The 57365-nt window shown below is 63.3% G+C and carries 49 protein-coding genes, 1 tRNA gene and 10 pseudogenes (2 of these 60 only partly in view); 23 read left to right on the top strand and 37 right to left on the bottom strand.

The window, feature by feature from the left end; genetic code table 11:
- From G7067_RS14295 to G7067_RS14930, 3 genes and pseudogenes are all read left to right on the top strand, one after another.
- A protein-coding gene (locus tag G7067_RS14295) for a hypothetical protein (protein ID WP_244301027.1) crosses the window boundary here: on the top strand, nt 1-51 show its 3' end. The gene continues 201 nt to the left of window position 1, outside the view; 51 of the gene's 252 nt are visible here — the last part of the coding sequence; the start codon falls outside the window, past its left edge; it ends in the stop codon at nt 49-51.
- Nucleotides 24-1700, top strand: a complete 1677-nt coding sequence (locus G7067_RS08740) for a BCCT family transporter (protein ID WP_244301026.1) — start codon at nt 24-26, stop codon at nt 1698-1700. Before G7067_RS14295 ends, G7067_RS08740 begins: the two co-directional genes overlap by 28 nt.
- Before the next feature lie 101 nt (nt 1701-1801).
- Nucleotides 1802-2575 (top strand): annotated as a pseudogene (locus tag G7067_RS14930) (M23 family metallopeptidase); the annotation flags it as partial.
- A gap of 157 nt (nt 2576-2732) precedes the next feature.
- Here the strand turns inward: G7067_RS14930 and trpD are convergent.
- Nucleotides 2733-3787 (bottom strand): annotated as a pseudogene (trpD, locus tag G7067_RS08730) (anthranilate phosphoribosyltransferase).
- Between the two features lie 159 nt (nt 3788-3946).
- Between trpD and ctaE the strand changes: the two are divergent.
- The 5 genes and pseudogenes from ctaE (at nt 3947) to G7067_RS08705 (ending at nt 8942) form a co-directional block, all read left to right on the top strand.
- Complete coding sequence (ctaE, locus tag G7067_RS08725; RefSeq protein ID WP_166325999.1) at nt 3947-4576, top strand: aa3-type cytochrome oxidase subunit III; 630 nt, start codon at nt 3947-3949, stop codon at nt 4574-4576.
- A 15-nt stretch (nt 4577-4591) separates the two neighbouring features.
- Nucleotides 4592-5391, top strand: a pseudogene (gene qcrC, locus G7067_RS08720) (cytochrome bc1 complex diheme cytochrome c subunit).
- Nucleotides 5392-5437: 46 nt separating this feature from the next.
- A pseudogene (qcrA, locus tag G7067_RS08715) lies at nt 5438-6548 on the top strand (cytochrome bc1 complex Rieske iron-sulfur subunit).
- Nucleotides 6545-8161, top strand: a complete 1617-nt coding sequence (gene qcrB, locus G7067_RS08710; protein ID WP_166323555.1) for a cytochrome bc1 complex cytochrome b subunit — start codon at nt 6545-6547, stop codon at nt 8159-8161. Before qcrA ends, qcrB begins: the two are co-directional and overlap by 4 nt.
- Nucleotides 8162-8339: 178 nt before the next feature.
- Nucleotides 8340-8942 carry a zinc-binding dehydrogenase gene (locus G7067_RS08705; RefSeq protein ID WP_166323553.1) on the top strand — a complete coding sequence of 201 codons (603 nt, stop codon included), beginning with the start codon at nt 8340-8342 and terminating at the stop codon, nt 8940-8942.
- A gap of 36 nt (nt 8943-8978) precedes the next feature.
- On the opposite strand, the gene G7067_RS08700 is transcribed toward G7067_RS08705, so the two are convergent.
- The 6 genes from G7067_RS08700 to G7067_RS08675 form a co-directional block, all read right to left on the bottom strand.
- Nucleotides 8979-9449 carry a TetR/AcrR family transcriptional regulator gene (locus G7067_RS08700; protein ID WP_166323551.1) on the bottom strand — a complete coding sequence of 157 codons (471 nt, stop codon included), beginning with the start codon at nt 9447-9449 and terminating at the stop codon, nt 8979-8981.
- Nucleotides 9446-9889: a GNAT family N-acetyltransferase gene (locus tag G7067_RS08695; RefSeq protein ID WP_166323549.1), complete on the bottom strand. Its 444-nt coding sequence runs from the start codon at nt 9887-9889 to the stop codon at nt 9446-9448. The genes G7067_RS08700 and G7067_RS08695 overlap by 4 nt, the downstream gene beginning before the upstream one ends.
- A gap of 12 nt (nt 9890-9901) precedes the next feature.
- On the bottom strand, nt 9902-10324 hold the full coding sequence (locus G7067_RS08690; protein WP_166323547.1) for a cytochrome c oxidase subunit 4: 423 nt from the start codon (nt 10322-10324) through the stop codon (nt 9902-9904).
- 19 nt (nt 10325-10343) lie between these two features.
- A complete protein-coding gene (gene ctaD / locus G7067_RS08685) occupies nt 10344-11981 on the bottom strand; it encodes an aa3-type cytochrome oxidase subunit I (RefSeq protein WP_205881110.1) in 1638 nt (545 codons plus the stop codon).
- Nucleotides 11982-11998: 17 nt separating this feature from the next.
- Nucleotides 11999-12847, bottom strand: a complete 849-nt coding sequence (gene ctaC / locus G7067_RS08680; protein WP_205881109.1) for an aa3-type cytochrome oxidase subunit II — start codon at nt 12845-12847, stop codon at nt 11999-12001.
- A 155-nt stretch (nt 12848-13002) separates the two neighbouring features.
- Nucleotides 13003-13362, bottom strand: a complete 360-nt coding sequence (locus G7067_RS08675; protein ID WP_166323541.1) for a HesB/IscA family protein — start codon at nt 13360-13362, stop codon at nt 13003-13005.
- Between the two features lie 190 nt (nt 13363-13552).
- Here G7067_RS08675 and G7067_RS08670 point away from each other — a divergent pair, with 190 nt between their 5' ends.
- Nucleotides 13553-14092, top strand: a complete 540-nt coding sequence (locus G7067_RS08670) for a DUF3043 domain-containing protein (RefSeq protein WP_244301025.1) — start codon at nt 13553-13555, stop codon at nt 14090-14092.
- On the opposite strand, the gene G7067_RS08665 is transcribed toward G7067_RS08670, so the two are convergent.
- The 10 genes and pseudogenes from G7067_RS08665 to G7067_RS08620 form a co-directional block, all read right to left on the bottom strand.
- Nucleotides 14085-15131, bottom strand: a complete 1047-nt coding sequence (locus G7067_RS08665; RefSeq protein ID WP_166323537.1) for a quinone-dependent dihydroorotate dehydrogenase — start codon at nt 15129-15131, stop codon at nt 14085-14087. The genes G7067_RS08670 and G7067_RS08665 overlap by 8 nt on opposite strands.
- Before the next feature lie 6 nt (nt 15132-15137).
- Complete coding sequence (gene nrdR, locus G7067_RS08660; RefSeq protein ID WP_166323535.1) at nt 15138-15635, bottom strand: transcriptional regulator NrdR; 498 nt, start codon at nt 15633-15635, stop codon at nt 15138-15140.
- Nucleotides 15635-16950: pseudogene (gene hisD / locus G7067_RS08655) on the bottom strand (histidinol dehydrogenase). The gene nrdR and the pseudogene hisD overlap by 1 nt, the downstream one beginning before the upstream one ends.
- A 12-nt stretch (nt 16951-16962) precedes the next feature.
- On the bottom strand, nt 16963-18537 hold the full coding sequence (locus G7067_RS08650; RefSeq protein WP_166323533.1) for a DUF7059 domain-containing protein: 1575 nt from the start codon (nt 18535-18537) through the stop codon (nt 16963-16965).
- Between the two features lie 35 nt (nt 18538-18572).
- On the bottom strand, nt 18573-19217 hold the full coding sequence (locus G7067_RS08645; protein ID WP_166323531.1) for an NAD(P)-dependent oxidoreductase: 645 nt from the start codon (nt 19215-19217) through the stop codon (nt 18573-18575).
- A gap of 81 nt (nt 19218-19298) precedes the next feature.
- The gene (locus tag G7067_RS08640; RefSeq protein WP_205881108.1) at nt 19299-19763 is read right to left on the bottom strand and encodes a GNAT family N-acetyltransferase; all 465 of its coding nucleotides are present in this window, start codon (nt 19761-19763) and stop codon (nt 19299-19301) included.
- A 38-nt stretch (nt 19764-19801) separates the two neighbouring features.
- The gene (locus G7067_RS08635) at nt 19802-20098 is read right to left on the bottom strand and encodes a type II toxin-antitoxin system TacA family antitoxin (RefSeq protein WP_166323527.1); all 297 of its coding nucleotides are present in this window, start codon (nt 20096-20098) and stop codon (nt 19802-19804) included.
- 57 nt (nt 20099-20155) lie between these two features.
- Nucleotides 20156-21631, bottom strand: coding sequence for a glutamate synthase subunit beta (locus G7067_RS08630; protein ID WP_166323525.1), 1476 nt, complete (start codon nt 21629-21631; stop codon nt 20156-20158).
- Nucleotides 21624-26254, bottom strand: a pseudogene (gene gltB, locus G7067_RS08625) (glutamate synthase large subunit). The gene G7067_RS08630 and the pseudogene gltB overlap by 8 nt, the downstream one beginning before the upstream one ends.
- Nucleotides 26255-26423: 169 nt before the next feature.
- Nucleotides 26424-27191: an SDR family oxidoreductase gene (locus tag G7067_RS08620; RefSeq protein ID WP_166323523.1), complete on the bottom strand. Its 768-nt coding sequence runs from the start codon at nt 27189-27191 to the stop codon at nt 26424-26426.
- Nucleotides 27192-27320: 129 nt separating this feature from the next.
- On the opposite strand from G7067_RS08620, the gene G7067_RS08615 reads away from it, so the two are divergent.
- The 3 genes from G7067_RS08615 to G7067_RS08605 all read left to right on the top strand — a co-directional run bounded on the left by G7067_RS08615 (nt 27321) and on the right by G7067_RS08605 (nt 29234).
- Nucleotides 27321-27839 carry a toxin-antitoxin system HicB family antitoxin gene (locus tag G7067_RS08615; protein WP_166323521.1) on the top strand — a complete coding sequence of 173 codons (519 nt, stop codon included), beginning with the start codon at nt 27321-27323 and terminating at the stop codon, nt 27837-27839.
- A complete protein-coding gene (locus G7067_RS08610; protein ID WP_166323519.1) occupies nt 27839-28711 on the top strand; it encodes a DUF4097 family beta strand repeat-containing protein in 873 nt (290 codons plus the stop codon). Before G7067_RS08615 ends, G7067_RS08610 begins: the two co-directional genes overlap by 1 nt.
- A gap of 160 nt (nt 28712-28871) precedes the next feature.
- Nucleotides 28872-29234, top strand: a complete 363-nt coding sequence (locus tag G7067_RS08605) for an RNA polymerase-binding protein RbpA (RefSeq protein WP_166323517.1) — start codon at nt 28872-28874, stop codon at nt 29232-29234.
- 15 nt (nt 29235-29249) lie between these two features.
- Here the strand turns inward: G7067_RS08605 and G7067_RS08600 are convergent, their stop codons facing one another.
- The 9 genes from G7067_RS08600 to G7067_RS08560 form a co-directional block, all read right to left on the bottom strand.
- Complete coding sequence (locus G7067_RS08600) at nt 29250-30317, bottom strand: hypothetical protein (RefSeq protein WP_166323515.1); 1068 nt, start codon at nt 30315-30317, stop codon at nt 29250-29252.
- A gap of 15 nt (nt 30318-30332) precedes the next feature.
- Nucleotides 30333-31982: an apolipoprotein N-acyltransferase gene (gene lnt, locus G7067_RS08595; protein ID WP_166323513.1), complete on the bottom strand. Its 1650-nt coding sequence runs from the start codon at nt 31980-31982 to the stop codon at nt 30333-30335.
- Between the two features lie 2 nt (nt 31983-31984).
- Nucleotides 31985-34267: a DEAD/DEAH box helicase gene (locus G7067_RS08590; RefSeq protein WP_166323511.1), complete on the bottom strand. Its 2283-nt coding sequence runs from the start codon at nt 34265-34267 to the stop codon at nt 31985-31987.
- Entirely contained in the window at nt 34264-35097 is an 834-nt protein-coding gene (gene tatC / locus G7067_RS08585; protein WP_205881107.1) for a twin-arginine translocase subunit TatC, read from the bottom strand. The genes G7067_RS08590 and tatC overlap by 4 nt, the downstream gene beginning before the upstream one ends.
- Nucleotides 35098-35135: 38 nt before the next feature.
- On the bottom strand, nt 35136-36095 hold the full coding sequence (locus tag G7067_RS08580; protein ID WP_166323509.1) for a helix-turn-helix transcriptional regulator: 960 nt from the start codon (nt 36093-36095) through the stop codon (nt 35136-35138).
- Nucleotides 36088-37116, bottom strand: coding sequence for a helix-turn-helix transcriptional regulator (locus G7067_RS08575; protein ID WP_166323507.1), 1029 nt, complete (start codon nt 37114-37116; stop codon nt 36088-36090). Before G7067_RS08575 ends, G7067_RS08580 begins: the two co-directional genes overlap by 8 nt.
- Before the next feature lie 5 nt (nt 37117-37121).
- Nucleotides 37122-38063, bottom strand: coding sequence for a peptidylprolyl isomerase (locus G7067_RS08570; RefSeq protein WP_166323505.1), 942 nt, complete (start codon nt 38061-38063; stop codon nt 37122-37124).
- Nucleotides 38064-38143: 80 nt separating this feature from the next.
- Nucleotides 38144-39169 carry a tRNA (adenine-N1)-methyltransferase gene (locus tag G7067_RS08565; protein ID WP_166325993.1) on the bottom strand — a complete coding sequence of 342 codons (1026 nt, stop codon included), beginning with the start codon at nt 39167-39169 and terminating at the stop codon, nt 38144-38146.
- Nucleotides 39170-39186: 17 nt separating this feature from the next.
- Nucleotides 39187-39897, bottom strand: coding sequence for an HAD family hydrolase (locus tag G7067_RS08560; protein ID WP_244301024.1), 711 nt, complete (start codon nt 39895-39897; stop codon nt 39187-39189).
- A gap of 87 nt (nt 39898-39984) precedes the next feature.
- Here G7067_RS08560 and G7067_RS08555 point away from each other — a divergent pair, with 87 nt between their 5' ends.
- The 5 genes from G7067_RS08555 (at nt 39985) to G7067_RS14925 (ending at nt 43299) form a co-directional block, all read left to right on the top strand.
- Nucleotides 39985-40953 carry a PAC2 family protein gene (locus G7067_RS08555; protein ID WP_166323503.1) on the top strand — a complete coding sequence of 323 codons (969 nt, stop codon included), beginning with the start codon at nt 39985-39987 and terminating at the stop codon, nt 40951-40953.
- 237 nt (nt 40954-41190) lie between these two features.
- Nucleotides 41191-42264 carry an ABC transporter permease gene (locus G7067_RS08550; protein WP_166323501.1) on the top strand — a complete coding sequence of 358 codons (1074 nt, stop codon included), beginning with the start codon at nt 41191-41193 and terminating at the stop codon, nt 42262-42264.
- A gap of 77 nt (nt 42265-42341) precedes the next feature.
- Nucleotides 42342-42683, top strand: coding sequence for a hypothetical protein (locus tag G7067_RS08545; RefSeq protein WP_166323499.1), 342 nt, complete (start codon nt 42342-42344; stop codon nt 42681-42683).
- Entirely contained in the window at nt 42680-42904 is a 225-nt protein-coding gene (locus tag G7067_RS08540) for a helix-turn-helix transcriptional regulator (protein ID WP_166323497.1), read from the top strand. The genes G7067_RS08545 and G7067_RS08540 overlap by 4 nt, the downstream gene beginning before the upstream one ends.
- Nucleotides 42901-43299 carry an ATP-binding cassette domain-containing protein gene (locus tag G7067_RS14925; protein ID WP_166323495.1) on the top strand — a complete coding sequence of 133 codons (399 nt, stop codon included), beginning with the start codon at nt 42901-42903 and terminating at the stop codon, nt 43297-43299. Before G7067_RS08540 ends, G7067_RS14925 begins: the two co-directional genes overlap by 4 nt.
- On the opposite strand, the pseudogene G7067_RS15245 reads toward G7067_RS14925, so the two are convergent.
- Nucleotides 43190-44157: pseudogene (locus tag G7067_RS15245) on the bottom strand (IS30 family transposase). The gene G7067_RS14925 and the pseudogene G7067_RS15245 sit on opposite strands and share 110 nt — an antisense overlap.
- Before the next feature lie 310 nt (nt 44158-44467).
- On the opposite strand from G7067_RS15245, the gene G7067_RS08525 reads away from it, so the two are divergent.
- Entirely contained in the window at nt 44468-45088 is a 621-nt protein-coding gene (locus tag G7067_RS08525; protein WP_166323494.1) for an AAA family ATPase, read from the top strand.
- Nucleotides 45085-45828 (top strand): ABC transporter permease, encoded by a 744-nt coding sequence (locus G7067_RS08520; RefSeq protein WP_166323493.1) that lies wholly within the window; start codon nt 45085-45087, stop codon nt 45826-45828. Before G7067_RS08525 ends, G7067_RS08520 begins: the two co-directional genes overlap by 4 nt.
- A gap of 9 nt (nt 45829-45837) precedes the next feature.
- On the opposite strand, the gene mshC is transcribed toward G7067_RS08520, so the two are convergent.
- The 6 genes from mshC to G7067_RS14915 all read right to left on the bottom strand — a co-directional run bounded on the left by mshC (nt 45838) and on the right by G7067_RS14915 (nt 51162).
- On the bottom strand, nt 45838-47082 hold the full coding sequence (mshC, locus tag G7067_RS08515; RefSeq protein WP_166323491.1) for a cysteine--1-D-myo-inosityl 2-amino-2-deoxy-alpha-D-glucopyranoside ligase: 1245 nt from the start codon (nt 47080-47082) through the stop codon (nt 45838-45840).
- Nucleotides 47079-47972, bottom strand: a complete 894-nt coding sequence (locus tag G7067_RS08510; RefSeq protein WP_166323489.1) for an undecaprenyl-diphosphate phosphatase — start codon at nt 47970-47972, stop codon at nt 47079-47081. Before G7067_RS08510 ends, mshC begins: the two co-directional genes overlap by 4 nt.
- A gap of 102 nt (nt 47973-48074) precedes the next feature.
- Nucleotides 48075-49376, bottom strand: a complete 1302-nt coding sequence (locus G7067_RS08505) for a M20/M25/M40 family metallo-hydrolase (RefSeq protein ID WP_166323487.1) — start codon at nt 49374-49376, stop codon at nt 48075-48077.
- Nucleotides 49377-49438: 62 nt separating this feature from the next.
- Complete coding sequence (locus G7067_RS08500; RefSeq protein ID WP_166323485.1) at nt 49439-50395, bottom strand: asparaginase; 957 nt, start codon at nt 50393-50395, stop codon at nt 49439-49441.
- 15 nt (nt 50396-50410) lie between these two features.
- The gene (locus tag G7067_RS14920) at nt 50411-50839 is read right to left on the bottom strand and encodes a FadR/GntR family transcriptional regulator (RefSeq protein WP_341872815.1); all 429 of its coding nucleotides are present in this window, start codon (nt 50837-50839) and stop codon (nt 50411-50413) included.
- Nucleotides 50770-51162 (bottom strand): FadR/GntR family transcriptional regulator, encoded by a 393-nt coding sequence (locus G7067_RS14915; protein WP_341872814.1) that lies wholly within the window; start codon nt 51160-51162, stop codon nt 50770-50772. Before G7067_RS14915 ends, G7067_RS14920 begins: the two co-directional genes overlap by 70 nt.
- Before the next feature lie 218 nt (nt 51163-51380).
- Between G7067_RS14915 and G7067_RS15240 the strand changes: the two are divergent.
- The 4 genes and pseudogenes from G7067_RS15240 (at nt 51381) to G7067_RS08475 (ending at nt 55352) form a co-directional block, all read left to right on the top strand.
- Nucleotides 51381-52714: pseudogene (locus G7067_RS15240) on the top strand (MFS transporter).
- A 79-nt stretch (nt 52715-52793) separates the two neighbouring features.
- The gene (locus G7067_RS08485; protein ID WP_166325987.1) at nt 52794-53735 is read left to right on the top strand and encodes a metal ABC transporter substrate-binding protein; all 942 of its coding nucleotides are present in this window, start codon (nt 52794-52796) and stop codon (nt 53733-53735) included.
- A pseudogene (locus G7067_RS08480) lies at nt 53732-54474 on the top strand (metal ABC transporter ATP-binding protein). Before G7067_RS08485 ends, G7067_RS08480 begins: the two are co-directional and overlap by 4 nt.
- The gene (locus G7067_RS08475) at nt 54471-55352 is read left to right on the top strand and encodes a metal ABC transporter permease (RefSeq protein ID WP_166323483.1); all 882 of its coding nucleotides are present in this window, start codon (nt 54471-54473) and stop codon (nt 55350-55352) included. The pseudogene G7067_RS08480 and the gene G7067_RS08475 overlap by 4 nt, the downstream one beginning before the upstream one ends.
- A gap of 124 nt (nt 55353-55476) precedes the next feature.
- On the opposite strand, the gene G7067_RS08470 is transcribed toward G7067_RS08475, so the two are convergent.
- The 4 genes and pseudogenes from G7067_RS08470 to G7067_RS08455 form a co-directional block, all read right to left on the bottom strand.
- The gene (locus G7067_RS08470) at nt 55477-56196 is read right to left on the bottom strand and encodes a nucleotidyl transferase AbiEii/AbiGii toxin family protein (protein ID WP_166323481.1); all 720 of its coding nucleotides are present in this window, start codon (nt 56194-56196) and stop codon (nt 55477-55479) included.
- Nucleotides 56180-56758, bottom strand: a complete 579-nt coding sequence (locus tag G7067_RS08465) for a type IV toxin-antitoxin system AbiEi family antitoxin domain-containing protein (protein WP_166323479.1) — start codon at nt 56756-56758, stop codon at nt 56180-56182. The genes G7067_RS08470 and G7067_RS08465 overlap by 17 nt, the downstream gene beginning before the upstream one ends.
- Nucleotides 56759-56874: 116 nt before the next feature.
- Nucleotides 56875-56959 (bottom strand) — tRNA-Leu (locus G7067_RS08460).
- Between the two features lie 99 nt (nt 56960-57058).
- A pseudogene (locus tag G7067_RS08455) lies at nt 57059-57365 on the bottom strand (DEAD/DEAH box helicase) (it continues 1501 nt past the right edge of the window).

The following is a 57365-nucleotide window of genomic DNA, read 5'->3' as shown; positions in this document are numbered from 1 at the left end:
ATCGCCCCGACAATCTGGCGGCGGTGGGCAGCGCGGCGCTCGCTTGGGTGAGCACCAACTTCGGGTGGCTCTTTGGCGCGCTCGCAATCACGGTCACCCTGTTCATGCTCGTGGTGGGTTATGGCCGCACGGGCGGCATCCGTCTGGGCGCCGACGACGAGAAACCGGAGTTCTCGACCGGGTCCTGGATCTCCATGCTCTTTGCTGCGGGACTCGGGATCGGGCTGCTCTTCTACGGCCCGCTCGAACCCCTCACCTACTTCCTCAATCCCCCGCCCGGAGTTGAAGCGGAGCCCGGATCAGCCGAGGCAGCTCTGCCCGCGCTCGCACAAACCCTCCTGCACTGGGGACCCATCGCCTGGGCGTTCTACGCGCTCGTTGGCGGCGCAATCGCCTACAGTTCCTACCGCCGCGGTCGAGCACCGCTCATCTCAGCGCTCTTTGAGCCGGTGTTCCCCGGCGGCACCCACCGCTTGCTCGGTCGAATTATCGATATCTTCGCGATCATCGTGACGCTATTCGGCACCGCAGTCTCGCTCGGGATCGGGGCACTGCAGATCGAGAGCGGGTTTATGGTCGTCACGGGTCTTGGACCGATGGGCAACGTCTTTCTGATCGGCGCGATAGCGATCCTGACCTCGCTGTTCATCGCTTCGGCGGTGTCAGGGGTGAAGCGCGGGATCCGCAGGCTCTCAAACCTGAACATGGCGATTACCGGCGCGCTCGGCTTGTTCGTGCTGATTGCGGGGCCAACGGTTTTTCTGCTGAACCTCTTTCCAACTTCCATCTTCGCGTTCTTCGACCAGTTGGGCATGATGATCTCTCGCAGCCCGAACCAGGGAGCCGAGACGGCAGAATTCCTTTCCACCTGGACCACCTACTACTGGGCGTGGTGGGTGTCTTGGACGCCGTTTGTTGGCATGTTCATCGCCAAGATCTCCCGCGGTCGCACGCTGCGCGAGTTCGTCACCACGGTGGTGCTCGTGCCGTCTGCAATCGTGATCGCCTGGTTCGTTGTGTACGGTGGCACTGCGATTTTCATGGGATTGAACGGCGAGAATCTTCAGTCAGGGGGCTCGGGCGAAGAGGTGTTGTTTAATCTCTTGCAGCGACTCCCCCTCGGAATGCTCACGTCTATTGTCGCGATGATCGCCGTGCTCGTGTTCTTTGTCACCGCCGCAGACTCGGCCTCGATCGTGATGGCGTCGATGTCACAGGGTGGGCGTCCGGAGCCGTCAAAGTGGGTCACGGTTGTGTGGGGTCTGCTGCTCAGCCTCATCGCGATCGCGCTGCTGCTCGCAGGCGGCAGAAACACGCTCTCAGGGCTGCAATCACTCATGGTCGTTTCAGCGCTACCCTTCGCGGTTATTGTGATTGGGATCATGATCGCCTGGGCGAAAGACCTGCGCACGGATCCCTTCATCATCCGACGCAAGTATGCGCAAGCGGCCATCGCGCAGGGAGTCAGACGCGGGATCGACGAGTACGGCGATGACTTTGTCTTTGGCGCGAGCGAGGTTCCTGCAGAGGAAGGAGCCGGCGCAGGCTTTGACAGCGAGGATCCAGCGCTCACCGAGTGGTATGTCGACGCCACCACGCAACCGATCCAACACGTCGTTCCCGCCGAGGATGTGGAACGCACCCCCGAGCCGGGCCGGATCCAGCCCGCCTCAAATTCGGAACCGACGGACCCCCACTAGAGAAAGTTCACAACGAAATAGCTTTCATCGCCACAAGGTTGTAACCTGTTCGTTATCTTCCGACGCGGCCTCTCCGGCCGCTTCCCTGACCGAAAGTTCGTATGCCAGACACCTCCGCACCGCCTCCGGTTCGGTACCCTTCTCGCAAGGTCCTGCGCGAGCAAAGGGTCCAGCAGCAGCGAGCCCAGCAGCAGAGGGTCCAGCATCAGCGAGCCCAGCATCAGCGAGCCCGGCATCAGCGGGTCCAGCAGGAACCGCCCCTCCCCCAAGTAGCAGCTTCCCTCCCAGAGGTGCGTGTTCCTCAGATCGCCCATGTGCCGCATGTAGCGGTAGCGCAAGGCACCCCCGCCTGCGGGCCAAAGACATTCCGTCGCAAACTTGCCGGGATCGCGGCAGCCGGCAGTGTCTGTGCGTTGGTGCTCGCCCTCTCGCTTCCCGTCACACAGCACGCCGAGATCGCGCAACCCGCGGCAGCCGCACAACAGCGACTTTTCAGCTCGGTCGATGTTCCGTTCGAAGAACTTCCGGCCTCACTCGCTGAGATATCGGCAGTAGAAATTGTCGATTCACAGCCAACCTCCTTCGCGGCCAATCCTGAGATGGTGGTGAATTATCCGATCTATGCGTCCGTGACGCTCACCGACACCTTCGGGTATCGCACTGCGCCCGTGGAGCAATTTCACGATGCCCAGGACTTCGCGGCCGCCGCTGGCACCCCGATCTACGCGATCGCCGACGGCAAAGTCATCGAGGCGGGTTTTGCGAGCGACGGCTGCGGCTTCGCCCTGCAGCTTGAGCACGAGATTGACGGCAAGAAAGTGACGAGTCGGTACTGTCATATGCAGGTGGACTCTCACAGCCTGTCAGTCGGCGACGAAGTGAAGATGGGTGATCCCGCAGGTCGAGTCGGCAACACGGGATGTCTTTCGGGCCCCACCTGCACCTCGCGCTCGTCGTCGATAAAGTACCGACTGATCCGATTCCGTTCTTGGCGAAGTACAGTCGCGTCAAGCGCTAGCGTCGTGGTCGGCCTTACTTTTGAGAGGTCGACCGCACCCAATCATCGAGTTTTGTCGCAGCCTTACCCGAGTCAATCGTCTCTTCTGCGACCTTCAGCTTCTCCCCCAGCCGCTCAAGAAGCGGCCGTTCAATGGATTCGGGCTTGCTCGCAAGGTCGAAGGCGACGAGTCCGGCGGCGGCATTGAGTAGCACAATGTCGCGCACGGGACCGCTCTCCCCGAGAGCACCCGGCGCACGACGGCGGCGTTCTCATCTGGCGTGCCACCCACAAGATCCCGGATCTCTGCACGCTTGATGCCGAGATCCCGAGGATCGATGTCGTGCTCGGTCAGCCCACCGCGGCTGACCTCCCACACCCGCGAGTGACCAGTGGTGGTCATCTCGTCTAGGCCATCGTCGCCTCGAAAGACCAGCGCAGAAGCGCCACGCAACCGAAAGACGCCAACGAAGAGCGGCACACGCTCGATATCTGCCACGCCAACCGCGGAGGCCTCCGGTCGCACGGGGTTACAGAGGGGACCGAGAAAATTGAACACCGTGGGAATGGCGAGCTCTTTTCGCGCCGCCGCAACATGCCGAAACCCCGGCAAAAAATGCGCAGCATGCACAAAAGCGATGCCCGTCTCGGCAAACGAAGCCGCAAGTCGATCTGCATCAAGCGCGAGATCCACCCCGAGCGCGCTCAGCACATCAGAGGATCCCGACTGGCTACTGGCCGCCCGATTCCCGTGCTTTACGAGCGGAGCGCCAGCGGCCGCGGCGACAACAGAGGCCATTGTGGAGACATTTACCGTGCCGAAGCGGTCTCCCCCGGTACCGACAATGTCGAGGGACATCGCAGGAAGGTCAATAGGAAGCGCCTCAGCAAGAATGGCATCACGAAAGCCAATAATCTCGTCGACGGTTACTCCTTTTGAGCGGAGCGCAACCAAAAACCCGCCTATCTGCGCGCCACTTGCTTCCCCTCTCATAAAGCGAGACATGGCCCACTCAGCCTGCGACACGCTGAGGTCGTCGCCTTTCAAAAGCTCACTCAGAATAGTTGGCCAGTTGCGCTCATCAATCATGGAGACATCCTATCGAGGGCGCTTTCGGTGGGGTGCGCGCGGAGAGGGGCAAATTCGCGATAAGCTTGTCAGGTAGTTCGCAGAAAGTTCGGCGCGCCGTCTCGGTGTCAAAACACACACCAAACTTTCAGCCATAATGGAGAGGTGACAACGACCACAATGAATACCAAGTCAGCCGTGGCCTCGGTGAAGCGACCAAATATCGTCGCCGTGGGCACGATCGTGTGGCTCGGCAGCGAGGTTATGTTCTTCGCCGGCCTCTTCGCGATCTATTTCACGCTGCGTGCCATGAACCCAGACCTTTGGGCAATGCAGGTAGAGAAGCACAACTTTACTTTCGCACTGATCAACACACTGGTTCTGGTCGCCTCCTCCTTTACCGCTCAGGCCGGTGTTTTCGCCGCCGAGCGGATGCAGCCGAGAGCAACCGGCCGAGGCATGGGAAAGTGGGGCACGGTCGAATGGTTCTATCTCACATTCTTCATGGGAGCCATCTTCGTTTCGGGCCAGGCCTATGAGTACGCGACCTTTGTCTCTGAGGGCATCACGCTCTCGGGAGATCCATATGGCTCAGCCTTCTACATGACCACGGGCTTCCACGGGATCCACGTTGCTGTCGGCCTGGTTGCCTTCTTGCTCGTCATCGGCCGCATTTACTCGGTGAAGAACTTCACGCACAAGGAGGAGACCACCGCCGTCGTCGTGTCGTACTACTGGCACTTCGTCGACATCGTGTGGATCATCCTGTTCATCGTCATCTATGTCCTGCCTCTCGTGCAGGGATACTAAGGAAGGCCAGAACACATGGCTCGCGCCAAGAATAACGTCCGTAAGTCGGGCCGCCGCCACCCGCTCGCAACCGCAGCTCTCCTGGCCGTAGGTCTTCTCGTTACCGGTGCCGCATACGCTGGCTTTAGCCAAACATCCGCGACCGCTGAGATTGACCTCGAGTCCCCCGCCACCATCGAGGCAGGCGAGAAGCTCTTTGGGGCGAACTGCGCGACCTGCCACGGTGCCGGGGCAGAGGGAACCGTTGATGGACCTTCACTGATCGGCGCGGGCGCCGCTTCCGTTAATTTCCAGGTCGGGACCGGTCGCATGCCACTCGCTTTCCAAGGCCCCCAGGGCATGGTCAAGCCATCTCAGTTTACGCAGGAGCAGACATTGCAGATGGCTGCATATGTTGCCTCGCTGGCACCGGGGCCTGATCTCCCCAAGAGCCAGTACCTGCAGGGCGACGGTGATGTCGCAAACGGCGGTGAGCTGTTCCGCATTAACTGCGCGATGTGCCACAACGTTGCCGCTGCCGGTGGCGCGCTCACCGAAGGCAAGTTCGCTCCGAAGCTCACCGGGGTAGCTCCGACGCATGTCTACGAGGCCATGGTGACCGGCCCGCAGAACATGCCGGTGTTTAGTGATACCAACATCTCCCCCAGGAAAAGGCCGACATTATTTCGTACCTCAAGTACATTGACGAGTCACCCTCCGTAGGCGGTCTGACGCTTGGTTCGATCGGTCCGGTTGCTGAGGGGCTCTTCATCTGGATTATCGGCCTCGGCGTCATTATCGGCATTACCGTTTGGGTTACCGCGAAGTCGAACTAGTCGACAACGCACACAAGCATTTATGAGTCAGGAGTCAAGGAGCAACATGGCAGAGGAAGCGAAGAACAGCGGCGAAAGCGCCGCTGTCGCAACCCATGGCCACAGCGCGGTGGAGGCCTCAGCAGGAACTGCTGTGATTTCATCCGACGCGGTGCAGAATCCGGGCCTTCCCCACACCGTAAGCGTGTGACGGACCTCGATCCGAAGAAGGCGAAGCAGGCTGAGCGTGTTGTGTACACACTCTTCTACGTTTCAATTGCGGGCAGCCTCGGCGCTGTACTCGCTTACATGTTCTTCCCGATCGAAACGGGCAGTCTACTGGCGATCCGTCTGCAGACGATGTTCGTGGGCCTTGGCATGACGCTTGCGCTACTTGCCTTGGGCGTCGGCGCGGTGCACTGGGGCAAAGCACTCATGGCCGACCACGAGTCGATCGACGAGCGTCACCCGGTACCGAGCGCGCCTGAGGTACGTGAGAGTGCAGCCGAGGTGTTTGAGCTTGCCGACAAGGAGTCGGGCTTCTCGCGACGCTCACTCGTGCGTAACAGCCTCATCGGTGCGCTCATCGCGTTCCCGCTTCCCGGTATCACTCTGCTGCGCAGCCTTGCTCCACAGGATCGTGATCCGGTGCAACTTCTGAAGCACACCATGTGGGACAAGGGCATCCGCCTCGCCCATGACCCTCTGGCGCACCGATCCGTGCCGCTGACGTGACCATTGGATCCGCATTCCAGGTCATTCCTGAAACACTGACGCACGAGAAGTTTCACGAACTCTCGCTCGAAGAACGTGGAGGCAGCGAAAACTTCCTCGACGCCAAGGCAAAAGCTATCGTGCTGTTGATGCGCCTCGACCAGTCGCAGCTTAAGGAATCACCGGACCGCAAGAACTGGTCCTACGATGGCATTGTCGCTTACTCGAAGGTATGCACCCACGTGGGATGCCCCGTGGCACTTTACGAGCAGCAAACACACCACCTGCTATGCCCATGCCATCAGTCACAATTCGATGTGTCTGAGCACGCGAAGGTCATCTTTGGCCCGGCTAAGCGACCACTGCCGCAGCTCCCCATCACCGTTGACAAGGATGGCTTCCTCGTCGCACAGAGTGATTTCCATGAACCTGTTGGCCCGAGCTTCTGGGAGCGTCTCAAGTGAGTAGCACCGTAACTGACACCTCCGCCCAGCAGAACGGCTCCAGCCGTTTTACTGCTGCGGCAGCAAACTACATTGATGAGCGCACCAAGGTTGGCGTCGCGGTCAAGGAGTTTGGCCGAAAGGTCTTCCCTGATCACTGGTCATTCCTGCTTGGTGAGGTCGCTCTCTACAGCTTCGTCGTCATCCTCATCTCAGGAACCTTCCTGACGCTCTTCTTCCAGGCCTCGATGGTCGAAACCGTGTATAACGGCCCCTACGTATCCATGAAGGGCGTGGAGATGTCGGCTGCAATGGCCTCGACTCTCGACATCTCGTTCTCCGTGCGCGGGGGTCTGCTGATGCGTCAGGTGCACCACTGGGCAGCATTGCTGTTCGTGGCTTCGATCGGTCTGCACATGCTACGCATCTTCTTTACGGGTGCGTTCCGCAAGCCACGCGAACTCAACTGGGTGATCGGTTTCGTGCTCTTCATCCTTGCTATGGCTGAGGGCTTCACTGGTTACTCTCTCCCGGATGATGTGCTCTCGGGTAACGGCCTGCGCATCATCGACGGTCTCCTGAAGTCGATGCCCGTTATCGGTACGTACTTCTCCTACCTTTTCTTTGGTGGCGAGTTTCCGGGTACTGACATCGTCGGCCGCCTGTACATGCTGCATATCATGGTGCTGCCCGCGCTGGTGATCCTGTTCGTAGCGCTCCACCTCGCGTTTGTGGTAATTCACAAGCACACGCAGTACCCCGGTCCGGGCAAGACCGAGCAGAACGTTGTCGGCTTTCCTGTGCTCCCCGTGTACGCAGCGAAAGCAGGCGGATTCTTCTTCATCGTGTTCGGCATGATTGTGCTGATCGCTTCCTTCGTGAGCATCAACCCGATCTGGAACTATGGGCCATACGATCCCTCACCGGTATCTGCGGGTACTCAGCCGGACTGGTACATCGGTTTTGCCGATGGCATGCTCCGTTTGATTCCGCCGGGCTTGGAGACCGAGTGGTTCGGCTTCACCTGGTCTTGGAACATGCTTATTCCGATGATCATCATGGGCCTGTTCATCGTGCTTGTAGCGATCTACCCCTTCATTGAGGCTTGGGTCACAGGCGACAAGCGTGAACATCACATCCTGGATCGCCCCCGCAACGCTCCGACTCGCACTGCGATCGGCGCTGCAGGAGTGACCTTCTACGGTGTGATGTGGGCGGGAGCAAGCTCTGACCTCATGGCGACGCACTTCCAGCTGGCGATGGAGGGCGTGATCCACACCCTGCAGGCTCTGCTCATCCTCGGACCGATCATTGCCTACATCATTGCGAAGCGCACCTGCCTCGCACTGCAGAAGAAGGATCGCTCCATCGCTCTGCACGGCTACGAGTCCGGCCGCATCGTTCGCCTCCCAGGCGGCGAGTTCGTCGAGGTTCACAAGCCGCTTGACGAGTACGAGAAGTGGGAGCTGGTCAGCTACGCCGACTACGCGCCGATGATGCTCCGTCCGAACGACGACGGCCGCATCCCGTTCTCGCAGAGGCTGCGTGCCGGCTTCAGCCGGTGGTTCTTCGAAGACCGCATCGTTCCCCCAACCAAGGGTGAGCTTGAGAAGGGTCACAACGAGGGGCACTAGTACCTCGCTCAGATTGGGCCTCGCAGGTTTTTCCTGCGGGGCCCATTTGTGTGTCTGTAGGAAGACACGAACGTCACGGTCCTGACGAAAGTCCCCCATCCTGACAAGAGTCCCCCATCCCCGCATTGACTCTTACGCGGTTATGGGAGACGCTCGTTGGGAAGGGAGACATTCGTCAATGCTCACGCTCGGCACGTGTCTGCGTCTAGTGTGTGGGCGAGAGAGCAACAACTGCACCGAGGCGCTTGCCGGTCGAGGGTACGGGGCGGACGGTGGCATCGCTGACTACGTGCTCGTCACAAACACCAGAGACATTCTTCGGCTCAACGGCCTCGACCCGGTGACCGCGGCCCCGATGACGGATGCGGGAGCCACTGCGTTCCACGGGGTGAATCGGGTGCGTGGTTTGCTCGGAGCGGATTCGACGGCGTTCGTGTTCGGAACAGGTGGTCTAGGTTCGTTTGCGATCCAGTTTCTTCGAGTGCTCACCCCCGCGCGGATCGTGGCTGTCGATATGCTTACAGAGAGAAGGAAGCTCGCGCTGCAGCTCGGCGCGCATGAGGCGATCGCCGGCGTGGATGAACACACGCTCGGAGTCATTCGCGACATGACAGCAGGCCGTGGCGCAGACGCGATCCTCGATTTCGTGGGACTTGACGCGACGATCAACACCGGTGTCGCGGGGGTGCGTCCAGGCGGGGCATACGGAGTGATCGGCGCGGCCGGCGGCAGCCTGACGGCAAACTCAATAAGGGCAGTCTTCGTGTGCGTGCGGTCGTGACCTTGGCCTAGAAACAGACCGCGACGACATCCAGGTTCAATAACGGTTGTCTGCGCCGCGCAGCAAGGACCAGGCACCGAGGTGGATCGCTGAAGACACACGCTCTTGCCCGTCTTCTTCCTCGAACCCGCGGAACACTGGCAGCAGACCTGCACGGAGCTCCGGAAGGTTCAGTGCTGCGACCCCCTGGAAGATCATCCGAGAGCACGCTTCGAGATCCTTTGCGGTGGGATCCCCTGGAACGAAACCTTCGAGAGGCTGACTCCCTGGAGTGAGACGCGTGATCGCACGCTCACAGCACGCGAGAAAGAGGTCCTGCTTCGTGTGGAAGCTCGCGTAAACATGAGGCTGCGGGACGCCCGCAATCCTCGCGATCGCGCTGGTGGAAGCGCCGTGATAGCCCACGCGCCCAAACTCGTGTATCCCGGCCTCAATCAGAAGCTCACGATTCTCGCCGGGCTTACGACGCGGACGACGCTGCGGAGGACCCGACTCGGCCGCGGTCAACTCAGGTCAAGGAGCTTGCGGTAGTGCTCCCCCATGGCTTCGAAGCCACGATGGTTGTAGAACGAGCCAATGCGAGAGGTCGACGCCGAAAGCTGGCGCACCCCGCGGCCCATGCAGTAATGCTCATTAGCCTGCATCAACCTGTCGCCGACGTTTGCCCCCCGGCTCGCCTCATCAACCACAATCTCTTGCAGGTGAGCCGTCAGTCCGGGTGCGTGCAGGAGACGTGAAACCGTCAACAACGAATAGCCCACAACCTTGCCGTCGTTTTCGGCGACAAACAAAACGTTGGCCTCTTGGTCGCGGCGACGCAGAATGTTGTCAAGCGCGACAAGGAACTCATCGCGTCCTATGGGCTCACGCCCCGTCTGATACTGGCGGGCCAGAGTGAAGAGCGCCGAAGCGTCTTCACTCTGGCCACGCCTGATCGTGATGCTCACGAGTATGGATTCCTAGCGGGCGAAGTTGCCGCGGTAGTACTCGTAAATCCAGCCGACGACCGCAACGATCACCAGCGGCAGTCCGAGGAAGGACAACCAGAAGTTGAAACCGATGCAGAGGCCCAGGACGACGACCGCGATAGCGAAGCCGAGGAACAAGGGCCACCAGCTCCACGGGCTGAACTCGCCCAGCTCCGGATCCCCGTCGTCGATGTCAGCAGTCTCGATGTCCTCAACGAGGACACCCCCCTGCTTCTTCTTGGTGAGAGCTAGATACGAAGCAATAAAGCCCGTCAGACCAGCCGAGAGGAGGATCGTGATGGATCCGGCCCACTCAATTCGGTCATGCAGCGCAATGTTCCAGAGCGTATATACGGTGGAGATCACCACAAAGTATGCGGTCAATATCCAAAAGATAACGATGTTTGATTTCATCTTTAGCTTCTCCTGCCCGTTACTTCTTCTCAGCGAGCGCCGGCGCAGGCTTCGGCTGCTCCACGCCACTGACTTCGGGGTGGTTCAGATCGAATGCAGGCGACTCGGAACGAATACGCGGGATCGAGGTGAAGTTGTGACGCGGCGGCGGGCACGAGGTTGCCCACTCGAGCGAACGTCCGTAACCCCACGGGTCATCGACGGTCACCTTGGGTGCGCGGCGTGCGGTGATGTACACGTTCAGGAGGAACGGGATCATCGAGACGCCCAGCACCATGGCGCCGACGGTCGAGAGCTGGTTGCCCCAGGTAACGCCGTCTGCGGGCAGGTAGGTGTAGTACCGACGCGGCATAGCCATGACTCCAAGCCAGTGCTGGACGAGGAAGGTCATGTGGAAGCCGATGAACAGGACCCAGAAGTGAATCTTGCCGAGTCGTTCGTTCAGCATCTTGCCGGTCCACTTGGGCCACCAGAAGTAGAACCCAGCGAACATCGCGAAGACGACGGTTCCGAAGATCACGTAGTGGAAGTGGGCAACCACGAAGTAGGTGTCGGAAAGGTGGAAGTCAAGCGCGGGCGAAGCCAGGATGACACCGGTGAGTCCGCCGAACACGAAGGATACGAGGAAGCCGAGCGCCCACAGCATGGGCGTCTCGAAAGTGATCGATCCGCGCCACATGGTGCCGAGCCAGTTGAAGATCTTCACGCCGGTCGGAACCGCGATCAGCATCGTCATCAGGGCAAAGAACGGCAGCAGCACCGAACCGGTCACGTACATGTGGTGCGCCCACACGGTCATCGACAGCGCAGCAATCGAGATCGTTGCGTAGATGAGCGTCTTGTAGCCAAAGATCGGCTTGCGGCTGAACACCGGGAAGATCTCGGAGACAATGCCGAAGAACGGCAGCGCGATGACGTACACCTCGGGGTGGCCGAAGAACCAGAAGAGGTGCTGCCAGAGAATCGCTCCGCCCTCACCGCTAAAGATCTGAGCACCGAAGATGCGATCAGCTGCGAGGCCAAAGAAGGCCGCTGCCAGCACGGGGAAGATCAGCAGGATCAGGATCGAGGTGATCATCGTGTTCCAGGTGAACACGGACATACGCCACATGGTCATGCCCGGAGCGCGCATCGTCACGATGGTCGTGATGAAGTTCACGCCACCCATGATGGTGCCGAAGCCGCCAATACCGAGACCCAATACCCACAGGTTTCCGCCGTCACCCGGCGAGTAGGTCAGCTCAGAGAGCGGCGCATACGCGAACCAGCCGAAGGACGCGGCGCCCTGCGGCGTCAGGAATCCACCAACGGCGATGAGCGACCCGAAAGTGAACAGCCAGAACGCAAGCGCGTTGAGCCTGGGGAACGCGACGTCGGGGGCGCCGATCTGTAGCGGCATCATGACGTTTGCGAATCCCGCGAAGAGCGGTGTTGCAAACATCAGCAGCATGATCGTGCCGTGCATGGTGAACAGCTGGTTGTACTGTTCCTTCGTCGCGACGACCTCCAGGCCGGGCGCAAACAGCTGCGCGCGGATGAGGAGAGCCATCAGGCCGCCAACCAGGAACCACACGAAGGAGCTGATCAGATACATGTATCCGATCACCTTGTGGTCCGTGGACGTTAGCCACGAGACAATGACATTGCCCTTCTTCATGTTTCTGCTATCCCTCATTAGTCGTTCTGAGCCTTAGCTTCGTCTCCGAAGAAAAGCTCCTGATTCGGGTTGAAGTCTGCCGATACCTGGCCGGTGTTGCCGGCGTCCCTCAGCGACTTGACGTAGGCGTCGTATTCATCCTGCTCGACGACACGGACCTCGAAGAGCATCATTGAGTGATACTCACCGCAGAGCTCAGCACACTTGCCCATGAAGGTGCCGGTCTTCGTTGGTGTGAAGCTCATGTAGTTCGTCTGTCCCGGGATCATGTCCTTCTTGTAGAGGAACTCGACCACCCAGAACGAGTGAATGACGTCGCGGGTCTCAAGCCTGATCTCGGTTGTCTTGTTCACCGGCAGGTAGAGCACCGGCATCGTCTCTTCTTTGGCGGACCCGTCGTCGTTGGTCTGCACCTGAACGCCCTGGAAGTAAACATCTTCATTCACGTAGTTGAAGTCCCAGGCCCAACGCTTACCAAACACCTCGACGATGTTCTCGGGAGAGTCGTAGCGGGTTTCAATCTTGCTCTGCTCCTGCGCGGTGAAAGCGAAGAAGCCCAGCACCAAGATGACCGGGACGACCGTGAAGAACGTCTCGATTGGCATGTTGTATCGCAGCTGCACCGGCAGGCCAGTCTGACCCTTACGGCGGCGGTACGCGATCGTGGCCCAAATAATGAGGCTCCACGTAATCACACCCACAACAAGCAACACGATCCACGATGTCACCCACAGACCGGTGAGGCCGTCCGTGTGGTTCGTAGCCCCGTCAGAACCCGCGGGGAGGAAGCCCCGCTCCTGCTCCGGGGTGCAACCAGCAAGCGCCAGCGCTGCTGACAGCACCACTGGGGCCGCGACCCATTTCATTCGACGATTGGAACGCACCGCATACCTTTCGAATTGTCTTCTCGCACACGCGACGTGCGCCTGAAACTTATGTCTCCTCAGTAAGCTTAGCGCGAACCTGAGCGTTCCCCGTACACACGCCGGGAGTTATTCACACTCGTGTCGCGCCAAACCGGTTAGGCGAAGCTGTCACCGCAGGCGCAACTTCCCTGCGCATTGGGATTGTCGATCGTGAATCCCTGCTTCTGAATGGTGTCTTCGAAGTCAATTGTCGCGCCGTTGAGGTAGGGAATGCTCATCGCATCGACCGCGACCTCAACACCGTCAAAGCTGACGACCGCATCGTTCTCAAGTTCCCGTTCATCAAAGAACAACTGATAGATCAGTCCCGAGCAGCCGCCCGGCTGAACGGCGATTCGAAGTCGCAGATCGTCGCGACCCTCCTGCGAAAGCAAGCTACGCACTTTGTCGCGCGCGGCGTCACTCAATTTCACACCGTGACCCTCGGTCTTTAGCTCAGTTGTCGCGGCGCCCATGACTACTCCTCATTCAACGTGTGATATTTGCGATACAGTCTACAGCCCGACGTGATCCGGGGCACTGCCGCATTTGAGCACTGTATTCTGGGAGTTGGCCAACACGTCGTTGGCGTGCACGTATCGCGCGAAACGCGAAGACTGAAAGGGATCAGCCGTGGCAAAGAAGGGCGCTCAAGAGACTGTGCAGATGAGCGAAGGGAGTTCCCCGGTCCTCTCCGGCAAGGGTCGCCCCACCCCCTCCCGCAAACAGGCTGAAGCCATGAACGCCCGCCCGATCGTCGGTTCGAGAGACAAAGCCGCGATCAAGGAGCAGCGCAGACAGCAGGCCACCGCCCGCGAGCGCGCGCGTCTCGGCATGATGGAGGGCGATGAGCGCTACCTCACCCCCCGCGACAAGGGGCCGCAGCGGCGCTTCGTTCGCGACTATGTAGATGCCCGCTGGAATATCGGGGAAATGCTCATTCCAATGATGCTCGTGGTGCTCGTCATGACGTTTATCCCCGGCATTATTCAGGTCATCAGCCTCGGAGTGATCTGGGCTTTCGTACTCCTTGCGGTCCTCGACGCGTTCTTCCTTGGAGTGCGCATGAAGAAGATCCTCGGCAACAAGTTCGGCGAAGACAAGGTGCAGCCCGGATTCCGCTGGTACGCAGCAATGCGCGCATTCCAGTTCCGTCCGCTGCGCATGCCGAAGCCGCAGACGAAGCGCGGAAATTTTCCTAAATAGCCCTCGCCTGACGCCAACCGGAGCGACGCAGCTCCCGGTTGATCCGCCTGGCCCACAGCGGCCCCTCGTAGATAAACGCGGTGTATCCCTGCACGAGTGTCGCGCCCGCGCTCAACCGCTCAAGCACATGCTCCGCGCTTGAGACACCGCCCACAGAGATGATGCAGAATCCTTCGGGGGCGGACTGCGCGACACGCTTCAGCACGGCGAGGGATCGTTCGCGAAGCGGCTCCCCCGAGAGCCCACCGGCCCCAATGCGTTCGATTTCGGCCTCGGTGGCGGTGAGACCCTCGCGTGACACGGTCGTGTTGTTGGCGATGATCCCATCGAGTCCGAGTCGCACCGCCAATGCCACGATCCCGTCGATCTGCTCGTCTTCCATGTCGGGGGCGATTTTCACGAGCAGCGGGGTCCCCGCGGCCGCATCGCGCACGGCGGCCAGCAGGGGCTCAAGCGTCTCGAGCTCTTGCAGCCCGCGCAGCCCGGGCGTGTTGGGGGAACTGACGTTGACCGCGAGGTAATCCGCGATCGGCGCAAGGCGCTCCGCGCTCCAGACATAGTCTTGTGTCGCATCCTCAACCTCGGTGACGCGGCTCTTGCCGATGTTTACCCCGATCACCGGTCGGTGACGAGAGAGCCGCGCCTTCTCAATACGCGGCAGCGCGGCGGCGGATCCGCCGTTGTTGAATCCCATACGGTTCACGAGGCCGCGATCGCCGATGAGGCGAAACATCCGCGGCTTCGGGTTGCCGGGTTGCGCGTGTCGCGTGAGCGTACCGACCTCGACATGGCCGAAACCGATGGCGCCCAGGCCCGCGATCGCGGTGGCGTTCTTGTCGAAACCGGCGGCGAGCCCAAAAGGACTGGGGAAGGTGAGCCCAAGGGTCTCCACACGCAGCGAGGGATCCGGGGCGCAGGCCCTCCGAAGCACGCCGCCAAGCAGCGGAGTGGCCTGGATCACCCGAAACGCGAGATGATGCGCTCTTTCGGGATCCATCCCCTTGAAAACGACACGAAAAAGCAGCGGGTAGAGACGCATTCCGAGTTACTCCTCGTAGTCTGACACAGAACCGGATTGAGCTGGATGGGATCCCGTGCGCGGGTGCGCACGCAGCTCCGAGATCGCTACCTCAAAATCTGTGAGCGAGTTGAAGGCCTGGTACACGCTCGCAAATCTGAGGTACGCGACCTCATCTAGCTCTCGCAGATGCGGCAGGATCGCGAGACCGATCTCGTTCGTATCAAACTGCGCGATCCCGCTCGATCGCAGGGACTCCTCCACTTGCTGCGCGAGCACCGCGAGATCGGCGTCGGTAACGGGGCGCCCCTGGCACGCCTTGCGGACGCCGCTCATGACTTTCTCGCGGCTAAAGGGCTCGACAACGCCCGAGCGCTTAATCACCGTCAGGCTCGCGGTTTCCGTCGTGGTGAATCTACGGCCGCATTCCGGACACTGTCGACGGCGACGAATCGAGAGTCCGTCGTCAGCGGTGCGCGAATCAATCACGCGACTGTCGGGGTGACGGCAGAAGGGGCAGTGCATTAGGAGGTCCCTTCAGACTCAAAGCGCACCGAGACTGCCTCACCGTGCGCGGGAAGCCCTTCCGATCCGGCGATCGCGAGCAACGGTGCCCAGACCTCGCGAAGCGCCTCTCGGTCGTAGCGGATGATCTGTTGCGGCCGCAGGAACGTGTGCGCACCGAGCCCGGACGCAAAACGGGCAGTGCCGCCGGTCGGCAACACGTGGTTTGAACCAGCGAGGTAGTCCCCGAGACTCACCGGGGTGTGCGCACCGAGGAAAATGGCACCCGCGTCCGTAATCGACACAAGCACCTTTTCGGTCTCTGCGGTCTGGATCTCGAGGTGCTCCGGGGCGTAAGCGTTACTCACGCGGGCGGCCGCAGCGAGGTCATCGACGAGGATCATCGCGGACTGCTGGCCGCTGAGGGCCTCACGCACGCGATCGGCGTGCTGCGTGCGTGGCGCGCGCAGCGCTACCTCCTCCGCGACGGCACCGGCGAGGTCAACAGAGTCGGTCACCAACACCGAAGCCGCTGCCTCATCATGTTCGGCCTGGCTGATGAGATCTGCGGCGACGTGCGCCGGATCCGCAGAAGAATCGGCGATCACCAGAATCTCGGTCGTCCCCGCTTCCGAGTCGATCCCCACGATCCCGTTCACGACCCGTTTGGCCGCGGCCACAAACACGTTGCCCGGCCCGGTCACCACATCGACCGGTTCCATAGCGATCGAGGGGACGCCGTACGCGAACGCGGCGATCGCCCCGGCGCCACCGATCGCATATACCTCGTCTATCCCGCACAGCGCCGCAGCCCACAGCACTGCCTGGTGCGGCAGCCCCCATTGTCTGACTGTGCGGGAGAGGCGAGCGCAAGGCTCGGCACCCCGGCGGTCTGCGCGGAGACCGCGTTCATGATGACGGACGAGGGGTAGGCGGCTTTGCCACCGGGGGCGTAGAGCCCGACCCGGGAGACCGGCTGCCAGCGCTGACGGATCTCGGCGCCGTCTGAAAACCTGGTGATCTGTTCAGCCGGCACCTGGGCGGCTGAGCCCTTGCGTAGCCGAGCGATGAGCTCGGTAAGCGCGGCCTCGATCTCTGGCGGGCAGTTCGCGAGCGAGGAGGTAATCGCGTCTGTGGACACCCGAAGAGCATGGCCCTCAACACCGTCGAACTGCAGCGCCTGCTCACGCAGCGCCACCTCACCGCGTTCCGCGACGTCCGCAACGAGCGGGCGCACTCGCTCCACAGCTATATCCGCACTGACGGCCGCGCGCGGCACCATTCGGAGAAGCTCGCTGCGGGAGTAGTCGCGGCCTCTAAGGTCGATCAATCGCATCACCCGCCCAGTCTACCGGGAGGCGGCTGAGGGAGCTTCGGCAGGCGCAAGCATCCCCATCCACACGAGTTCGCGGACGCCTCCGATGAGGGCTTCTGCAGCCGCCGCCGCGTCGACCTCGAGCAGGGTCGCGAGGGCATCGGCGATCTGACGCAGCGAGAGATCCCCGTCGCAGGCGCCCACGGCGGCGGCGAGCAGAGTGTCGGCGGTGACGCGGCGGGCGATGCCACGCTCGGTGGTGAGAGTGATCGCGCGCGGTGATTCCTCCCCCGGGCGATGCTCGCGCTCCTCGGTCACGGCGGAATCCAGCAGCCAGTGCGTGTCGAGGATCTGCGCATCGCTCATCTGCGTGGTCAGGATCGCGGCGCTGAAGTTGCGCTGCAGCGCGATACCCGCCGCGGCAGAAAAGGCCCCGCCTGCGCGCTCGGTGTGCACGACAGACTCACCGTGAGGGGCAGCTGCCGCGGCGTCCAAGCGCTCGATCCGGATCGAGCCGAGCCCGATCGCCGCCGTGTTGCGCGCCGCGAAGTCGTCGAGCCACAGCGTCATCAGCTCGTCGAAGTCATCCGATCCGGGTCGTGCACCGCCGTCACGGGCCCAGGTCTCCGCGTATTTGACGGGGTCCACACGGTCCCGCTCCATCACCCAGGCGGCGAGGGGGTGCGCTGATCCCGAAATCCAATCGCGCACACGCTCGAGTCCATCGACGCCCCACGGGCACTCCCAGTTCGCGAGGCACAGTAGCGTGCCTCCCTCGGCAAGATAGTCGGGCGCTGCCCGCACCACGCTCGCAATAAGGTCGTCGCCGCGCATGCCACCGTCGCGGTACTCATAGCGTTCGACACCCGACTGCCGCGGGGTAATCACAAACGGCGGATTCGAGAGGATCAGGTCGAACTGTTCGTCCGCAACCGGCTCGAACAGGCTGCCCATGCGGAAATCGATGCGATCCGCAAGGCCATTCAGGTGCGCATTCGCGCGGGCGAATGTGAGCGCGCGCTCCGAAATGTCGGTGGCGACGATCCGCACCTCTGGCTCCTTCGCGAGCTCCCGCGCAAGGTGCAGCGCGACGATCCCGCAGCCGGTTCCAAGATCGAGCGCCGGGCCCGGGCCACGAACGGGTGGTGCCTGCGCGATCAGCGAGCGGGTTGCGCCGCCCACCCCCATGACGTGATCGGGGCGGGCCGGAGCGTTACGCAGTTGATCGTCGAGGTCGGAGATGATCCACCACTCGGAGGATCCCCCCGCGGACGCAAGTGTGACCGGGTTCAGCGAGAGTGCGGCGCGCAGAAACTGCGGATCAGGATCCCGAGCGACGAGCCCGAGCCGTTCCAGCCCGGCGCTTCCCAGCAGCGGCAGCGCCTCGTCAAGGACGCTCGCCGCCACCGGGTCACCGAGCAGGAACAGGCGCGTAAGGACCGAGAGAGGCGAGAGCCCCCGCGCAGCGAGGACTCGCCGAGCGGGGACCAGCACGCCGCGCTGCCGAGCGGCCTCGGCAGCGTCGCCCAGAAGCGCAGCAACTGATTCGGTGCGATAGTCGGCGGCGATCAGCTCTGCGCGCAGCAGGTCAACGAGTTCAGCATCCACCCCACTAGCGTATGGCTTCAGCCCCAACTTGGTGGTCAGTACGCGACGGTGAAGCGAGTGCGACGGTGCTGCGGCTTCTCGAGTTCATCGGCGATTGCGAGCCCGAAGTCGGCGCCACCGATCTGCGATTCGCCCTTCGCGTCGACGAGCAGCACGTCGCCGCCGACACGGTAGCTGCCAGTGGCCTCCCCCGCCGCCCACGGCCCGAAACCGCCAGCCGGGCTGACGAAGAACCAGTCGAGGGACGCATCGCTTGCGCGCAGATCCTCAAGGACCTCGCCCATCTCCCGCGCCTCGTCCTGGATCGCCGCCGGGAAATCGGCACCCTCGCGCACGAGCGGCCCGCCCTCAAACTGTTGCAGCGAGCCGGCGCCGCCGATCACGCCGAGCCGCACTCCCGCCGTGGCTGCCTCGCCCGCGAGCTCCGCGATCAGCGGCCGCACGCGGCCCGCCATGTCACCGCGCGGGGCAATCGCAACGACGACCACGTCGGCGCCGTCCAAGATCCGCGCCCGGTCTGCCGCCTCGGCAATCGAGGCCGTGTCGTATGTCACCCCGGGAAGCTGCTGCTTCGCGGCCTGGCGGCTGAAGCTGCGCACCGTGAACCCGCGTTCCGCAGCGGCAGCGGCGATGTGTGATCCTGCGTAGCCGGTTCCCCCGATGATACTCACAGTGGTCATGTGTCTCCCTTTATCTGGTGCCGTCCGTGTGACGGCTCCGCTGTCAGCAACGAGGCCGCGGCCTGGGTTATTCCCGTCGGCTCAACCCTTGGCAAGGGATGCACGCACATCTCCCAAAAGGACATACAGGTGCAGGGGATCCGTGGGAGAAGGCCGAAAGCCGAAGTTTGAGTAGAAAGAAGCTGCTTTTCCGTGTAGCGCGTGAACAAGTAGCAGGCGTACCCCAATACGATCCGCCGCAGAAAGCGTAGAGAGCAATGCGTCTCTCACGAGAAGCCTGCCGAGCCCAGCTCCCTGTGCGGCGCGGTCTACTGCGAGTCTGCCGAGCAGCACCGCGGGCACCGGATTGGGTGCGTTGCGCCGAGCACGTCCGGGCAACTCTGCATGCTCAATTGCAACCGCCGAAAGTGTATAGAAACCCGCAACGCTCCCTGTCTCGCTGTCAACGCTGACATAGCATCGCGCAAAACCAGCGACATGATTGGGCAGCGCGCGCGTAACAAGATAGCGATCCAGCGCTGGCTCCCCCGACTCAAAATGGGCCACGTCATCGCCGGCTTCAATCGGGCGAGGGCGCTCCAAACTCACACTGCCTCGTCCCAAGGGGCGGGATCGTTGAGTAACGCTGCTAGTTCCGGGAGGCGCTGGGCCGGGCGGTCAAGGATCGCGGAAAACTCAGCCCAGGCCTGATCATCAAGCCGGAAAAGCCGACGATCGACGAGAGTGTCTTCGGCGCGCGTGAGCGCAGCGGTGGTGACAAACTCCGAGATCGATTGCCCCGAGGTTGCTGCGGCGTCACGAATGAGCGCGTCTTGATCCGGAGTCAATCGCACAGCAAGACGCGCCAGCTTGCGCTGAACGGTTTCATGAGCCTGGGACATAACTCAAATTGTACGCCAATTTGGCACACACGGCGAGGCTCGTTCAGGCCGGCTCAGCTACGCGAACGCTCGGTCGTTGGCGGTGATCGGGGCGGGGAGGACGGTGTCGCCCATGAGGTAGGCGTCAACGGAGGCGGCGGCGGCCCTGCCCTCGGCAATCGCCCACACGATCAACGACTGGCCGCGGCCGGCGTCGCCCGCCACAAAGACACCGGGCAGTGCGGTCGAATAGTTGGGCTCGCGCGCAAACGTTCCCCGCTCGGTCAGCTGCAGCGCGCAGGCCGGATCCTCGATGGGTTCCGGTCCGGTGAACCCCATCGCAATGAGCACCAGATCCGCGTTGAGTAGTCGTTCGGTGCCGGGGATGGGCGCCCGTCCGTGTTCGGTGAAACCCGTCTCCGCGACCCGCAGCGCACGCACGGCCCCGCGAGGCTCGGGATCGTCCCCACCGGTGGCCCCCGAGACAAACTCGACGGTGGAAGCGAGATACTGGCGCTCACCGCCCTCCTCGTGTGAACTGGTGACTTCAAACAGCGTGGGGTGCACCGGCCAAGGCTGGTGCTCGCCCCGCGCCTCCCCCGGTTGTCTACCGATGGCGAGGTTCGTGACCGATCTCGCGCCCTGCCGATTCGCGGTGCCAACGCAGTCAGCCCCGGTGTCGCCGCCGCCGATCACGATGATGTGCTTCCCGGCGGCGTCAAGCGTGCTCGCTTCCGCGGTGCCCGAACGCGCGCGATTTGCGGTCACGAGATAGTCCATGGCCGGCACGATCCCGGCGAGATCACGGCCCGGGAGTGAAAGCTCCCGCGGCACCGTCGACCCGGTCGCGATGACGACGGCGTCGAAGCGGCGGCGCAGCTCACCCCAGCTCATATCGCGGCCAATCTCGATACCGCAGCGGAACCGGGTACCTTCGGCCCGCAACTGCTCGATGCGACGCGCCACCAGCTCCTTCTCGAGCTTAAAATCTGGGATCCCGAAGCGCAGCAGCCCGCCCGGCTCTTCATCGCGCTCGTAGACCGCGACGGTGTGGCCCGCACGTGTTAGCTGCTGTGCCGCAGCCAGTCCCGCGGGGCCGGATCCGACGACCGCGACCGTCTTGCCGGTGAGGCGGGACGGCGGCTGTGGCTGCACCCAACCGTTGGCGAACGCCTGATCGATGATGCTGTTCTCGATCTGCTTGATCGTGACGGCGGGCTGATTGATCCCGAGCACACAGGCGGACTCGCACGGAGCGGGGCACGCACGCCCGGTGAACTCCGGGAAGTTGTTGGTCTCGTGCAACCGCTCGATGGCGTCGCGTCCGCGGTCCCGATATACGAGATCGTTCCACTCGGGAATGAGGTTGCCGAGCGGGCACCCCTGATGACAGAAGGCGACCCCGCAGTCCATGCAGCGGGAGGCCTGACGTGCGACGAGGCTCGGGTCCGCCGGGTCGACGACCTCGCGCCAGTCGAGCAGACGCAGCGCGACCGGGCGCTTCGGTGCGAGCTCGCGCTCACGCACCTTTAGAAATCCGCGCGGATCAGCCATGAGTCGCCTCCAAGATCTCGTTCCACACCTGCGTGCCGTCGGGGTCGGCACCGCGCTCGTTGGCGCGCACGCGAATGTCGAGCACGCGCGCGTAGTCCCGCGGGATCAGCCGCGTCAATCGCGCGAACACGGCCTCCGGGTCGGTGCTGATCTGCGCGAGCAGTTCCGCAGCGAGCACGGATCCCGTCTGCTCGTGATGCCGATGCAGCAGTGCGGTGACCCGCTCGCGGAGCGCACACTGCTCGACCGCGTTCATCCCGCCCGCGAGCGACTGCATCAGCAGCGCACCGGAGCCCAGCTCGGCAGCATTCACGTTCGCGGGATCAAGATCCAGAAGTACCGCCTCACCGCCCGACATGCCCGCGCCGATATTCCGCCCGGTCGGTCCGAGAATCAGCGCAAAGCCGCCGGTGAAGTATTCCAGCGCGTGATCGCCGGTCCCCTCGACAACCGCGATCGCTCCGGAACCGCGCACCAGGAAGCGTTCGCCCACGACGCCAGCGATCCATAGCGCGCCGCTCGTTGCGCCGTAGCCGATGACGTTGCCGGCAATCACGTTGCCCGCAGCTTCGTGGCCGGCCCGCGGATCCGGACGGACCACAATTTCCCCACCGGACAGGCCCTTGCCGACGTAGTCGTTGGCATCGCCGACGAGCCGCAGCGTCAGGCCGGCGGGGATGAACGCACCGAGCGACTGCCCGGCCGAGCCGGTGAGGGTCAGATCGATCGTGCCCGGCGCGAGCCCGTCCGCGCCACACCGCTTTGTGATCTCGTGGCCGAGCATCGTGCCGACGGCGCGGTCGATGTTCCGGATCGGCAGGTCAATGAGCACCGGGTCGCGGCGCTCCAGGGCATCGGCGGCCATCGCAATCAGCTGCCGGTCGAAGTGGCTGGCAAGCTCGTGATCCTGATCGCGACCGTGCGCGCGTGGCTCGTCCGCCGCAAAGGCCGGGCCGCTCAGGATCGGCGTCAGGTCGAGGCCCTCGGCCTTCCAGTGCCGCAGCGCCTCATCGATGTCGAGCGCAGCGGTGTCTCCGACGGCTTCGGCGATGGAGCGATATCCGAGTTCTGCAAGCAGTTCGCGGACCTCTTCCGCGATAAACCGGAAGAAGTTGATAACGTGCTCGGCCTGGCCGGTGTAGCGTTCGCGCAGCTCGGGGTTCTGCGTGGCGACCCCGACCGGGCAGGTGTCGAGGTGACACACCCGCATCATGATGCAGCCTGAGACCACAAGCGGCGCTGTCGCAAAGCCAAATTCTTCGGCACCCAAGAGTGCCGCAACAACCACGTCTCGGCCGGTCTTGAGCTGGCCGTCAACCTGCAGCACCACCCGCTCCCGAAGGCCGTTCAGCATGAGCGTCTGCTGCGCTTCGGCGAGACCAAGCTCCCACGGTGAACCGGCATGCTTCAGCGAGTTCATGGGGCTCGCTCCGGTGCCGCCATCGTGTCCGGAAACCAGGATGACATCGGAGAGCGCCTTCGCCACGCCCGCGGCAACCGGGCCGATGCCGCTCTGCGCGACCAGCTTCGTGCTGATACGCGCCGAGGGGTTCGCACGTTTCAGATCGAAGATGAGCTGCTTCAGATCCTCGATGGAATAAATGTCGTGGTGCGGCGGCGGCGAGATCAGGCCGACGCCCGGAGTTGCGTGCCGGGTCCGGGCGATCCACGGATACATCTTCGCCGGCGGCAGTTGCCCGCCCTCGCCCGGCTTTGCTCCCTGGGCGAGCTTGATCTGGATCTCGTCGGCGTGTGTCAGATACATGCTCGTGACCCCGAACCGCCCCGAGGCGACCTGCTTGATCGCGCTGCGACGCTCGGGATCGAGCAGGCGATCCTCGGCCTCGCCGCCCTCTCCGGTGTTTGATTTGCCACCGAGCCGGTTCATCGCGATCGCGAGCGTCTGGTGCGCCTCGAGCGAGATCGAGCCGTAGCTCATGGCACCCGTGGCGAAACGCTTCACAATCGCCTCGACCGGTTCCACCTCTGCGAGGGGCACGGGCGGGCGCTGCGGCGCAAACTTCATCAGCCCGCGCAGCGTCATCAAACGTTCTTGCTGCTCGTTGACGCGGGAGGTGTACTCCGTGAAGATCTCGCGACGCGCCGTGCGGGTGGCGTGCTGCAGCTTGAAGATCGTCTCGGGATCGAAGAGGTGGGGTTCTTCCCCCCGGCGCCAGCGGTACTCGCCGCCGGTTTCGAGCCGCTTATGGGCCAGCATCGCGGGATCATCCGGGTAGGCGGCGCGGTGGCGGGCGGCGACCTCTGCGGCGATGACGTCGAGCCCCACACCGCCGAGACGGGAGGTTGTTCCCGTGAAGTATCGTTCGACGACCTCGGGGCGAGCCCAATCGCTTCGAAAGTCTGCGCGCCGCAGTAGGACGCGACGGTCGAGATCCCCATCTTGCTCATGACTTTGAGCATGCCCTTGCCCAGCGCCCGGATCAGTTTCGCCACCGCCTCCTCCGCGGTCACCCCCGCGATCGAGCCGTCGCGCACCAAAAGCTCCGCCGTCTCCATCGCAAGGTACGGGTTCACCGCGGCCGCACCATAGCCGATGAGCGCGGCAACATGGTGCACCTCGCGGACGTCGCCAGCCTCCGCGATCAGTGCGACGCGCATGCGTTGCCCCTCGCGAATCAGATGGTGGTGCACCGCCGACACCGCAAGCAGGGATGGCACGGGGGCAAGATCCTTATTGGAGTCGCGATCCGAAAGGATCACAAACTCGGCGCCCGCCTCGATCGCGGCGCTCGCCTCCCAGCACATCGCTTCGAGTCGATCAGCAAGCCCCTTTGCCTCGAAATCGACCGGGTAAAGCCCGCGGATCGTGACCGCGCGCTCGCGCTCCGGGTCCTCGCCGAAATGTTGGATCCGCGCGAGCGCATCGTTATTGATCACGGGGAAGTCGAGGATCACCTGCCGCGCATGGTCGGCGGAAGCGGTCAGCAGGTTCGCCTGCGGCCCGATTCCCGTCAGCAGGCTCGTCACCAGCTCTTCGCGGAGCGCGTCAAGCGGCGGATTCGTGACCTGCGCAAACTGCTGCACAAAGTAGTCAAACACCAGGCGCGGGCGCTCGGAAAGCACGGCGATGGGCGTGTCCGTTCCCATCGCCGCCAGCGGCTCGATGCCGTCGCGCGCCATCGGCGTGATGAGCAGCCGGAGCTCCTCTTCGGTGTACCCAAAGGTGCGCTGCCGACGACTCGTCGAGGCTGGCGGATGCACCAGGTGCTCGCGTTCGGGCAGATCGGTGAGCCGGATCCTGCCCTCGTCGAGCCACTCGCCCCACGGCGCGAGGTGCGACAGCTCCGCCTTTACGGTGTCGTCATCGCGCATCTCCCCCGTTTGGAGGTTGACCGCGAGCATTCGGCCCGGCTGCAGACGCCCGCGCCGGATGACGCGCTCGGGCGCGACATCGAGGACGCCGGTCTCGCTCGCGATCACCAGCAGGCCGTCGGAGGTCACGAGGTATCGCCCGGGGCGGAGCCCGTTGCGGTCGAGCAGCGCGACCAGCTCCGTGCCGTCAGTCGCGATCATCGCTGCGGGACCGTCCCACGGCTCCATGATGAGGGAGTGGTACTCGAGGAAGTCGACCAGGTCCGGGTGCAGACCGGTCTCTGATTCCCAGGCTTCGGGAACCATCATGGCGAGCGCGTGCGGCAGTGAACGGCCCGCCATGACGAGGAGTTCGAGCACCTCATCGAAGCTCGCCGAATCGCTGCCGCCCTCGGAACAGATGGGCTGCAGCGGACGGAGATCTCCGAGGAGCTCGGATTCGAGCTGTGCCTCGCGGGCACGCATCCAGTTGCGGTTGCCGCGAACGGTATTGATTTCGCCATTGTGGGCGACCATTCTGAGCGGCTGCGCAAGGTGCCACGAGGGGAAGGTGTTGGTGGAGTAGCGAGAGTGTACGATCGCGAAGCGCGAGGTGAATCGTTCGTCCGAGAGCTCGGTGTAGAACCCGGGCAGCTGCAGTGTTGTGACCATGCCCTTGTAGACGATCGTCCGCGCGGACAACGATGGCAGGTAACAACCGGTCTCGTGCTGGATCCGCTTTCTGGTGCGGTAGGCGCGCCGCTCAAGCTGCGCCGTGTTCAATTGCCCGGCATCGACGACGTCACCGCTGCGCGGCACAAACACCGCCTGTTCAATCACGGGACCGGCGGCGCGCGCGCTGTCACCGAGCACCTCTGGCCGCACCGCGACCGGACGCCACACCATCACCTCGAGCCCTTCTTCGGCGGCGATCGCGGCGATCCGATACCGGGTGGCTTTCCGCTCGGTTGAGGCTTGCGGTAAAAATACGAGCCCGGTCGCATAGCCGCCCGGAGCGGGAAGCCGAAGCTCAGGGAAGTCCTGCGCAAGCACAGCACGGAGGAATGCATCAGGGATGTCGCAGAGGATCCCGGCCCCGTCCCCGGTTCCCGCGTCGGATCCCACTGCCCCGCGATGCTCAAGGTTTTCGAGCGCTTCGAGAGCAAGCGTGATGATCTCGTGAGATGCGGTTCCCGTGAGCGCCACCACCGAGGCGAGGCCACACGCGTCTTTTTCGCTGGCAGGATCGTAGAGGCCAACGGCAGGCGGAAAGGCGGTATGGCGGTTTCGGCTCGGTTGTGGCTCGCTCATCGACGCCCCTTCACTCAACGGGACGTCGGTGCCCCCTGCGGAGCTTCGACCCTACCACTCATTTATTCGGTCGAAACAATCAGCAAACGCACATTCTGCCGATTGTTTTGCAGTTCTCGCACTTCATCCGAATATCATGCGGGACGCTGGGTGATCCGCCGAAGCCGAGCTACGCCTCGGGATGAAAACTCGAGGTGTCACCAATCAGGCGCGTGTTGTCCACGGGCACGGGTTCCACGGCGGCGCGCGCAACCTCGGCAGCAAATTCAGCGACGTTGTAGAGCTTGCCCGCCGACTCCCTGCGCTGCTCGATCGCACCGGGGTTGGCACGCTCCAGAAGCGTGGCCGTCACCGTGCCCTCGATCATGTCACCGGAGACAACAACAAACTCCACTCCGCGAGCCGCGAGCTCGGGGATCCGCTCCCGCAGCGCGTCTTCACCGGCACGCTTGGACCGCGCGACGGGCTCATACTCGGGCATCGTTGGCGTCGTGCGAATGAAGTGCGCCTGGTGACTCGTCACGAACACCACGCGGGATCCTGCAGCGAGCAGCGGGAGCGCCGCATCGAGCACTGCGAGCTGCGCGTCTCGATTGAGCTTGAGCGCGTAGTCCTCCCCCATACCCGACTCCATGCCACCCGAGGCGTTGAGCACGAGAATGTCGAGCCCACCAAACTCTGCCTGCACGGCCGCCATCATTTCGCCGAGCGACGCAGGATCAGTGAGATCCGCGCCCTGCACAAGCGCCCGCACACCCAGCTCCCGCAGCTGCGACGCGAGCTTTTCCGCGCGGGGCGCCTTGTTACGGAAATTCACCACAACGTCCGCACCGGCCTCGGCGAAGATGCGCACGGTGTCCGCACCGATGCCGCGGGACGATCCGGTAACGAGTGCACGCTTTCCGGCGAGGCTTCCGGCGGTAAGTGTCTGAGTCACAGGTTCTCCTATTATGCGTTGAGATTCAATGCTTCAAGCGTAGTGGACGACCCGGAACTCAGCGGGCATGGTGTCACCTCACCACAAATTTGACTTGCAATGACACCATCATGGTGTCAGAATGGTGTCATGCAACTCGAACAGTACCTCCGCAGCATTCAGCAGCAGCTGGCGATCACCGCCGAAGCGGGTGGCGAAGAGGCTCAGCAACTCGCCGAACGCCTCTTGCTGCCGCTCGAATCCAGCCTCCGCCTCGCGCTTCTCGAAGCGCTCAGTGACGCCGCAAGCGAGATCACGCTGGACCTCTCCCCCGGCTCCGTCGAGGTGCGGCTGCGCGGCAGCGACCCGGAGTTTGTGGTGAGCCTGCCAAACACGGCCGGGGATCCTGAACCGGCAGACACCGCGAGCCCGACAAGCACCGCAAGTCCGGCGCCCACGGATTCCGACGACACCGCAACCTCGCGCACCACGCTGCGACTCCCCGATCACCTGAAGACCCAGGTCGATCAGGCTGCGGCTCGCCAGGGCGTGTCCGTCAATACCTGGCTGGTCCAGGCGGTCGCCGCGGCGATCCACGCCCCGCACGGTGCGAACGATGAGCGTCGCAGCACCTACTCACACAAGAGCTTCAAAGGATGGGCCCAGTAATGAAAACGTTTGAGACCCCACGCCCCGTCACCGCGGTGATCCACATGGCGACGAAATCAAACATCCTCGTCATCGCCGAGGAACGTGGCGACACTACCGTTGAGGTGACCCCCAAAACCCTGCGGCGCGGCGTGGAGCAGCGACTCAAGGATCACCTCACGGTGAGCTTCACAAACGGACTCCTCGAGGTCACCTTCCGGCCACCCCTCCGCACCAGCTGGTTCGATTTTGCGACCGCGGTCGATGTCACCGTGCGATTGCCGCTCGGCAGCAAGCTCAGGGCCACCACCGGAATGGGCCACCTCCGCTGCGAGGGAATCTTCGACGAGGTTGAACTGAAGTCCGGTCAGGGCGAGATCTGGGTGGACCGCTGTGTCAGCCTGCGCTCACGCACGGGAAACGGCGATTGCCATATTGGCCGTGTCACCGAGCGCATTGATGTGGCGACGGGGAACGGCACTCTGCGCCTCGGCAGCCTGAATGGCGACGGCTCGGTTTCCTCCGCGCACGGCGATGTGTTTGTCTCCGACATCTCGGGACGGGTGCGTCTCAAGAGCGCCCACGGCGACATGGTGGTGCGTCAGTCGTGCGGCGAGGTCGACCTCAAAACGTCACACGGAAACCTGCGGGTGGAAGACGCGATACGCGGATCAGTGTCCCTTCGTACAGCGAGCGGTTCGGTGGGGGTCGGCGTGCGCGAGGGTACGGCCGCCTGGCTGGATCTAAACTCCGCCAGTGGGAGGATCCGCAACGACCTCGGCCCCGCCGCGGGTCCGAGCGAAGCCCAAGAGACCCTGGAGGTGGTGGCACGGACGGGCAACGGTGACGTGGTGATCCGCCGCGCTGCCGGCCCCGAGGCTGCGGCGGCCTAGCGGAGTGTCATCCCGTCGGTAACACCCCACATACCAGAATTCACTCAGCATTCGAAGGGTACCGCCGCCCGCATCAAGAGAGTACTCTTCAAGTAACGAGTGAGGGCAGACCCGGTTGCGGGGCTGCCTGGCTGTGGGGAACACCGGCAAGGAGGTCATCATGGCAGAGCGAACATTGCGCGGCACGCGCATCGGAGCGACAAGCCTGCAGGGCGAAGTGGGTGTCGAGCTGTCACCGCGTCGAGCTGTCGAATACCTCACTGACCGAGGGCGCCGGTTTACGATCATGCTCGACGCAGATGCGGAGCCGCCGGCAGAGTGGGCGGATCAGAAAAGCGGCGAGGTCGGTTTTCTCGATGACGAGGCTGGGCGAGCCGCCCGCGCCGAATTCGAAGAGAAAGAAGCCGCACAGCGCACCCCGTGGGACATGCTCATTGAGCGCCGCAGCCGAGAAGAACTCGAAGAACTGTTGGAGGAACGACTTCAGCTCTTACGTGAACGGCGTGGAACCGCGAGCGAGTAGGGTCGAGATGACAATCTAGCCCGTCAGCTTGTCGAGGATGCCTGTCGTCTGCGCGTAGATGAGCACGAATGCCGCTCCGACGATCCAGCCGGCAGCGCTCACCAGCAGCGCGGTGATGAGCACTCGACGGTCACGCAGACGCGCCCCGGCCGCGCCCACCTGCCACGGATCGCCCGTGCGGTCATCGACGTATCGGCGCGTCTGACGCTCGGTGAGATCGCCAATGGTGTCGTTAAACGTCTCGGTGATCTCGAGCACCTCCTCGTTCGTCATGTCGAAGGGTTCGCGGGCATAGATGAAAAGCCACTCCCCGAGGATCTCAATGTCGTAGCCGTCGGCCCGGTCGATCATCAAGGCCATCAGATCGGGGGTGAACACATAGAGCGCATCGCGCTCGTACTCGCGCGGGCAATAAAGAGTGAAGAAGTTGTCAAAATCTCCCTCAAGCGAGAGCTTTTGATCCGAGGTGAAGGGAAGATGGAAAGCGCGCGGCTTCCTGCTCCGCTTCTCGGAAGCGAGATACATGTGCGGCAGGGAGCGCGGCAATTTCAGCGACACAAAACCGATCTCGAAGCGCTGATTGTTGCGGTCGCTCGGCGCGAAGGAGTAGTTGCCGACCTCGGCAAATCGTGGCTCGTGAATATGCAGGGCGTCCTCAACGATTCCATTAGCCCCGACCCGAAAGAGCGTTCCTTCGAACTCAGCGAGGTCTTGCTCAAGCAGGAAGTGCCAACCATGCCGCTGACCCATTGCCGCCGCGGCACGATGCCGCAGCCAGGCCCGCTTGCGCTTCACCAGAATCGAGACGCCCGCGCCGATGAGCAAGAAGGCGATGAGGAACGCCCCGAGGCCGCCGAATAACGCGTTCGTCGGAGATGCTGCAGAGGTGGTGCCGTCCGAGGGCTTATCCACGCTCCACAACACAATGAACACCATGAGGCCGCCGATGAGCAGAAATAGCGGAGTCAAGAACCCGAGCAGGAGACCGAGGCCAAGGTTCTGGCGACGCTCGACACTCCGGGTCACCGGTGCGTTGAGCTTTGCAACGCGTCTGAAGTTTTCAAGGGATGTTATGCCCGCCACGGGACATATCCTATGTCAACGCCGTGCCCGCCGTGATCGCAGCAGGACCACGCCCCCGGCAACAGCACCGGCACCACCAAGCACCCCCCACAGCCACGTGATCGCGGCACCATACCGAAGCGCGGGGGTTTCGCCCTGGACCAGCGGCACCTCAGCAACCATTGCATCCGCGGTGAACGGCACCAGACGATCAAGGTCCCGCCCATCCGGCGCCACCACGGCGCTGGTACCCACGGTCGAAATGTTCACGAGCGCTCGCCCGGTCTCAACGGCCCGCAGCCTCGCAATCGCGAGTTGCTGCGCGCTCTCATCGGTGCGACCAAAGTCGGCATTGTTGGTTTGGGCAAAGATGACTTCGGCCCCGTCATCCACCATCCGGGTGGCCTGCCCGTCAAAGATGACGTCAAAACAGATCGCGAGACCCGCGGCAAACGACGTCTTGCTTTGTGCCGTCTTGCCATGCGCAATCTCCACCACCGGCGAGACTTTTCCGGCTGAGTATTCCAGCTGCACCAGATCCACAAGATCGGGCGCGAGCGCGTGGAAGAACTCGCGATTCGGCATGTACTCGGCGAACGGCACCGGGTACCGCTTGTCGTAACGGAGTGCCGTGTCACCGTCCTCATCCCAGACGAGCGTGCTGTTCGTGTAGGCACCGCCGCCATAAATGCCACTGTCGTGAGGCAGGATCGAACCCACCACGATCGGTGCGCCCGCGCGCTTCGAGAGGGATCGCAGCTGCGCATCCGCCTCGCGGTTCCCGGGAAGATTGAACTCGGCGCTGTTCTCCGGCCACACAATCACATCGACCTGTTCACCCGCCGCGTCAAGCTCATCGAGCAGCGCGGCTGTCGCGTTCAGATGGTCACGAAGCACGGACCCGGACTCGCGGTCATCGAAGATGCCAGATTTCGAGTTTCCCTGCACAGCGGCTACGCGCAGCGTGCCCGTTTCGGGCAGAGGCGCGGCGGGGATCACAGCGAGCAGCACAAGCAACACAACCGTGCTTCCAGGAGCAATCAAGCCGAGGCGCGGCATCCGCGCAAACCACGCGGCGATCGGGATCGCGCACGCAAACACCACAACGCCCGAAAGCCCGGCGAACCCGAGCCAGGAGACCGCCTGCACGAGCGGCCCGTCAGCCTGGGTGTGCGCGATCCGCCCCCAGGGGAAACCACCGTAGGGCCAGGCGCCCTGCACCTGCTCGCGCAGCACCCACAGTCCGGCGAGCGCGGCGGCCTGCGCGAGGCACAAGCGCCAGCGCCTCGCCGCCAGCCAAGAAAGCTGGGCGAGTCCGCGGCTCGCGATCGCGGCGAGGATCCCGAATAGCACCCACCATGCGGTCATGACGCCGCTGAGCCCCGCCCACGGCACCGGGCCGAGGTACAGCGTCAGCCACGAAATCTGCGGCATCCAAAATGCCGCGCCCGCGATTGCGCCGAGCAGTGCACCCCTGCCGATTGTCTGCTGCCAGAGCGCCGCAAGCACCAGAGCGATGCCGGGAAACGCCGCCCACCACCAGGCGAGGCCGGGCGTTGCAGCATCGAGCAAGAGGCCACCCGTGGCGGCACAGACGGCGGCGAGCCAGAGCGGTAAGCGGGTTTCGACTTGCTGCGCGCGCTCAAACGGCGGGGAAGGGCGAGCCGGCTCAACCGGCGGATTCATCTTCAACTCGAACTCGATGCTTCTACGATCCCGCGACGCACACCCCGCTTCGCGTCACGCGCGAGCTTGGCGAGGGTTCCCAGCCGCTCCGCGTCGATGCCGGAACGCGCTGCCGCTTCGCAGGCCTGGGTGATCTGGTCGAGCAGGTCAATCGTCTGCTTGGACCACCGCACGAAGTCACCGGCACCGATGCCCGAGTTTTCAAGAATTCGTTCGATCGCTCGTCCACTCGCCCACTGGTGCATGGTCATGGCCATGCCGGCGTGTGGCATCTCGCTGCGCGGCAGACGGAAGCGCTCGGCAAGCTCGTCCAGCTCCGCCCAAATGTCGAGCACCTGGTCGTAGGCCGCCGCAAATGCGGGTCCGCCCGGCAGCCGAACGTCAACCTCATCGTCACGACGCGGTTCGTAGCTCAGCACGCAGCACATCGCGGCGAGGCCCGCCGCATCGAGTCCGCCCAGGGTGTCGTGCCGCAGGCACTCAGCAACAAGCAGGTCGCGCTCGCCATAGATCCGGCGCAGCAGCTCACCCCAGGGTGCGACGACGAGCTCGGAGTCACCACCACCCGCACCGGCCTCGGTCAAGTAGTCAAGCACGATCAACTCGTCAACGACACGATCGAAGGTGCGCGCGATGGTCCCGGTGCGCGACGCGATCTGCCGCCTGCCGCGCTCGATCTTGCGGCGGAGCTTGCGGGCGCGATCCTCCCAGCGCTTCTTGTCTGAGCCCTGAGCCCTCGCCACCGCAGCGTCGTAGCCTGCGAGGGAGTCCTGCTCTGCCCGGAGCGCGCGGGCCTGGTCAACGACGTCGCGATCCGCCTGAAACTGCGCGAAGGAAAGTTCGAGGGTGTCGCGGGCGCGTTCAACATCCATGCGCTGCAACAGGTTTACCGCCATGTTTGCGGTCGGCCGGAAACTCGAGCGCACAGGGAAGGATCTCGCGCCCGCGAGGTGCGCCAGCGATTCAAGATCGACCCCGTCACTCCACACCACCACCGCATGACCCTCGGTGTCGATGCCGCGACGTCCGGCGCGTCCCGTCAGCTGCGTATACTCGCCGGAGGTCAGCGGCACACGCTGTTCGCCGTTGAACTTGTCGAGGCGTTCGATCGCCACGGCACGAGCCGGCATGTTGATACCGAGCGCGAGTGTCTCGGTGGCGTACACGAGCTTCACGAGGCGGCGCTGAAACAGATCTTCCACCACCGATTTGAACATCGGAAGCAGGCCAGCGTGGTGGGCCGCGATGCCGCGTTCCAGCCCGGCCAGCCATTCACTCACCCCCAGCACGCGGCGTTCCTCGTCACTCATTTCTGCAACGAGTGGTGACGCGGCGGCACGAATCTCGTCGCGCTCCTCGCGCGTGGTCAGACGGATGCCGTCGAACAGACACTGCCTGACCGCCTGATCGCAACCGTTGCGGCTAAACACAAACACGATGGCCGGCAGCATTTCGGTTTCTTCGAGTGCTCTGGCGATATCGGCGCGCGACACCCGCTTGACGCGCACGGGCGGGCCGCCCCGACTGCGCTGCCGGTGATGAGCACGCCCGCGTCCGCCATCGCGGCCCCCAGGGCGCCCCCGCCGTTCAAGCATCCGCAACTCGGGATTCAGGCGCCCACGAGCGACCAGTTCGCCCGCGTCGCTGACGTACAGCGGCAGCAGCTCCTTCGAGGTCAGTACGTGCTGGTAGAGCGGCACCGGCCGGTGTTCGGAGAGAATCACGTCGGTGTCGCCACGCACCGCGTGCATCCAATCACCGAACTCTTCAGCGTTCGACACCGTTGCGGACAGCGACACAAGTCTGACCTCACGCGGCAGATGCAGGATGATTTCTTCCCACACCGCCCCGCGGAAGCGATCCCCGAGATAGTGCACCTCGTCGAGCACCACAAACGCCAGATCGGTGAGTGCGGCAGACTCAGCGTAAATCATGTTGCGCAGCACCTCGGTGGTCATCACCACCACGGGAGCGTCACCGCGAATGTTTACGTCACCGGTGAGGAGTCCCACCTCGTCTTCACCGTATTCGGCGCAGAGTTCGTGAAACTTCTGGTTTGAGAGCGCCTTGATGGGGGCCGTGTAAAAGATGCGGGCATCCCGTTCGCGCCGGGCGAGGTGCACGGCGAACTCCGCCACGGTTGTCTTGCCGGAACCCGTGGGGGCGGCAACGAGCACGCTCCTCCCCTCTTCGAGCCGCTCGCACGCGGCCACCTGAAACGGGTCGAGGGTGTATCCGAGATGTTCCTGAAACTGCGCGAGCGCGGGGTGCCGCGGCGCGATCACGCGGTTTCCTCACTCGGGGTTTCGGAACCGCCGCTGTTCTCAAGATCGTACTCGGCCAGCTCTTCCGCTCGCCGTTTGTCGACCCTGCGATCGTGCAGGATCGCGATCCCCGCCGCCATGAAGTACAGCACCACAATGGGGATAGCGAGCAAAAACATGCTCATCAGGTCGGCCGCGGGCGTGGCGATCCCGGCAAACAGGATGATGATCAGGATCGCCATGCGCCAGCTCTTCAGGATCGAAGCCCCGCGCACCACTCCCAGGAAGTTCAGCAGGACCAGGAACACCGGCATCACAAACCCGATTCCCACGGCGAGCAACAGCTTGATGGAGAAGTCGAGATAGGTGCGCGCGTTCAAGAAGAATGCGTCTTGATCCGGCTGAAAGCTCGCAAGCAGCCGCACAATGTTGGGCAACACACTCCACCCGGCGAAGGCACCGCCGAGAAACAGCGGCACCGCGGCACCGAGAAACGCCACACCGTACAGTTTTTCGCGGCGCGTCAGTCCGGGGGCAACAAACGCCCAGATCTGGTACAGCCAGATCGGAGAGGCGATCAGCACGGCAATGAACAGCGAGATCTGCACTTTCGTGTCGAACCCGCTCGTTACGTCGGCGTAGGTGATCGCCGCTTCCCGCCCGAGTGCCCCCAGATCTTCCACGGGCCTGCGCAGCATCGCCCACACCCAGTCGGAGAGAATCCAGCCGCCAACCAGACCGGCCACAATCGCGCCGGCCGAAATGAACAGGCGCCGACGCAGTTCCACAAGATGCTCGCCGAGACTCATCCGTCCTTCGGAGCCGCGTTTCTTACGCGCCTTGGTTGCCATTGCCACAGTTTATCCCAGCCCGTCTGCGTATCTCGCCGCTATGCGTCGTAACTTGCGAGCGCACGCGCAGCCCAGTCCCGTACAGCCTGGCGGGCGGCCTCGGGTGCTTCGATGAGGATGGATCCGGGCGCCCGCTGCACCAATTGGATCGCGGCCCGTTCGTGCCAGGCCGCGATCCGCACGCGGAGACGGCCACTCGAGTCTTCGTCGAGAATCTCTGGATCAAATCCCCGAATCAGCGGGAGCAGATTTGCGGGTAATGATGCGGTGAGGTGGACAGCGGCTTCGGTGACCGCGGGGCTCTGCACTTCGACGCGTCGATGGACGGCCGGGGTGCCTAGCGAGGTTATCTCGCTCATGTGGTCGAGCCGGAACGTTCGTTCTGCCTGCCGGTCGTGACAGAAGCCACGCAGATACCAGGTACCCGATTCTTGCGTGAGCGAGATCGGATCGACCGTGCGGGAGCTCTGCACGCCCGCAGCGTCGCGGTACCCAAAGCTGAGCTGGGTGTGCTCGTCGACCGCGGCAATGAGGATCGGAACTCGCGGATCCTCGGCGTCAGCGGTCACGGTGAAGGAGGCGTGCTTCTCCGCATCACCGAGCGCCGCCCCCAGCTTTGCCGCCGTCTCGCGGGCAAGCTCAGCGTAGTCCGCGGGCAGCACGGCGGTGAGCGCTTGGAGGCCCGCGATGAGCGCCGCCGTCTCTGCGGGCGCGAAGCGTGGCGCGTCATCGACGGCGACGGTGCGTGTGAGACTCACCAGATCTTCGTATTCGAGGGCATCCCAGTCGATGTCGAAAAGATCCTCGTGCTGATAGCTCAGCGTCTCCCCCGGCACCCCCGCCGTGCCCAAAAACCGCACCAGGGTCCGCAGCAGCTTCGGCGACACGTCAAAGGCGTCGGCAAGCTCAGCAACCGGCGTCGGCCCGTGCTCACGGAGGTAGGGCACGAGCGAGAGCAGCAGCAGCACGCGGTCGGGGGCAAGGATCGCCTTATGCATCCGTCACTCCCTCAGCAATCGCACGCAACCGCGCCACCACCAGCTCGCGCAGTTCGGCGGGCGCCACAACGGTGACGTCACCGCCGTATTCGAGCAGCTCACCGGCAAGCACGTGGGCGTCGAGCATGCCAACGGAGAGTTCAAGCGCATCGAGCTCGCCCTGCACGGGATCAACGTCGTGTGGGAGGGGATCTGCGCGCGGCGCCAATCGCGCCTCGGCGATGGAACCGCGACGGACCCGCAGCGTTGCACGGTGCTCTTGCCCCCGCTGCACGAGCGCCGCAATCACGGCATCGCTGTGATCTTTGAGAGCTGCCTCGTATACGGCCGTTTCAGGGCGCACCTCGCCCGAGATGCGAGAGAGAAGAAATACCCGATCGACGTCGCGGTCGAGATCCCAAGCGATCAGATGCCAGCGACCGTCAAGCCGGTGCAGGCGCAGCGGGGCAACACGTCGCTCAAGCGGCGCATCGCGCCCGGGAAGCGTGTAGTCAAAGCGGACGATACGCAGATCGTCGATCGCGCGCTGCAGCGGCGCCGCGGCCGGTTCGAGCGTGCCAAGACGCGGTGCAACCCCCAGGTGCTGCACGTCGAGACCGGCACCCAGCGATTCAAGCTTCATCGCGGCGCGGCGCGATTGCGCGCTCAGGCTCCCCTCGCTCCAAGCGAGCGCCGCAAGCCTGAGCAACATCAGCTCGCGCTCGCTGAAGCGAAGCTCCGCGGGAAACTCGAGGCGATCTTTCGACACCCGATACCTCGTGAGCTGGTTGTTTCCCGGCTCAGTCGGGGAATCGAGCGTCTCGATCTGGATCCCGAGCGACCGCAACTGTTCCTTGTCGCGCTCAAACTGACGGTCGAGAGCAACATTCGCCTCGCCCCTCCGGAAGCGGTCCGAATAGCCGTGCACCGACGCCAACAACTCGCTCTTTGTAGATCCGTTGGGACTCGCAACTAGCGCCAGCACGAGGCTAAAGATGCGCTCTTCGCTTGGCACCACAGATCTACCGGGCGCTGCATTCATTGAAGCTAGTTGACCCCAATAATGTCGACAACCACAACCTGGGCATTCCCGTCGACATTTTCTACGATGACGACCTGCGAACCCACGGTCTTGCCGGTGAGCTCGGGGCGGAAGGTGTAGCCCGTCTGCGAGATCAAATCTTCAGACTGCAGCGCCTTGAGCCCGAAGTTCTGGAAGTCTTCAGGGTCCCAGGTGTTCATGCGCTTATTACCGTCCCAGCCGACCGCGAGAACCTGAGCAATCACGTTGTTGTCCGCAGAGACCACTGCACCGTCGCCCACGATGCGGGTCGCGGAACTCGTACCCTTGGGAGCCTCGCGCGGAGGAAGGACGACTCCGGGCCTGCCCTCATCGTTCGTCACAACCGCGGGGTAACCCGAGGGCAGACCGCGCACGGGACCGCTCGCGGTGAGCCCGCGGGTATCAACGACGTCGATGACGCCGATCACGGAAGCCCCAACGGTGCCGCCCAGCTGAGCAGCAATCTGCGCACTGTCTTCCGGTGACATCGCGAGCACCACACGGTCCCCGGCGGCCGAGCACCGCACAGCCTCGCTGAGCGGGTTCGACAGCTCCTCAGAGACCATCAGAAACTCTGGAGAGTCTCCCTGCCCCGTAAACACGGGACTCGCGTACAGCTCAGCCCCCGTTGTCTCGTCAAAGAACGCCATGTTCACTGACACGAGCGACTGCTCGTCAGCGAGCTTGCTGCGATCCTCGGCCTTGCTCACAATCGTGCGCTGCGAGTCTGCGATGGCAAAATCACCCTTCACCGAGATCTCGGGCGGCGTGCCGTACGATCCGATCACAGAAACGCTGTCACTGAGAGAGCCAGAGGTCATTACCTCTGCGCAGTCGGCGGCCTTGTTCGCCTGCGCGCTGCACCCGGTGAGGCCAGCAATGACAAGCGTGGCAACCGCGGTTGCGGGAACAAATCGACGAAGCATGGGTACCTCTCGCGCAGGGCAATGTGAACCCCGCCATCCTATCGAATCCGGGCTGGGGATCCGGCCACGGCTCGCGCGCATCACGCCGGCTCGGCGCCCCGATCCTCGGCGAACTGTTTCGCCGCGCGCACCTTCTTGCGAAGCACTTTGTCGCTCTTTGTTGGTTGACCGACACGCTCGGGGGTCCAGGGGTTTGCCCGCTCGCTCTCGCCTGGCGCGCCCATGTCGGGCAGCCAGTTGGCAAGATCCTCGTCACTAAAGTCGGTCTTCGAAGCGCGTCGCTTCAGGTCCGGCAGCTGGGTACCGGGGGCGAGCCTGCGTGCGGTGATGAGAAAACCTGTGTGGGCGACCATGCGATGGTCTGGCCGCACCGCAAGCCCCTCGACATGCCAACCGCGCACCATCGTCTCGGAGGACTGCGGGTGAGTGAACAGGCCACTGCGCTGCAGTTCTTCTGCGGTGCGCGAGAGCTGCGTGACCGTGGCCACGTAACAGATCACGACGCCGCCGGGCTTCAACGCCTCGGCCGCAACATCCACGCACTCCCAGGGAGCGAGCATGTCGAGCACCACGCGGTCGACCGTGCCAGCTGCGCAGGTCTCGGGCAGCGCCTCCTGCAGATCCCCCACCGTGACGGTCCAGTTCTCGGGCAAGCGGCCAGCAAAAGCCGCAGCGTTGCCCTTTGCGATGTCCGCGAACTCCTCTCGTCGCTCGAAGGAGAACAGTTCACCGCTCTCACCGATGGCCCGCAAGAGGTGCAGTGACAGGGCCCCGGATCCTACGCCGGCCTCAACGACGCGCGCGCCGGGAAAAACATCAGCGAGGGACAGGATCTGCGCGGCGTCCTTCGGGTAGACAATCGCGGCCCCCCGTGGCATCGACATCACAAAGTCGGACAGGAGCGGCCTGATCGCGAGGTATTCCTCGCCGTTGCTGTTCGTCACCACTGAAGCATCGGGAATCCCGACAAGATCAGCGTGCGAGATGATGCCGCGGTGGCTGTGAAACTCGCCGCCTGGCACCAGCGTGATGGTGTTGAGCCGACCCTTGGGATCCGTGAGTTTCACCCGATCGCCGTAACCGAGCGGACCGCTCGTGGCAGGCATCGGTGTTTCGTTCTCTGTCACTTCTCTTCTTCCCTTGAATCGTTGTTGCTCATTCGCAGCCGGCCGAATCTCGCTGAAAGCTCTTTCGCGTCGATCGCCGCGAGGCTCGGCCACAGCTCATGATGAGGGGCATTGTCAAGCGAGACCAGATGCGGCACTCCGATCGCAATTGCGCCCGAGGCGTGCGCGGATCGCAGCCCATTGGGTGAATCCTCGATCGCGAGGCAATCCTCAATCTGCACGCCGAGCATCGCGGCGCCGCGCAGGTAGGGATCAGGGTCCGGCTTCTCTCGGGCCACCTCGTCACCCGCAACGATGCCGACAAAGGTGCCGGGTGGCAGCATTGCGACCACCGCGTCGGCGATTCTCCTGGTTGCCATTGTGACCAGCGCGCTCGGGATCCCCGCCTCGGCAAGAGACGTGAGTAGCTCCAGCGCACCCGGACGCCACTCGGTCGCGCCTCCGCGCAGCTCGGCGATCACCGCGTCGGCCCACTCAGCGATGATTTCGTCGATCTCAAGCGGCACGCCGAGATCCTGAAACAGCTTGGCGGCCGCGGTCAGCCCCGAGCCAACCAAACGGTCCCTCGTTTCAGCTTTGAGTTCGATCCCGTATCGAGAAAGCATCCTCAGCTCCGCTGCCAACCAGTGTGGCTCAGAGTCGATCACGGTGCCATCCATATCCCAGAGCACGGCTGCGGGAGAGGAGGTCGAGAGTAAGGAGGTCATCCGGTCCAGTGTACTGGCCGCTCCCCTCAACTCAGCCGAGATGGGTATCCTGGGCTGATCCCCTCTACAACTTAGGAGCCACTCGACGTGACCGAAGCCGCAAGCCGCCACCCCAGGGTGCTCATCATGGCGTTTGAAGGCTGGAGTGACGCGGGCGATGCCACCACCGAAGTGCTGCAGCACTTGGGCGGGCTTATCGACGCTGAGGTTCTGCACGTCATCAGCGCGGAGGGGTATGTCGACTTCCAGGTACACCGCCCAAAGGTCGTGTTCGGTGAAGCCGGCAACCGGGTACTCGACTGGCCCGATACCAGGCTTTACGGTCCGGTGCAGCGGCCCGGTGGAAGCCTTACCACCGAGGACGCGGATGCAGCTTCCGAGACGGTGCGCCGCCTCGATGGCACCCCGGTCACCGACCTCTTCTTGCTCGCGGGCGTCGAACCCGCTCGCGACTGGCAAAACTTCGCCGACGAGATCGTTGAACTCGTCGACGTGTGGGCGATTGACGAGGTCATTATTTTGGGCGCGATGTACTCCGACGCGCCCCATTCCCGTCCGATCGTGATGACGATCTCGACTGAGAGCGCAAAGCGTCGAGCGGAGACCGGGGCCGTGCGCAGCAGTTACGAGGGGCCGGCAGGGATCGCGACCGTCATCGACCTGGCGCTCGCGGAAGCCGGGATCGCGCCCATCTCGCTGTGGGCGCAGGTGCCGCACTATGTGCACAGCACCCCCTCACCCAAGGCGACCTTGGCGCTGCTCGACAAGCTTGAAGAGCTGCTCGACATCGTGATTCCTCGCGGTGAGCTACTCGCGCAGGCGAACGAGTGGGAGTCGAACATTAACCGGATCGCGGCGGCCGACGATGAGATGTCGCGCTATATCCGGCGGCTTGAAGAGTCCCGTGACGAGCAGCTTGCGGCGGGGGCGACCGGCGACGCGATCGCGCTCGAGTTCGAGAAGTTCTTGGAGGACGATCGCGAGTCCCGCCCGAAGGACGAGCCGGAGGACGACTCTGCCCCCGACACTGATTCTGATCCTCACCCCAAGGTGTAGCCCGCCCGACGAGTGTCCCCCTAAATGACGAGTGTCCCCCGTACCGGCGTCGCTCCGAGCGCGGGTTTGGGGGACGCTCGTGGAGATGGGGGACAGTCGCCAGGATTCAGCGTTGGGTGTCCGTGGGTCGCGCGCCGGGACGTAAAGCGTGCTTGACATCGTGACACGCGCGGTTTATCGTTGAGGTAAGTCAAGCCTCCTTGTCATGGAGCTGGCTTCATTCGAAGGAGGCCTCCCATGAACACTGCGTCCCGCGCCCAACTCCGCGCCTTCGCCCACCTCTCGGTGATGAGCGGCAAGGACATGATGCGGAACAGACTGAGCGGCTTCTCGATGGCGTTCATGTTCGTCTTCCTCCTCCTCATGTACTTCGTGATGTGGCTTTCCTTCGCTACCGTCGGGCCCGAACCAGTCGCGAGCGTCACCCCGGCAAACCAGGAAGTCACCAGGGCATTGCAGCAGGCCGGAGTCACCGTCGTTGATGCCGGCAGCCCAGAAGAAAACACAAGGGTCGAGGTGAGCGGAGACTCTGTACTCGCGACTTTCAACACCGAGTCAAAGCCCGCGTGGAACCCGGTATGGTTGGCGCTTCGCGATGCGGGTTTCACCACCAATTCGATCACCCTGGTGAACGAAGAAGGTGAAGTGCGGGTCGATCTCCTGCACCTCAACTTGGGCGGTATCACGATGGTCGGGATCATGAGCGTGGCGCTTATCGGAACAGCGGTTCCACTCGTGGGCATGCGCGGGCGTGGGCTGCTTCGTCTGCTAGCAACAACGCCACTGCGGCGCTCAACACTGCTGCTCGCACAGATCCCCGCTCGCCTGCTCGTGGCAGCAATCATCTCGGTGGTCGTGATCGGCATCGCTCTCTGGCGTCGATATTTCGACGGCTTCGACTTGCTGAGCTTCTCCATCACTCTCGCGATCGGCAGCGCGATGGCCTTTGCGCTCTCGCTGATCCTTGCCGCGCGCTCACGCAAGGAGGAAGCAACCCAGGGCCTCGCGGCGATGCTTCCGATTCTGCTGCTGTTCGCTGCTGGCGGCATCATTCCGCCGTCTATGCTGCCGGGAGCCCCCGAAATCATCATGAACTCGCTGCCCACCACCTGGTTTGCTGCGGCCCTGAGTGCCGATCTCGGCGGCCTGCCCCCGTTCCTCCCCGTCCCCGTGCTGTGGGCAATGATGGCGGCGATCGCGGCTATCGCGTTCGTCATCGCGGCACGACTCTTCGAGTGGGATCAATCGGATCCGCGACCACGAACGAAAATCTCTCGCCTCGAAAATTCAACAGGAAAGGCATCATCGTGAATACAACAGAAGAAACCGGGAGCACACCCGCCGAGCGCCGCGCTTTTAGGCTCTATTCTTGGGAGCTCTCCATTGGAATGGTGCTGTACATCCTCGCGGTGGTGATTCTGCCGATTCTCATTCCAGCAGAAAAGGGCACAGCTCTCAGGGCCGTCATCACGATCGTCCCTGTGCTTCCCATGATTTGGGTCCTAATCTCGGTTGTGCGCCACCTGAAACGCATTGACGAGCGAGACAAAACGACAACCCTCCAAAGCATGAGCGTGGGCTTCGGCGCCTCGATGCTTGCTGCAGTAACAGTCGGCTTCCTGGGATTCGCCGGCTTCGATGGAATTTTCCTCCCCTGGATTGTCTTTATCATCGGCATGATGGCCTGGCTCGTCGCCAGCGTCGTCCTCAATGCCAGGGCAAACCGATGAAGAACGACGTCCGCAGGCTCCGCACGGAGCACGGCTGGACCCAGGTCCAGCTCGCCGAAACGCTCGAGGTATCGCGGCAGACGGTCAACGCACTGGAGACCGGCAAGTATGATCCCTCACTCCCCCTCGCATTTCGCATTTCGCAGATCTTCGGAATGCCGCTCGAGTCGATCTTCTTTCCCGGAGGCGACGACGCCCCACCGACAGGAGGCAAGAGATGAATTTGGCTGAGTCAAACACCCCCGCGCAAGACGCCATCGTGGTCCAGGATCTGCGCAAGGTCTACGACAACAACACCGCTGTCGACGGCATCTCATTTCGGGTGCGGCCGGGCGAGGTTTTCGGGCTACTCGGCCCCAACGGCTCGGGCAAGACGACCACACTCGAGACGATTGTCGGGCTCCGCACCCCTACCGCCGGCTCGATCGAAGTGCTCGGCCTCGATCCTCTGCGGGATCGCCAACGCTTCACCGAACTTGTCGCGGTGCAGCGGTGGGTTCTAGCGGTCAGCGCAACAGTATGTCCCGCACCACCTCGGCCGGCTTCGCAAACTCAAGACGTTTACGAGGCCGGTCATTCATCTCCCACTCAACATAATCCAGATCTTCCTGACTGAACACACTCAGATCAGTCCCTTTCGGAAAATACTGACGCAGCAGCCCGTTCGTGTTCTCATTCGTAGGCCGCTGCCACGGCGAATGCGGATCACAAAAATAGACATCAATATCAGCATCCATCGCGATCTTCGCATGCCGATGCATCTCCACCCCCTGATGCCACGTCACGGAATGACGCAACACATCCGGAAGGTTCTTCATCTTCGCGATCAACCCTTCCGTGAGCGCCTCCACCCGATTCAGAGCAGGATCCATCCACACCAACAACAGATAATTCGAGTGCCGCTCCACGACCGTTCCAATCGCGCTCCGACCATTCTTCCCGATGATCAAGTCCCCCTCCAAATGCCCCGGCACCGCCCGACCATTGATCTCAGCGGGCCGCTCACTGATATTCACCATCCCCGGGATCCGGCCACGCCGCTGCCCGGCAACACGCCTGGGCTGCCGCAATACACGCCCCGTCCGCAACGACACCTCAAGCTCACGCTTCAACCCCCCCCACGACCGCGGAGATAGATGGCTTGATAGATCGTTTCGTGTGACACCCACATCTCCGGTCGATCAGGGAACTTCCGCCGCAACCTTCCCGCGATTTGTTCCGGTGAACGCTTCAACCCTAACTGTGACTGCACATACTCACGCAACACAGCGTCCGTGACGAGTTTGCTGGGTTTGGGGCGCCTGGCACGCTCCCACGACTTGGCCTGGGCACTCATCGCCCAATATGCCGAACGCGGTCGACGTTTCTCCCCCGCACAGGAACGCGCATTACGTCGAACCTCCCGAGAGATGGTGGATGGTGCCCGACCCAACACTCTCGCGATGTGTCGCACGCTGCAAGACTGCCGCAGCATCGACTGGATCTCGATCCGTTCCTCGAACGACAACGCCCCCTGCCGTGCTTTCACTCGGGGTTTCACTCCACCGCACTCATGCACATGATTCTTGACCGCGGTGGGGGACCACCCCACCACCTCGCTGATTTCTTGCACCGACCGGCCTTGGGCACGTAACTCCCAAATCATGTTGATCCGGTCCGGCAAAATCCGTTCGCTGAATCTCATATCGGTATCCACCCCATCAATTGTGAAGTGTTGCACCGACCGCTAGAACCCACCGCCGCAGGCGGCCAATCTCTTCCCCACGCTCACCGTCAGGGAGACAGTGCAGCTCTTCGCCTCGTTCTACGAAGTGGCCCGGGATCCCGCCGACATCATCGCGGAGGTCGATCTGGAAGACGCCGCCAATATCAAGGTGAAGCACCTCTCTGGCGGCCAGGAGCGCAGGCTGCTCATCGGGATCGCACTCATCGGCAACCCCGCCGTGCTGGTGCTCGATGAACCGTCGGCGGGGCTGGATCCGAGCGCCAGGCGCAATCTCTGGGAGATCATCGAGCGCCAACGGCAGAAGGGCACGACCGTGCTGCTCTCGACCCACCACATGGACGAGGCCACGCAGGTGTGTGACCGGCTCGCGATCCTGGTGGGTGGCAGGATCGCGGCCGAGGGCGAACCCGACGCGCTCATCCGTGAGCACTCCGCCACCGCGACGGTGTCCTTCGAAGTCTCTGCCACGCGAACCACGGAGGAGATTCGGGCGCTCGGCATTGAGGGTGACATCAGCAGCTCAGGATCCGCGGGCACCGCGTTCTCGATCGTGACGGAGGATCCGGACGCCGTGATCCGCCGCCTCACCTTCACCCCGGGTTTGCAAGCCTTCAACTATCGCGTCACGCGCAGCTCGCTCGAAGACGTGTTTGTTGAGGTATCGGCGACGAGTTCATGAGCACACAACTGCAAGAGTTCACGAGAACCCACACTCGTGAGCTCCTCCGCGACAAGAACGCCACTGTTGTGATCCTCGCGTCGTTCCTCGGCATGCTCGGCATGTTTTGGATCCTGGATCTCGTCATCTCCGGGGCGACCGGGGAGCCCACGATGCTACTGAAGCGCACGTTTGTGATGGTCAGTTTCATTGGCTTTATGGGGATCGCCTTCGGGACCACCACGGTGCCGCTCGTCAGGTATCGCAGTCTCGGCACGCTGAGGCAGCTGTCGACCACGCCCGCGCGAGTGTCAGCATTTCTGCTCGGACACGTGCCGGTGCGCGCCGGGCTCGTTGCCGCGGAGAGCATCATTGTTGTTGCGGTGATGCTGACGCAGGGAGTTTCGCCGTTACACACGCTGCAGGCCATCGTCACCCTGCTGCTCGGCGGTCTGCTGCTGCTCGCGCTCGGCTACCTCGTCGCGGCTCGCCTAAAGAACCCGAACGTCGCGCTGCAGCTCACCTACCTGGCGCCGATGTTCGTGCTCGCGAGCTCCGGAGCGATGATCCCGCTCAGCGTGTACCCGGGATGGCTGGAATCCGTCTGCCGCTTCCTACCGACCACCTGGTTCGCTGACGCTCTCAACGCGCAGATCACCGGGTCCGCCCCGGCGCTCCCCCTCGGCATCGCGTGGCTCCTGCTCGCGTTCACGACCGCGGCCTTCGCGGCGCTGGCTGCCCGGCTTATGCGGCTGAGCTGAGACGCACCGTTACAGCGTCACACCAAGGAGGGACTGGACCGCGTCGGTGATCAGCTGCGAATCGTCGACGCCCTGGTCGAGTGCCGCGTCCAGCGTCGCGAGCATCACGGGCGTGTCGAGGTCATTTGCGAGCGCCGCGCGCAACTGCTGCAGCACCGCGTCCGCAGATGCGGGATCCGCGCTTTCGCGTCGCACGCCCTCGCGCCAGCTCGCGAGCCGACGGTCGGCGAAGTCGAGATCTGCGTCGTGCCACTCCCACTCCGAGCGGTAGTGGTGCGCAAGCAGCCCGAGCCGGATCGCGGAGGGATCCGCCCCCGCGTTCAACAGCTTTGACACAAACACGAGGTTGCCCCGCGACTTCGACATCTTGTGTCCGTGATAGCCGACCAGCCCGGCGTGGCAGTAGGCGTGGGCAAGCGGGGTGTCGGAGATCGCGGTGGCGTGCGCCGCGGTGAACTCGTGATGCGGGAACACAAGATCCTCTCCCCCGCCCTGCACCGTGAATGCGCCGCCGAGCGCCTTCGTCGCGATCACCGAGCACTCGATATGCCAGCCCGGGCGCCCCTCGCCGACCGGAGTCTCCCAGCTGGGCTCACCCTCGCGCGCTGAGCGCCACAGGAGCGGATCGAGCGGGTTGCGCTTGCCGGGCCGCTCAGGATCCCCGCCGCGTTCGGTGCTGAGCTGCAGCATGACGGCGTGCTCGTAGGGGGCCACGTCGCCGAGCCGCCACTGCGAAGACTGCTGCGCGGCATCGATGTCGAAGTAGATGTCGAAGCCGACGGCGCCCTCGGTGGGTACCTCGTAGGCGAAGCCGCGTTCTTTCAGCTCACGCACCGCCTGAGCGATCTCATCTATCTGCTCGGTGACGGCCACGTAGTGCTCTGGTGGGATCATCCCGAGCCGGTGCATGTCTGAGCGAAACAATCCGATCTGTTCGTCCGCGAGCGTGCGCCAGTCTACGCCGGTGTCGTTCGCCCGTTCGAGCAGCGGGTCATCGACATCGGTGATGTTCTGCGCGTACACGGTCTCGATGCCCGCGTCTCGCCAGGCCCGCTGCATGATGTCGAAGGCAAGATAGGTGAAGGCGTGACCGAGGTGCGTGGCATCGTAGGGCGTGATCCCGCAGACGTACAGCAGGGCACGGCCCTCGGGAATCGCCGGGTGTTCCATGCGACCGGTCGCGGTGTTGAAGAGCTTGGGGGCGATTCCCTCGCCGGGGAGCGCGGGAATCTCGGGTGGTGTCCAGGTCCTCACAGTGCGGCTCCCGTCGTAACTTGGCTCAGTCCCGCAGCCAGGGTGCCGCCGTCGGCACTGAGCACACCGGTGCTGAGCAGGATGATAATCGCGATCCCGAGCAGCACGCGATAGATCACGAACGGCAAGAAGCTGCGCTTCGAAATGTATTTCATGAAGAGTCCGATGACAAACAGCGCGATCACAAACGCAACCGCGGTGGCAATCAGGGTCATCCCCATCGGTGTCTCGATGCCGTCGCCGTCGCCGCCCGAGTTCTTCAGCACCTTAAGCACCTGATAGAAGCCGGATCCGAGCACGGCAGGGATCGCGAGCAGGAAGGAGTAGCGGGCCGCGGCTTCACGTTTGTAGCCCATGAAGAGGCCGGCGGTGATCGTGCCGCCCGAGCGAGACACACCCGGGATCAGCGCGAGCGCCTGCGCGAAACCATAGATCAGGCCGTGCTTCCAGGTGAGCTTTTCAAGCGGTCGTGCATTCTTGCCGAGACGATCGGCAACGCCGAGCAGCAAACCGAAGACGATCAGGCTGATCGCTACGAACCACAGCGAGCGCAGGGTGGTCTCGATCTGATCCTGGAACAGCAGGCCGAGCACCACGATCGGGAGGGTGCCCAGGATGATCCACCACCCCATCAGCGCATCAGGATCCTTCCGCGGCACGGAACCCGTGAGGGATCGGAACCAGCGCCCGATGATCCGCACGATGTCGCGCCAGAAGAACACAATGACGGCGGCCTCGGTGCCGATCTGCGTGATCGCGGTAAAGGCAGCGCCAGCGTCACCGATCCCCATGAGTTCGCTCGCCACGCGAAGGTGAGCGCTGGATGAGATCGGCAGAAACTCGGTGAGCCCCTGCAAGATCCCGAGCAGGATCGCCTCGAAGATTCCCATGTTTCCTTTCGCAGCGAGATGGTCTCGCCTCGCCCGGATCACGCAAACGCGACAGGGCCGCCGTCTAGGATAGCCGACGCGGAGGTCCCGCGGGCTTATGGGCTAGTAAGTGCGCAGCAGATCGACAAGCACACGGTGCCCGAAATCGATCGCGTCTAGCGGCACGCGTTCGTCGACGCCGTGGAACATGCCCGGGAAGTCGAGGTCGGCGGGGAGGCGCAGTGGCGCGAACCCATAGCCGGTGATGCCCAGCTTCGAGAGCGCTTTATTGTCGGTGCCGCCAGACAGCAAATACGGCAGCACTCGCGCCTCCGGGTCTTCCTTCAGCAGGCTCGCCGTCATCGCGTCGACGAGTTCTCCACCGAAGGGCACCTCCAGACCCGTGTCGGAGTGCACCACCTCGATCTCGATGTCGTCACCAACAATGCGCTGCACCTGCTCGAGAATCGTGCCTTGTTCCACCGGGATCGCCCGCACATCGATCAGAGCCTCTGCGGTGTCGGGAATCACGTTGTGCTTGTATCCCGCCGTCAGCACGGTGGGGTTCGTGGTGTTGCGCAGGCTCGCGTGAATGAAGCCGCCGCCCTTGCCGAGCCGCAGCACGAGATCCTCAGCACCGGCCTCGGTGGGTTCCTCCCCCAGAATCGCCGCAAGCTCGGTGATCAGTTCGCGTGTCGTGTCGCAAAGATTCAGCGGCCACTCGTGACGACCAAGCGCAACAACGGCCTCAGCGAGCCGGGTAACCGCATTGTCGGGCCAGTAGCGTGAACCGTGGGCCGCGGTGCCGCGGGCGCGCAGCTTGATCCAGTCGAGAGATTTTTCGCCGGTCTGGATCAGGTAGGCCCGGGTGCCTTCGACGTCAATCGAGTAACCGCCGACCTCGCTGATCGCGGTTGCTGCGCCCGCGAAGACCTCGGGATGGTTCTTCACCATGTAGTGAGATCCAAAGATGCTCCCGGCCTCCTCGTCGGCGAAGAAGGCGAGGATCACCGTGCGCTTCGGACGTTCCCCCGCGCGCATGAGTTCCGCCGCGGCCGTCATGATCATGGCGTCCATGTCTTTCATGTCGACGGCGCCGCGGCCCCACAGCATGCCGTCCTTGATGACACCCGCGAAAGGGTCGACTGACCAGTTTGCGGGATCCGCTGGAACGACGTCGAGGTGGCCGTGCAGCACGAGCGCGGGGAGATCGGGATCCGTGCCCTCCATCCTGGCGATCACGTTGGCGCGCCCCGGGGCCGACTCGTAGATTCGCGGTTCGAGCCCGAGCTCCGTGAGGTAGGCGGCGACGTAGTCGGCCGCGGGGCGTTCCGGCTCGGCGTCTCCGCCACCGCGATTGGTGGTGTCAAAGCGAATCAGATCGCGCGCGATGCGCACCGTCTCGGAGAGGCCCTGCTCATTCATTGTCAGTTCTGCTTTCGTCGGGATCACACTCGGTACTGCATTCCAGGTTAGCGCTCGCCCAATCAACGCAGCGTGCGAAGCACACCCCTGGGCGCGCCTCCGCCGAGAATCTGCTGCAGTGGCACGTCGGCGAGCTCAGCCTCCGCAACGCCCAGCTCGCGCAGGATCGCGAGCGTGATCGGCATGCGCGCGCGATCCCCGCCGTCAGAGATCTTGATCGCAACGCCGACGCCGCTGCGCAGCGCGACCAGCTGAAAGCCTTCCGCCCCGTCCTTCGCGATCAGCGAGGGTACAGACCGCATCAGCGCCGTGACGTCACGCTGTTCGCCGGCAAGCATGTCGGGGTGAGCCTGGATCGCCGAGAACACGGAACCCTCGGCCGATGCCGGATCCGCTGCGCCCAGGCGAGCGGCGGCGTGCGCGAGACCTGTCAAGGAGAAAGCGAAGAGGGGCGTCCCGCAGCCGTCAACGGTGTCTGCAGCAGACTCCTCGCCGGTGAATTCCTCGACCGTCTGCTTGACCAGTCGCTGCAGGGGATGCTCCGGCGACAGATAATCGTCACGTGACCAGTCGTTGACGACGCAGGTGGCAAGCATCGCGGCGTGTTTGCCCGAGCAGTTCTGTGTGATCTGCGTGGGTTCGCCGCCGCCGCGAAGCCACGCCTCTCGTTCCTTCGCACCGTAGGGCAGGTCGAGGGCGTTCCGCAGTGCGGTTTCGTCAAGTCCGTGCATGCTCAGGATCTCTCGGGCGCCCTCAATATGCACCGGCGCGCCGGAGTGGCTCGCGGAGCTCAGTGCGAGGAGTCTCGGCGGCAACTGCAGGCCCGCACGCACCATAGCGGTCGATTGGAAGGGCTTGAGCGAAGACCTGGCGTAATAGGGAGCTTCGGGAGATCCCGCGGCTGAACGCAGCGTGCCGCCAGCGTCAACCACGGCGAAGGAGCCGTAGTGCACGCTCTCGGTCAGGTCCCCTCGTGTCGCTTCGACGAGCGGGACGTGCTGAAACTGAATGGCTTGCATGGATTCCTCGTGTGTTTAGTTCGCGGCGCCTTCGGCATCGCGAATGTCGGTGAGATGGGCTTGGGTGAGCGAGTTCACCGCGTCCGCAACGGCGTGAAGGTGCAGGCTCATTGCGTGAAGTGCAGCTTCAGCGTCACCCGCGGCAATGGCGTCGAAGATCTCCCGGTGTTCCCGGTCGGACTGCTCTTGCCGCTTCGCCGCGGTTGCGAGAAGCTGCGACTGCCGCTCGAGCGCCTCGCGGATCTCGGCGATGAAGCTCTCGAACACACCGTTCCTGCTGGCGCGAGCAATCGCGGAGTGAAACATGGCATCCTGTTCCACCCACGCCCGGGCGCCCCGCTGGGAGGTACCCGCGGTGATCTCCGCCATGCTGTTCAGGATCGCAGCAAGCTCCTCGAGGTCCGCGTCGCTGCGGCGACTCGCGGCGAGGGCCGCCGCCGGCATCTCGACGTGCGGGCGGGCCTCGTGCAGCTCGCGTGCACTGTAGTTACCGAGCGAGAGCCCTGGTTACCGTGCCTCGAAAGCACCACGGTGCCGCTGCCGACGCGAGTCTCGGTGAGCCCGAGCGCCGCGCAGCCCTGCAAAGCTTCCCGCACCACGGGGCGGCTGACCCCGAAGACCGCCGCGAGTTTCGCTTCCGAGGGAAGCTTGGAACCTTCTGGGTAGTCACCGCGAACGATCGCCTCACGAAGCTGCTGAAACACCGCATCGGCCGCGAGCACTTTAGGGGCTTGGGGCACGGTTTCGAGGATTTCTGGTGTCGCCATTGAGTTCTCCTATCGCTGCCACGGACAAGCATTCTGTATTACAAATTTCAATCCAACCGAAAACCCATGGCGGTCAAACATCAGGATACACCTATATGCAGTCAACGCCTCACGGTGATTGACATCAAGAATTTCTTCTGCAACCATATCACCTGTAATACAGCTTTTCGATAACGCACGGATCGTGCACGAGCCCGGGCAATCGCCCCGAGACAAGGATGACTCGCATGCCACAGCCCCCCACCACCGCTACCGCCGAAAGCGCCTCGACCCAGCGGACCCGACTCGACACCCGCACCCGCAAGTCGCTCTTCGGTGTTGGCGCGGGCAACGCGGTCGAGTGGTTTGACTGGACCATCTACGCGGCCTTCGCCTCGTTTATCTCAACGCAGCTCTTCTCCCAGGAAGACCCCACAAGCGCCTTCCTCGCAACCCTCGCCATCTTCGCGGTCGGCTTCGTTGCAAGACCGTTTGGCGGGCTCCTCTTTGGGCTCATGGGCGACAAGCTCGGTCGCAAGACCGCAATGACGACTGCGGTTGCACTCGGAGCTTTTGGCTCATTGTGCATCGCACTGATCCCGTCGTTCGATTCGATCGGCTGGATCGCCTCGGCGCTGCTCGTCGTTGCACGCATCCTTCAGGGGCTTGCGCACGGCGGTGAACTTCCCAGCGCACAGACATACCTCTCAGAGATTGCCCCCGCCCCAAGCGTGGCCTGTTTGCTTCCCTCATCTACTTCTCGGGCACCGCCGGGGTGGTGTTTGGCACGCTTATCGGCGCGATCCTGAGCGCAACTCTTTCCTCCGAGGAAATGAGTGCTTGGGGGTGGCGAGTCCCCTTCGCCGTTGGCGCACTCATGGGCCTCTATTCACTGATCATGCGCGCCCGCATGAAAGAGACCGATCACTTCACCGAGACGAAGCAGCTGAGCGTCACCGTGAAGCAGGATCCGATGGTGAAGCAGATCTGGCAGAATCGCGTGCGGGCACTTCAGGTCATCGGCCTGACGGTTGGACTGACCGTTCTGTACTACATCTGGTCGGTTTCCACTCCCGCCTACGCGATCAAGGTGTTGGGCATGGATGCTTCTGTCGCCCTCTGGGTCGGCGTGGCAGCCAATCTGTGCTTTATGGCGTTCTTCCCCCTGTGGGGAATGCTCTCGGACCGGATCGGACGTCGTCCCGTCATGCTGATCTCAAACATCGGCGGCGCCGTCATGCAGATCCCCCTCAGCATGATGGTGCAGGGCGAGTGGTGGCAACTGTTCCTCGCGATGTTCGGGATGCTGCTGTTCATTAGTGGTTCGGCGGCGATCGTGCCGGCAATCTATGCGGAGCTGTTCCCGACCTCGATCCGCACGGTGGGCGTTGCGATTCCGTACTCGATCGCGGTCGCCGTCTTTGGTGGAACGGCAGCCTACTTGCAGGCCGGTTTCCAGGAGTGGTTCGGCAACTCAGGCGGTATGGCGTTCTCCGTATACGCGATCCTGCTTCTGCTTGTCTCCGCGCTGACCGCCTACAAGATCCCGGAATCACGCGGAAAAGTACTCTAACGCTTGATTGTTCGTCATGCCGAACAATATAGTTAGGTATGACTTCATACTGGGTTCGAAGCAATGAACAGTCTCGCGGATCCCGCGGCACAATCGCCCGGCGGGTAGCTGCAACGCTTGCCGCCCTCGCGATGGGGTCGTTCTCACCGCCTGCAGTGGAGGAGAGAACGACCCCGGGGCCGAAGACACGAGGCCCGTCGTTCTCACCACGTTTACGGTGCTCGCGGATGTCGCGGAGAACGTTGCCGGCGAACACCTGCGAGTCGAGTCGATCACCAAAGTCGGCGCGGAGATCCACGGCTACGAACCCACCCCCGGCGACATTCGCAAGGCCGAGGGTGCGGAACTGATCCTGGACAACGGGCTGGGCCTTGAAGCTTGGTTCGCGAAGTTCGTCGAAGACCTCAACGTCCCCCACGTCGTCGTGAGCGAGGGGGTCAGGGCAATCGACATCACCGAGGACGAGTACGCCGGCAAGCCCAATCCGCACGCCTGGATGAGTCCGCTCAACGTGCAGATCTACGTCGACAATATGGTGCGGGCGTTCAGCGACCTCGATCCCGCACACGCGGACGACTTCGCCGCCAACGGCGCCGCGTACAAGGCCGAACTGCAGAAAGTGCAGGACGAGCTGGTGGCACAGCTCGCGCAATTGCCGCAGCAACAGCGCGCACTCGTGAGCTGCGAGGGCGCTTTCTCTTACCTCGCGCGGGATGCCGGCCTCACCGAAAAGTACATTTGGGCGGTGAACGCGGAACAACAGGCAACACCCAAGCAGATCGCCTCGGCGATCGAGTTCGTGCGCGCGAACGAGGTGCCAGCGGTGTTCTGCGAGTCAACGGTATCTGAGGCGCCGATGCGGCAGGTGGTCGAAGCGAGCGATGCCGAGTTCGGCGGGACCCTGTATGTCGACTCCCTGTCAGAAGCCGATGGCCCCGTACCCACCTACCTTGACCTCATCCGCTACGACAGCGAGATCATCGTGTCGGCGCTCACCGGGGCGAGGGGCAACGGGTCATGACCACCGCCGCGATTGAGGTCGACGACGTCACCGTGCACTACGGCGAAGTACTGGCGCTCGACCACGCGTCTCTGCGTGTCGCGCCGGGGCGCGTCTGCGGACTGATCGGCATGAACGGCTCCGGCAAGTCGACGCTGTTTGCCACCATCACGGGGCGCATCCGCCCAGACTCCGGGAGCGTGCGGATCAACGGCGCGAGCCCGGCACACGCTCGCAGGCTCGGGAGCATCGGGTACGTCCCGCAGAGCGAGGCCGTCGATTGGGCGTTCCCCGTTTCCGTTCGCGATGTGGTGATGATGGGGCGCTACGGCGGCATGGGGACCACCCGTCGCGCACGCCAGGCGGATCACGACGCTGTGGACCACGCGCTCGAACGCGTCGAGCTGACGGAGTTCGCGGGGAGGCAGATCGGCCAGCTCTCGGGCGGCCAGAAAAAGCGAGCGTTCGTCGCACGCGGCATCGCCCAGGGCGCGACGACGCTGCTCCTCGACGAACCATTCGCGGGGGTCGACAAGCGTTCGGAGGCCACCATGACGCGGCTCTTCCGGGAGCTCGCGAGCGACGGCGCGACGATCCTCGTCTCAACACACGACCTCAACGCGCTCCCCGCGCTCGCCGACGAGGCCGTGTTGCTGATGCGGCGGGTGCTCGTGCACGACACCCCGAAGAGGTGTTGCGCCCGGAGAATCTGGCGCGGGCGTTTGGGGTCGATGTGTGGGAAAGTGAGACAGGCAGATGACCGTGATCGACTTTTTCTTCGAGCCACTGAGCTACGACTTCATGGTGCGCGCGCTCGCCACCGCACTTGTTGCCTCGATCGTGTGCGCGGTGCTTTCGTGCTGGCTGGTGCTCGTGGGGTGGTCCCTCATGGGGGACGCCGTGTCACACGCGGTGCTCCCCGGCGTGGTGCTGGCCTACGTGGTGGGAGCACCGTTTGCGCTCGGGGCCGTGGTGTTCGGGTTTCTGGCGGTAGCGCTGATCGGAGCCGTGCGCGACACGAGCCGAGTCAAGGAAGACGCTGCGATCGGCATCGTCTTCACCTCGCTGTTCGCGCTCGGCCTGGTATTGATCTCGGTGATTCCCTCGCAAACCGACCTCAATCACATCATCTTCGGCAACCTGCTGGGTGTCTCGCGGGCCGACCTCGTGCAGGTGCTCATTTTGGGGGCCGTGGTGTTCGGGATCCTGATCCTGAAGCGGCGCGACTTCACCCTGTTTGCGTTCGACCCGACTCACGCGCACGCGATCGGGCTCAACCCGCGCGTGCTCGGCGCGCTGCTGCTCGGACTCCTCGCGCTCACCGCCGTGGTCGCTCTGCAAGCGGTGGGCGTGGTGCTGGTGGTGGCGATGCTGATCATCCCCGGGGCGACGGCGTACCTCTTGACCGACCGCTTCTCGCGCATGCTCGTCATTGCCCCGAGCGTTTCTGCGGTGTGCGCCGTGATCGGTCTGTACGTCAGCTACTATCTCGACACGGCCTCGGGCGGCATGATCGTCCTCACGCAGGGTGTCGCGTTTGGGTTGGTGTACTTCTTCAGCCCCCGGCACGGGCTGCTCGTCACGCGGATGCTGGCGCGACGCCGCCGCGCACAGGCAACCGTGGCGCAGGAATGCTAGTCCGTACCGGTCGATAGCCGCCCGCAACTCCTGCAACGCCTCGGCAGACAGCACCGCGTCCGGCTTGAATAGCGTGGGCGGGTTCACTGGTTTCGAGATATCTTTCCGATTGAAACCAAGAACATCAATGCCGTTGTACAGGTAGCCGCTGTCGAAGTCCACGGCGAAAGCCACGCCCGCATTGTTGGCGGCATCCGAGACACCAACCACGAATAGATTGACGGCTTCTGCCCGATGCACGCAGGTCGCAGGTCGCAGGTGACTCGTCTGCGATATCTGCCCATCTGAATAGCCGCTTGTCCGGGTGGGCGGGATAGCCTCTCAAGCGAAGTGTTCCGCCGAGCAGCAACGGGAGCACCGCCTCGGTTGGAGCTGGCCAGATTGGGTCGCCGAAATTCACGTCGACGTGCAGAGCGACCTTCGCTGTCGCGAGTTGCGCGGTGATCTTGACGCGGACACCGTTGTAGTCGGCGTCATCCTGGATTGGCTCTCCCACCGCAGAGCCCGAATCAAACTCCAATCCGTCATCGAGGTGCACTTCGATGATGCTGCGCACCCTTTCTTCCACGTCAGTGATGTCGTTGGTGAATCCAGTAGCAGCGAAGTCGATGTCGCGGGTCGGTCGGCGTGCAGCGAATGCCGCCATGAGCACACCGCCTTTGAGTACGAACTCTCCGGCATACTCAGAGACGGCCAACCGGGCGAGAAAACCTTCGAGCGCATACAACGTGAAGTATTCAGCGGGGTCGCGTCCGTCGCGGCGGGCGAGGTTGCGCAGATCGTTGTATGCCTGCCCAGAGGAGTGTCTCGTGTCGGAGTTGGCGGGGTCATAGAAGCACCTCAAGCGCCTGGCGGATCCGCGGCTGCGCCTTCGGGAATGATGAAGCAATCTTCAACAGGCCTGCCGGTGAGTTCCCGCGACGGCGCAACCACCGTCGGAGTGCTTCGTAGGCGACGTCGCTGCCTTCCTGATGCATGAGCCGGAAACAATCCACGATCGTTCTCTCAGCCGAGTAGATGGCAAGCCTCAACCCATTTCCGGCATCGACGTGGTCGCGTCCGATGTGAAAGGTTGTCGGGTCGAAGCTGTGCCATGCCACGTGAGCGAGGCCAACGGGATGATGAGTGCCGCGCGGTAGGGCGATGTCGGACTCGAACGGGATGGCGTCGCTGAGGTCGTGGTGCACGAGTGCGCTCGTCAGACACAATGTCGCCTCATCACGCAGAGCCGTTGCTGCAGCGAGCGAAACGAAAGCAGGCTCGATCTGGTCAGGACGCAGATACACACCACGGCCTACTCGCTCGATCTCCCCGTTCGCGAGAAGGTCGTAAACCTGATCTTTCCGCAGGCCTGCGGTACGAGCGGCGCCGAGCGTGAACACGGGTTCGAGGTCCGCTACCATCATCCACTTCCCAACTCTCTACACATGAAGCTTATCTGTAATGAATTAGGAAGACAACGATACGACCCGATTGAATGTGAAAAGGCAGGATCCCGAGGGACCCTGCCTTTTCACTCGCGTGCGCGGAGGGGGACTTGAACCCCCACGCCCTAATACGGGCACTAGCACCTCAAGCTAGCGCGTCTGCCATTCCGCCACCCGCGCGCAAGTTGCTCGGTCAAACTATCGGCCGAACAGAGAATAACTTAGCACGGATAGCCACGCGGATCGAATCTACGCAGGAGTTCGCGCGCGTCGCGAACGTTACGGCCGCAATCGCCGACGCAGCAGCTCGATCCGCTTCTGCAATTGCGTGACTGAGGCCTGGGCAACGGCCGGCCCGCCACACACCCGACGCAGCTCCGTGTGAATGTCTTTATGCGGCTCCCCCGAGACTTTCGCGTACATACCGACAAGACTCGAGAGCAACTTGCGCTGCTCCCGAGCGTTCGGTGCAGCGCCTCGGGAGCTTCCGCACGCTCGGGCGGGTGTTCAAGCAGCCCCTGCCGACTAGCGCTGCGCCTAGCCTGCCTCGCCTGCCGCTGCTCAAGGAGGGCGTGCACCTCGCGAG

Source organism: Leucobacter insecticola (assembly GCF_011382965.1).
GTDB lineage: Bacteria > Actinomycetota > Actinomycetes > Actinomycetales > Microbacteriaceae > Leucobacter > Leucobacter insecticola.
The sequence above is the reverse complement of the archived record's forward strand: the minus strand, read 5'-3'. Positions and strand labels throughout refer to the sequence as shown.

Bases quoted from the DNA above. Each gene is read 5' to 3' on its own strand.
- ctaE (WP_166325999.1), top strand. From the start codon at position 3,947: ATGAATACCAAGTCAGCCGTGGCCTCGGTGAAGCGACCAAATATCGTC.
- G7067_RS08705 (WP_166323553.1), top strand. From the start codon at position 8,340: ATGCTCACGCTCGGCACGTGTCTGCGTCTAGTGTGTGGGCGAGAGAGC.
- G7067_RS08690 (WP_166323547.1), bottom strand. From the start codon at position 10,324: ATGAAATCAAACATCGTTATCTTTTGGATATTGACCGCATACTTTGTG.
- ctaD (WP_205881110.1), bottom strand. From the start codon at position 11,981: ATGAAGAAGGGCAATGTCATTGTCTCGTGGCTAACGTCCACGGACCAC.
- ctaC (WP_205881109.1), bottom strand. From the start codon at position 12,847: ATGAAATGGGTCGCGGCCCCAGTGGTGCTGTCAGCAGCGCTGGCGCTT.
- G7067_RS08675 (WP_166323541.1), bottom strand. From the start codon at position 13,362: ATGGGCGCCGCGACAACTGAGCTAAAGACCGAGGGTCACGGTGTGAAA.
- G7067_RS08670 (WP_244301025.1), top strand. From the start codon at position 13,553: ATGAGCGAAGGGAGTTCCCCGGTCCTCTCCGGCAAGGGTCGCCCCACC.
- G7067_RS08665 (WP_166323537.1), bottom strand. From the start codon at position 15,131: ATGCGTCTCTACCCGCTGCTTTTTCGTGTCGTTTTCAAGGGGATGGAT.
- nrdR (WP_166323535.1), bottom strand. From the start codon at position 15,635: ATGCACTGCCCCTTCTGCCGTCACCCCGACAGTCGCGTGATTGATTCG.
- G7067_RS08645 (WP_166323531.1), bottom strand. From the start codon at position 19,217: ATGACCACTGTGAGTATCATCGGGGGAACCGGCTACGCAGGATCACAC.
- G7067_RS08635 (WP_166323527.1), bottom strand. From the start codon at position 20,098: ATGTCCCAGGCTCATGAAACCGTTCAGCGCAAGCTGGCGCGTCTTGCT.
- G7067_RS08630 (WP_166323525.1), bottom strand. From the start codon at position 21,631: ATGGCTGATCCGCGCGGATTTCTAAAGGTGCGTGAGCGCGAGCTCGCA.
- G7067_RS08615 (WP_166323521.1), top strand. From the start codon at position 27,321: ATGCAACTCGAACAGTACCTCCGCAGCATTCAGCAGCAGCTGGCGATC.
- G7067_RS08610 (WP_166323519.1), top strand. From the start codon at position 27,839: ATGAAAACGTTTGAGACCCCACGCCCCGTCACCGCGGTGATCCACATG.
- G7067_RS08605 (WP_166323517.1), top strand. From the start codon at position 28,872: ATGGCAGAGCGAACATTGCGCGGCACGCGCATCGGAGCGACAAGCCTG.
- lnt (WP_166323513.1), bottom strand. From the start codon at position 31,982: ATGAATCCGCCGGTTGAGCCGGCTCGCCCTTCCCCGCCGTTTGAGCGC.
- tatC (WP_205881107.1), bottom strand. From the start codon at position 35,097: ATGGCAACCAAGGCGCGTAAGAAACGCGGCTCCGAAGGACGGATGAGT.
- G7067_RS08580 (WP_166323509.1), bottom strand. From the start codon at position 36,095: ATGCATAAGGCGATCCTTGCCCCCGACCGCGTGCTGCTGCTGCTCTCG.
- G7067_RS08575 (WP_166323507.1), bottom strand. From the start codon at position 37,116: ATGAATGCAGCGCCCGGTAGATCTGTGGTGCCAAGCGAAGAGCGCATC.
- G7067_RS08570 (WP_166323505.1), bottom strand. From the start codon at position 38,063: ATGCTTCGTCGATTTGTTCCCGCAACCGCGGTTGCCACGCTTGTCATT.
- G7067_RS08565 (WP_166325993.1), bottom strand. From the start codon at position 39,169: ATGCCTGCCACGAGCGGTCCGCTCGGTTACGGCGATCGGGTGAAACTC.
- G7067_RS08560 (WP_244301024.1), bottom strand. From the start codon at position 39,897: ATGACCTCCTTACTCTCGACCTCCTCTCCCGCAGCCGTGCTCTGGGAT.
- G7067_RS08550 (WP_166323501.1), top strand. From the start codon at position 41,191: ATGAACACTGCGTCCCGCGCCCAACTCCGCGCCTTCGCCCACCTCTCG.
- G7067_RS08545 (WP_166323499.1), top strand. From the start codon at position 42,342: ATGGTGCTGTACATCCTCGCGGTGGTGATTCTGCCGATTCTCATTCCA.
- G7067_RS08540 (WP_166323497.1), top strand. From the start codon at position 42,680: ATGAAGAACGACGTCCGCAGGCTCCGCACGGAGCACGGCTGGACCCAG.
- G7067_RS14925 (WP_166323495.1), top strand. From the start codon at position 42,901: ATGAATTTGGCTGAGTCAAACACCCCCGCGCAAGACGCCATCGTGGTC.
- G7067_RS08520 (WP_166323493.1), top strand. From the start codon at position 45,085: ATGAGCACACAACTGCAAGAGTTCACGAGAACCCACACTCGTGAGCTC.
- G7067_RS08510 (WP_166323489.1), bottom strand. From the start codon at position 47,972: ATGGGAATCTTCGAGGCGATCCTGCTCGGGATCTTGCAGGGGCTCACC.
- G7067_RS08505 (WP_166323487.1), bottom strand. From the start codon at position 49,376: ATGAATGAGCAGGGCCTCTCCGAGACGGTGCGCATCGCGCGCGATCTG.
- G7067_RS08500 (WP_166323485.1), bottom strand. From the start codon at position 50,395: ATGCAAGCCATTCAGTTTCAGCACGTCCCGCTCGTCGAAGCGACACGA.
- G7067_RS14920 (WP_341872815.1), bottom strand. From the start codon at position 50,839: ATGCCGGCGGCGGCCCTCGCCGCGAGTCGCCGCAGCGACGCGGACCTC.
- G7067_RS14915 (WP_341872814.1), bottom strand. From the start codon at position 51,162: ATGGCGACACCAGAAATCCTCGAAACCGTGCCCCAAGCCCCTAAAGTG.
- G7067_RS08475 (WP_166323483.1), top strand. From the start codon at position 54,471: ATGACCGTGATCGACTTTTTCTTCGAGCCACTGAGCTACGACTTCATG.
- G7067_RS08465 (WP_166323479.1), bottom strand. From the start codon at position 56,758: ATGATGGTAGCGGACCTCGAACCCGTGTTCACGCTCGGCGCCGCTCGT.